We start from the raw sequence: 57671 nt of genomic DNA, 5'->3' as shown, positions 1-57671 counted from the left end.
TTTTGGAGCATGAAGAGCTTTCCCATATTCAGCGAATCAATGAGCGAATATTAACCGAGCTGAGAACCAAAGAAGGAGTGGACTTGAATAAAATCTCCTCATTGACCGGTCAACGACTTGAGGAGCTAAATTCAGATTTTCTAAATGACATAGAAAGGAAGAATATGATTGAACTAGTTGATGGATTCCTTCGCTTAAAACCTTCTGGTTTTCTGGTTGCTGATGAAATTGCCTTACGACTGTTTTTCCCAGATGAATATGATCTCACCTAACAAATTAGCTTAGGGATAATCGACGATAAGCTCTACTTTTGAACTTCAAATGGACACAATCACTAAAAAGGCCCTCTTACTCCTAAAATCCCTAATCTTCCACTACCATGGTCTGGATGATGAAGAACGTGAAATGCTTGAAGAAACAGCCAGTAAAATGCAGGCACATGACGAGATGGAATGGGCTAACCAATTCATTGCCGAAGATTACCTGTCTGCTTTTGAACGTTCGCGCGAGTTTCTTTCCAAAATTTTTACCAAAATGAGCGAACCGGATCGCATCAAGTACCTGATGGAAGTTTGGGAAGAAACCCACAAAAAAGGCTATGTGACCGAAATGGAAACCACAGCGATCCTTACGCTATCCAAAGACTGGCACGTTGAGAAAAAGTTTTTGGAAGAGGTGAAGGATTAAAGACTCATCATCTCACGGAACCTAGCCGATTGCCTTCGGCTCACTTCGATCTTTTCGCCACCTTTTAACTGTACCAACAGCCCGCCATTAAACCAGGTGTCTATGGATTCTACCCAACCCAGATTGATGATGTGTTTTCTGCTGGCTCGGAAAAAGTGGCGATCATCTAAGCGCTCATCAAGAGCATTCAGGGACTTATGAATCATTGGTTTGAACTTGTCAAAGTAAACTTTGATATAGTTGCCATCGGATTCAAACAAGCGCACATCTTCAAGTTTAACAAACCAACATTTATCTCCATCTTTTACAAATACCTGATCCTTGCTTCCCAGCTTTTGTTGCTTGGATGGTTTTTCTACAGTTTTGATATTTACTTTATTCAGGCTCTCTGTCAGCCTTTCCGGCTGTATTGGTTTTAACAAATAGTCAAGTGCATTGTACTCAAAGGCCTTTAAGGCAAACTCATCATAAGCCGTAGTAAAGATCACTTGTGGCACGCGCTCCATTTCTTCCAACATTTCAAATCCGGTCTTTCCAGGCATTTGGATATCCAGAAATACCACATCGGGATCATGTTTTTCTATTTTCTCAACCGCCTCATCCGGGTTAGCAGCTTCATCTACCACTTCTATTTCAGGGTGGCTACCCAAAAGTGAGATTAGCTCTTTTCGCGCCAAGCGCTCATCGTCTACTATAATCGCTTTCATTTAATAAGTTTAAGATACTTCATTTAATCGATTTCCCTCATTGATCGTTCAATAGAGGGCAATATGATCGAAGTAAGAACAGTGTTCTTATTCTCGTTTTTTATCTCAAATTTGGCCGCTGAGCCAAATATCAGTTCCAATCTTTTCCTGGTATTGGTCAATCCAAATCCTTTATGTGAATGCATCTCTTTAGATAGCTGTCCCGTATTACGGATTTGGAGGTGCAGTTGTTTCCTTTTTACAGTCGTAGAAATTTTTATTTCTCCTCCTTCTTTCAAGTTTGAAATGCCATGCTTAATACCGTTCTCAACCAACGTTTGTAACATCAGTGGTGGGATCATGAATTTTCCTGAGTTACGATCGATATCGAATTTGGTGACCAGACGTTCCTCATACCGAATGGACTCCAAAGCCAGGTAGTCCATGACCGTTTTTAATTCATCCATGAAAGGAATGAGTTTTTTACGGTCACTCATCAAGGAGTTTCGAAGGATATGTGAGAGCTGAGTGATGGACTCCTTCGATTTTCGTGGGTTTTCATCCACCAGCGCACGAATACTATTCAGGGCATTGAAAATAAAATGGGGGTTTAGCTGTTCTTTAAGATTTTTTAACTCCACCTCTCTTGCTGCTGTCTCTGCTTTCAGGGATTTGTTATATCGCTCTACATAATGAAATGTAAAGTAGAAAATGGCCCAAATGAAATAGATAACCCAATACCCAAGTGTATTAATCAGTACTGTGAGAAACATAAGGTCTTGACGGGAAACGGTGCTGGTTAGAAACTCTATGACTAACAAATAGCCATAGTTGAACCCGCTCAATAGAAGAGTGATGATTAATAAACGAGGAATTAGGAAACTAAGCCGTAGGTTCAGCCATTCCCGCTTGATGATAATGCCTCTTAAAAAGTGGGTAGTTGCTATAAAGTAAATCACCTGGTACAAAACACCCACCGCCTGATTTGAATCAAAGCCTTGTGCTACGGTATAAAGGAATACCTGGATAAACCCATAAAGACCCCAGCCTAGAAGTTGACAGAGCCAATATATTTTTCTCTTGGTCATAAGTGGATAAAGCTAAGTGAAGTGCTCAATATTTTGATCAAGAAGTTTCACGGATGAGTGAATGGGTTGATGAGTGGTTTTTTAACAAATCATTAACGAAACCACCTGTTTAATTAAAGAGATTTAACAAACCCAGTCTGTTATTCGCCGTAAAGAAGTACAGGACTAAACTCAAATAAAAACGATTAAACACATGAAATCACTACTCTTATTGCTCATGATCAGTGCGTCCTCCATGTTGGGTGCATCTGGCGTTGAATTGCAAGCCAATCAAGGATTGAGGATGCAATTAGAAACGGATTTAGTATTCCAGAAAATGGTGAGGATATATAGCTACGAGGGATCACTCATTCGTGAGTTCCCGTTGAATGATGTAGCAAACAATGAAATCAGCGTCGCAGATCATCTGATTCTGGAAGAAAGCGATTTTGCATTTGATCACCAGGGGGACTACTATTATTTTGGAGATAGCAAAGTGGAGTCACTTATAAATTAAGTTCATCAATGAACTTTCATATTTTCAATAAATGATGCAAAAGCCTCCCCGTGGGAGGATTGAGAGGTGGTAAATTAGAGAATATCATTTTTGAAAAAATAGATTTAACCCACCCCTAGCTCCTCTGGGGAGGGGAGTTGATTTATAAATTAAGCTCCTCTTTCAGGAATTTGGCTGTATAGCTGCCACCTACTTTCACGATTTCTTCCGGAGTGCCCTGGGCTATGATTTGTCCCCCGGCAAAACCTCCCTCAGGTCCCAAATCGATGATGTGATCTGCCACTTTGATCACATCCATATTATGCTCAATGATCAGTACCGTATTTCCCTTATTCACCAGTTTCTGAAGGACATCTAACAAGTGCTCAATATCCTGAAAATGAAGACCTGTGGTAGGCTCGTCCAGTATATAGAATGTTTTGCCAGTATCTTTTTTGGATAGTTCTGTAGCCAGCTTCACACGCTGGGCTTCTCCTCCTGAAAGGGTAGTAGCATGCTGCCCAAGTGAAATATAACCTAACCCAACTTCATCCAATGTTTTGAGTTTTCTCACGATTCGTGGCTGATTTTCAAAGAACTCTACCGCCTGGGATACAGTCATATCCAACACATCTGAGATGGATTTCCCTTTGAAGCGTACCTCTAGCGTTTCACGATTGTACCGCTTGCCTTTACAAGTTTCGCAAGGCACAAGCACATCTGGCAGGAAATCCATTTCAATGACACGCATGCCTCCACCCCCACAGGTCTCGCATCGTCCCCCTTTTACGTTGAATGAGAATCGACCAGGTTTGTATCCTCTGATTTTTGCTTCCGGAAGTTGTGCGAAAAGACTCCTGATCTCTGAGAATACTCCTGTATACGTTGCAGGATTTGATCGAGGCGTTCGGCCAATCGGCGACTGATCTACTTCGATGATTTTATCAAAATGCTCCACCCCGGATACTTTCTTGTATGGAAGTGGTTCCTGTCTGCTTTTATACAGATGCTTTCGAAGGAGTGGGTAAAGTGTCTCATGAATCAATGTCGACTTTCCACTTCCAGACACACCCGTGACCAAAATCAAGTTTCCAAGTGGCAACTTGAGGTCTACGTTCTTCAGATTGTGCCCTGAGGCACCATAAAGCTCCAGCCATTTGCCATTGGTTCCTCTTCGCTCGGCAGGTACTTCTATCTTTTGAGTCCCCTTTAAATAATCGGCCGTTGAGCTTCCAAGCTTCAAAAATTCTTCTGGGTTGCCTTTCGCAACAATCTGTCCTCCATGACGACCAGCTCCAGGACCTATATCAACTACTTCATCGGAGGCGAGCATCATGTCCTTATCATGCTCCACAACAATGACTGTGTTTCCTAAATCACGTAGATCTTTCAGCGCCTGGATCAATTTTACATTATCACGCTGGTGCAAGCCGATACTTGGTTCATCCAAAATATATAGCACGTTTACCAGCTGGGTTCCAATCTGAGTCGCCAACCTGATTCTTTGGGCTTCACCTCCGGACAAAGTTTTCAGTGGCCGGTTTAAACTCAAATAATCCAAACCAACATCCAGGAGGAAGCCAATGCGTTTCCTGAGCTCTTTCAGAATTTCTGTAGCGATGACCAGCTGACGCTCATCCAGTCGATCTTCCAAGCCAACCATCCATTCTCCCAGGCCTTTGATATCCATCTCGGCAAGCTCTCCGATATGTTTATCAGCAATTTTATAATGCAGGGCTTCTTTCTTTAGCCGATACCCGTTACAATTTGGGCACGTCCTGGTGTCGGTGAATTCCTTCACCCAGGCCTGAATTTTTTCCGAGCCCCCATCCTTCTGCTTCTCCAGAAAGTTGATAATGCCTTCAAATTTCGTATGCCAATCGGTACCTGGATACTTCACCGAACTGACAGCAACTGGGACGCTATCTCCGTAAAGCAGCACATTGATAATGTCCTCCGGAATCTTCTTGATAGGTGTTGACAGGTTAACCTTGTTTCTTTTTAGAATAGCATCAATCTTTTTGAAAATCCAGATGTCGCGGTATTCTCCAAGCGGAGCGATCCCTCCACGACTGATGCTGAGTGAGGGATCCGGAATAACAGAATCTTTTGATATCTCCTCAATAACTCCTAGCCCATTACACTCCTGGCATGCACCATAAGGAGAGTTAAATGAAAATGTATTTGGTGCCGGTTCATCGTAAGCGAGACCTGTTTCTGGATCCATCAGATTTTTGGAGAAATGTGAAATGGTCCCATCTTCCTTTTGGATCATCATGACGCCATCACCATGACGTAATGAGGTATTTACCGACTCTCGAATACGCTTCCTGTCCTTTTCTGAAACTTTAATTCGGTCAGTGACGATCTCAATGTCGTGGGTTTTATATCGATCTACCTGCATCTTAGGCACCAAATCCTGGATCTCACCATTTACCCGTACTTTGGTAAACCCAAGCTTCCTGATTTGAACAAAAAGCTCACGATAATGTCCCTTTCTACCTTTTACGACAGGAGCCAGTAATATCAGCTTTTGTCCGTCATGATTCTTTAAGATCATATCAATGATCTGATCTTCCGACTGACGAGTCATTTTATTGCCTGATAGATAGGAGTATGCTTCACCAGCTCTTGCGTATAGAAGCCGGAAGAAATCATAAATCTCCGTCACTGTTCCGACCGTAGAGCGAGGGTTTCTTGAAGTCGTTTTTTGTTCGATGGAAATAACCGGGCTGAGTCCTTCAATTTTGTCAACATCCGGTCGTTCCATGTCTCCAATGAAGGCTCGCGCATAGGCACTGAAGCTCTCCATGTATCGCCTTTGACCTTCAGCATAGATGGTATCAAATGCCAGCGAGGACTTACCACTGCCACTTATCCCTGTGATGGTAATAAGCTTGTTTCGTGGTAGGGTTACATCTATATTTTTCAGATTGTGCTCCCTTGCACCTATTACTTCGATTACTTCCTCTCGCTTCTTCAATTTTCTTCGTCCCCGGTTAGAAGTTCGGGCTCAAGTTGTATTTACTGTAGAATTCATCGATTACATTGACCGCCTCAGTGGCTGTATCTACCACATGAAAAAGATCCAGATCTGTATCACTGATGTTTCCAATTTCAAGCATGGTGCCCTTCAACCAATCCACCAGACCAGACCAAAACTCTCTTCCCACTAAGACAATCGGAAACTGTCCAATTTTCTTCGTTTGAATCAGGGTCAATGCCTCAAAAAGTTCATCCATCGTTCCAAAACCCCCTGGTAGTACGATGAATCCCTGCGAGTATTTCACAAACATGACCTTACGTACAAAGAAGTAATCGAAATCAATGCTTTTGTCTCTGTCAATGTAGATGTTGTTGTTTTGCTCAAAAGGAAGGTCAATATTCAATCCTACAGATTTACCTCCCTGCGCATTAGCTCCTTTGTTACCAGCTTCCATAATACCCGGACCACCACCAGTAATTACCCCGTATCCATGACGGACCACCTTTGCAGCAATTTCTTCTGCAATTTTATAGTACTTGTCATCCGGCTTGGTTCTGGCGGATCCAAATATGGATACACAGGGGCCAATTTTGGCCATTTTTTCAAAGCCCTGAACAAACTCGCCCATCACCTTGAAAATCACCCAGGAGTCGGCACTTTTTATCTCATTCCAGTCCTTTTCCTTGAAAGCCTCGAGTATCCGTGCTTCCTCTTCCCTGGAAATTGCTTTCTTATCTTCCATTAGTAGTTATTGTAGTAAATCTTGCAGCGCATCGTCTAACGCAACAAATTGAAAATTAAATCCCGTGTCTTCAATTTTTTTACTCGACACACGATTACCACCGACTAATATATCAGACATTTCGCCTACAATCAATCGGAGCGCAAATTTAGGAACATTCGGGAGCCAAAGAGGCTTGCCCAGCTGACTTGCTACGGATTTGGTGAATACTTTGTTTGTTTTAGGGTTTGGCGCCACCCCATTAAATGTGCCCGCTTCGGCATTTTGAAGTACATGAGCAAAAATCCCGCACAGATCATTGATATGAATCCAACTCATGTATTGGTTACCAGAACCAAGAGGAGCACCTACTCCAAACCTGATAGGTTTGGCCATTTCCACTAAAGCACCTCCCTTTTCGCTTAAAACAATACCAATTCGGACTTTAGATGTCTTAATGTTCAAGCCTTTGAACCGATCCACTTCTTTCTCCCAGTCATCAACTACGTCGGCTAGAAAGCCTTCCCCTTTTTCAGTCGACTCATCTACAAGCTTATCCCCTGTATCCCAACCGTAATAGCCAATAGCAGATGCGGAAATAAAATGTTTTAACCCTGGGTTTAGCTTTTCAACCTTTTCTCTGAGCAGTTTCGTAGAGTCTATCCGACTATCATAAATTTCCTTCTTCCAGGCATCCGACCACCTCTTGTCTGATACTCCTGCACCTGCTAGGTGGATGATGGCATCTGCTGAAGTGATGGCTTCATCGTCAATTTCTTCTTTTTTCACATCCCAATAGAATGTCTGGTAGTGTTTTTGCGTTGGGTTGCGTGAAAGGTGGGTCACCGTGTAACCGGATGATATGAGTAGCTTGCTTAGCTCTGTGCCAACCAGGCCTGATCCGCCTGTGATAAGTACCGTTTTGATTGGGTCGTTTAGTTTTGCTGAAGACATGGATAAAATCGTTTATAAACATACTCTCGGATACCTTTTTTTGTTCACCGTGCTGGTGAGTTTCTCGCAAAAAAAGTACGTACCGAAAGCAACTGCTACTCAGTTGTCACTGGAAGGTAAAGCTTTAAAGGGGTATACTACAAATTTTGATTTTGGATGGGAGGAAGTAAGAAGAGGGTGGTGGGAATATGCCAGAGCATTTGGTACTCCTTTAAATATGAAAACCTATTATAAAGTAACAGTACCGTCCCAGATTAGTGACGGTAATGTTGATATAGAAATCTTCACCCAAACTACCGATGGGAAAGGGGGGTCAGATTTTTTTCTGGGCGTAGAAAATGAGAAATACAACGAGCAAGCCCTGGCTATGATCCTTGATTTCAAAAAGGAGTTTTACATCAACCATTTGGTTGAGCAGATAGAGAAAAAACAAGAGAAAGCCGATGATCTAAGCGATGAATATCGGGATACTGTACTTGATAGTGAAAGGTCTGAATTGCTAAATCAGTTAAACGGACTGGAGCGTGAGATCGAATCGCTAAAATCGAGAATTAAAAAAATAGAGAAGAGCTAAAAAAACCCTCATTACGAGGGTTTTTCATCTTCAAGTGCTTAAAATTCGTAGCTCACACCCAGACTAACAGACCTTCCAGGCGACCTTCTTGAGAAATATTGAGGCTCTGCATTATAGCCGTTGTAAAACTCTTCTCTTACATCATCAAGTATGTTATTCACACTGAAATTAAGCGTCACATTATCTTTTGCTCCAAATCGCTTATTAAGATTAAAGTTCAGACTGTTAAACGGCTCTGAATAAACATCCGGAAATAGGCCTCCACCAACAACAGTTAGTGTTTTCCCCTGAACATTGTAAAACAATCCGGCATCAACACCTGCTTCATAGTTTTCATATGACAGTCCGGCATTGATCACATAAGGGGCCTGGCCAGCCATTTCCCGATCACGGCTAATTTCCTGATCTCCTTTTCTGAAATCGTTTCTAGCATTGAACTCAACTTCAGACATTTCCAAGCTGGTTTTCGCTAGGGTCACATTGGTTACCCAGGTGAAGTTGCTTAGGCTTTGAGCGAACAGGTCAAGTGATTTTCTTACTTCGAACTCTAGACCCATCAAAGTCCCATCACCCACATTTCTAGGTTGAAATTCATTGGTGGTCTGGGCCTGACGGATTCGAACCATTTCAATTGGATCACTGAATGTTTTATAGAATGCACTTACAGATAATAACTGACCTTGTGGCATAAACAGCTCCCACCGAAGGTCGAAGTTGTTGATATACGTAGCTCTCAGATTTCCGTCCCATTCTCCCTCATATGCAAACAGTCCTCCGTTAAAAGTCCTATTACTTAGCGGGTCAAGAATTTGTGCAAATGATAGCTCTTTGAATGATGGTCTCGCCACTGTTCTTGAAGCTGAAAATCTTAGGTTTTGCTTTTCCGTCACATTGTAGATCAAGTTTGCTGACGGGAATAAGTCAGTAGCATCAAGAACCACATCATTATTCAGGTTATTTCCAGCGTTACCATTGGATTGTGCATAGCTAATATCTCTACCTGTATGTCGTTGCTGATATTTTTCCAATCGCAAACCAAGGATGGTTTTAAATCTTTCGAATGGAGACACTTCAGCAGAAACATACCCTGCTACGTAATTCACATTAGAATTATAGGAATTGGAGTTTGGCGAAGAATTTCCTGATTGTAAATAACCAGTACCAGGAGCTGGGTAAAGATTATCTTCCTGGAAGATTTCATCAGGGTTGCCCGTCCAGTTCGGTTGAGCTCCAAAAAACTGCAATTGATATTGTAGGATTTCGTAATCTCTTTCCTTGAACGTATGGCTAAATCCTCCTCTAAAGGTGGCTTCCTTTCCAAACAACACTGAGTTTTTCGTAAGATCCACTCTACTGCTATAGTTTACTTCATCCAGAAATCTCCAGATTCGAGTTGGGAACCCTGCAGCTCCACCATTGATGGTCATTGCTGATCCCTCGTTAGTGAATGCAGCCTTTCTAACATCCGGCTCAGTGATATTTGAAATAGTAGGTGAGAACTTCCAATCAAGAACCCAGTCGTTATTACCAAAATGATGCTCACCTGCAACAAGCATGTTCGTCAACCCTCTTTGTGCAAATTCTAAATTGTCTGAGTTTCCAGAAAATCCAGACTTTCCAATTGCCTGATCCTGAGGATCATCTAAAATTGTCATTTGTGCAGATAGTCGGTCGCTATTTTGCAAGTGCATGAAATTGACCTTATACTTCGAGTTGTCGGTTTTGTAGGCTACTCCAGCCAAACCTCCCAGCAATACACTTTTTTGAGACTCAGTGCCCGATTGAATCGTTGCAGGAATTAATTCTGTACTTGTTTCCAATCCTTCAAGAACCTGATACTCGCCATAAACTACATCATCGAAGTGAGTGGTAATGCTCTTGTAAGTAGAAGAGAATATGTAACCTAGTTTATGGCCGTTGTTCAGCTCTTTTTGATCTCCATATGTGAAGCCTAAGCTATAATCCATAAAGCTGGTAGACTGCTCGGCACCCATTTGCTTATTAAATGAGTTGTTAAAGTTTGAAACCTGTGCTCTCGAGTACTCAGAATTTAATGGAGAAGGAATGTTTTCGTTTCTACCTCCTGCAGGGAGTGTTCTTAAACCATTATCAAAACCAAGCCAATCTGTATTACTTCCATTTTGTGTAAGAAATTCATTGTTAAAATGCATGCCGGGGTTAAAGCTGATGCCAAATGAAACATCCATGATACGCTCGTCCGGGAAGTCTTTGGTTTCGATATTAACCACCCCACCCGTAAAATCGGCAGGAAGATCTGCGGTTGCAGTCTTATGGACAATCATGTTGTCTATCAAATTCGTTGGGAAAATATCAATCTGCAGACTATTTCTATCAGGATCCAACCCTGGAATATCCATCGTGTTTAGCATGGTTTTGGTATACCGATCCCCAATACCTCGGATATAAACATATTTGCCTCCTTCAACTGATACACCTGTAACTCGCTTAACTGCTGACGCAGCATCTGAATCTCCTATCTTTCTAAAATTGGCTGAAGATATTCCGTCCACTAAGCTTGCTGACTTTCTTTTAACAGTCATCAAAGCTGCTTCTGTGGTTTTGATCACTTCCGCTGTGACCACTACTTCATCCAAAAGGGCAACATCTTCTTTTAATCTGATTTGATTTATAACAGTTGGCTGCTCTTCAGAAACAGCAACTTCACTTACAGTAACCGGAGCAAATGATACGAAGGATGCCTGGATATCATAGGTGCCAGGCGCAGCATTAATCTGAAATTTTCCATCAAAGTCAGTAATAGCACCATTGGTGGTTCCTTTGATTACGACTGTTACCCCATAAAGTGGCTCACCGGTAGCATCTTCAATGACAGTCCCTCGGATAGTACCTTGTTGCGCAAGCAAAGCTGTGCTGGCGAAGAATAAGGTAAAGGTCACAAATTGTCTAAACATATTATTCATTGATCTATAATTCTAAAGAGCAAAGCCTGTTGACCGAAAGGCCAACAGGCAGTTGTTTTTTGATTGTATTTTCTATTTTATAATCCAAGATCACTTAAAGCATTTGAGTATCCAGCCCATGACCAACCAAACTCGGTTGATGCCGGACCTCCAACTGTGTTTGCGTTTTTAGCTACTTCTGAAAGAATCCCTGAATCAACTCCAGCGAAGATCTCAGCCGCATCAGCAGCTCCACTTCCAGAAGCGAGGGTATATTCCCAGGCACTGAACGTACCCACACCGTTTCCTCCAAAAGATTCAATTGGGTTAAAGTTTTGGTCTCCTTCTTCTCCCGGATCTTCGTCCTGAATGAAGCCATAATCAGCATCCCAACCATAGAAGTAAATATTTTGAAGTTCTGCATTGGTCGAACCATCTAAGTCAACCAGGTGGTCAATGTTAGAACCTGCGTACACTGTTCCGTTGATGAATGTGTGAACTCCGCCGTTCGAAGTTTCTCCCTCTGGACCATCTAGTTCAAATGCACTTCCATTTGGAGACACAATCAGAAAGTTTGAGCACGTACCCAACCAATCCTGATCGGTATCAAGTGCATCATCACCTACGTTCCATATCACTACGTTTGAAACGTCAACACTTCCACCAAACCATTCAATACCGTCATCAGCATTAGCTACCACTTCCACATTTGAAACCGTGGTTCCTGAACCAACTCCACCGAAAGTGATACCGTTGATTTCGTTTCCTGCCCCAATATTCGTTCCTGCATGTCTTACGGACACATATGCTATTTGACCGGAGTTGTCACTTGCGTCATTTCCTCCGTATAAGCCGCGGGTTTCAGATGTTGGAATTCCCTCAATTTGAATTTCTGATGCTGACGCAGAGATCGGAGCATTTCCAAGAATAATTAGTCCTCCCCATAATCCTTGAATATCAGGGGTAAGGTTTGGACTCGAATATATTCCTGCTGCAATATCAGCGTTGGTTATTTCGTCAGACACGCTCGTAAATACAATTGGAAGGCTTGCTGTACCCATAGCATTAATGGTTCCTCCTCTTGCTACGATAAGTGCTGAAGCTGAAGCTTGCGAACCTGTTTGTCCTTTGATAACCGTACCAGGTTCAATGTTTAATGTTTGTCCATCATTGACAAAAACGAATCCATTCAATACATAAGTGGTATCCGCACTCCATGTCACTTCACTTCCACCAACACCATCAGCGGAAGAAAAAATGTTTACTACTGCATCAGTATTCCCGTTTCCGTCTGGAGTTATTTCTTCTCCTCCTTTGTCTGAACAGGAAATCATTGCTAGCGTTCCTGTAATTAGCCCCACCAGGCTTAATACTCTTTTCATCTCTTTTGCGATTTAAATAATTAGTTAGATCAATTTGTATCGCAAAATTGATGACGGCATGTTAACTGCCTTAGGAAAGACAGTTACGATATCATTAAAAGAAAGGCTTGTTTGTTAGGGCACTGTTACAATTGTTAAGAAATTGTAAAGCGCCCATCTTCCAAAGAATGTTCTGAGGGTGGTTTTATTTGCTAATATTAACCTTAGATAATATGGATTTGATGATGTCATGAGTGGTAACTTCATCAGCCTCAGCCTCATAGTTCAACAAGATTCGATGGTTTAGTACATCATCAGCGATCTCTTTCACATCTTCCGGCAAAACATAGTCTCGCTCATTGAAAAATGCCATCGCCTTTGCTGCCAGGTTAAGGTTAATGGATGCTCTAGGGGAGGCTCCAAACTGAATGTACTGTGCTTCATCATTCAGCTTATAATCCAATGGATTACGGGTAGCAAAAACCAATTCAATGATGTACTTCTCGATGGATTCAGAAACAGTCACCTGATTGATCTCATTTCTAATGGAGAAGATATCGTCTTTGGTAAGAATGGTTTCCAGTTGTGGATTGAAGCTCATGTTTGAGATGCGTCTCATTACCTGAAGCTCATCTTCTTTACTCAAATAATCCACATGGATTTTTAACATAAATCGGTCTACCTGAGCTTCGGGTAGCGGATACGTTCCCTCCTGATCTATTGGGTTTTGGGTAGCCATTACCAAGAATGGTCTATCAAGCTTATATGTAGTTTCACCAATGGAAACGGTTTTTTCCTGCATGGCTTCCAGCAAAGCTGACTGCACCTTAGCCGGAGATCGGTTCACCTCATCAGCCAGGATCAGATTGGCAAAGATTGGACCTTTCTTAACCTCAAACTCAGCTTTCTGCTGGTTGTAGATCATCGTTCCTACTAAATCTGCAGGTAATAAATCCGGTGTAAACTGTATTCGCTGGAAGTCCAGCTTCAAAACATCCGCCAGTGCATTAACTGTTAGTGTTTTTGCCAGCCCGGGCACTCCTTCAAGCAAAATATGCCCCTGTGTAAACAGTCCTACAAGAAGTCGGTTGACCATATACTCCTGGCCAATCACAACTTTACCAACTTCAGAAATAACCTTTTGGATTTTCTCCTGATGTTCTTTTTGAAGATCCTTGTCGATTGCTTGCTCTTCCATGTTTTTTATTTGAGTTTGGCTTGCAAAAATATGATTCCATTTCAAATTGTAAAGAACCATTTGAAGTAAGGAACATTTATTGGATTTGTGGTCTTAATCTAGCCTGAAATTTTTCTGTCTGCAGTAAGTGTTTTTTTAGATCGCAAAGAAAAGGTCCTGATGATCAGTCGAGTACCCTTATCGTAGGTGAAGTAACTCCAAATCCAGTTATTCAGTGTGATCAATTTATTTCTGAAACCAATCAGGTACATAATGTGAACAAACATCCACACCAACCACGCAAAAAACCCTTTGAAATGCAGACCACCGGGCATATCTACTACAGCTTTGTTTCTACCTACAGTTGCCATGGTTCCCTTATCAAAGTAATCAAACTTCTTTAATTCTTTACTCTCAAACATTCGTTTGATATTTTTCGCCAGTTGCTCTCCCTGCTGAATGGCCACAGGAGCCAACATGGGATGACCGTTCGGTAATTCTTCGGTTTGCATCATGGCCACATCACCAATAGCAAAAACATTATCCATCCCTCTCACTCGGTTGTACTCATCCACCACAATACGGCTTTTCTGCACCTTTTCTGCATCAATGCCTTCTATAATTCTTCCCTTTACACCTGCAGCCCAAATGAGTGTTTCCGCTTTGATCTCCTCTTTGCCCAGATCAATGATTCCATTTTCGTAATCCTTAACCATGGTGTTGAGACGAACATCCACGCCCATCTTTTTGAGGTACTTGAGTGCTTCTTTCCCGGCAAAATCACTCATTCCATTAAGCAGTCGATCAAGACCCTCAACCAGATAAATATTCATTTTAGAGAAGTCCAAGTCAGGGTGATCTTTTGGAAGAATATGATTTCGAAGCTCAGCAAGTGCCCCCGCTACTTCCACTCCTGTCGGTCCGCCACCAACAACCACGATATTCATCATCTGTTGGAATAGCTCAGGATCTTGCGTCAGCTCCGCTTGCTCAAAATTTTGAAGGATGTGACTTCTCAAATCGAGCGCATGAACCACCCGTTTTAATGGAAGTACCTTTTCTCTGAAATTTTCTTTGCCAAAATAGTTGGTAGCGGAACCATTGGCGATCACCAGATAATCATATTTCAAATTGCCCACCTTGGTGATCACCTCATTGTTGTCAAAGTCCACTCCGGTGACTTTCACCATCCGAAAGACATAGTTGAAGTGGCCCTCGAATGATTTTCTCAAAGGGCCTGAAATCGAATCCGGCTCCAGTCCAGCCGTGGCTACCTGGTACAAAAGCGGCTGGAACGTATGAAAATTGTTACGATCCAACATCACCACCTGGGCTTTTACCTTTTTAAGTGATTTCGCTAACCTAAGACCTGCAAATCCTCCGCCGATGATGACGATCCGTGGATATTGAGTCTTAGGAACGGTGAGTCTTAAATGTGATGGTATTGCCATGCGAGTGTTTTTAGGAGTATAAACACGGGCCATCCCAAATTGATTCTAAAAAATCAGCTTTTCAACTGGCTGAAAACGTAGGCCATCTCTGCTGCAATTTGACTGGATCTTTCGCCGTACACCTTTTCTTCGTTCCCTGACCCATCTGACACCTTAGGGTCCTCATAAAAAAGTTTGATTCGAGCGTCTGCCCCAAAGACAATTGGGCATTCGGCATCCGCTTCCGAGCAGGTCATGATTGCCGCAAAACCTGTGCCTGGGTTCTCCTCGTTATCAAATGTTTTGGAATAGCAGATCATCGGTGAAGCATCATCTGAAAACTTTACTTCATAGTGAGGATTGCCTCCTGATCCCTTTTTTACGTCAAAACCGGCATTTTCAATTGCTGCAACTGCATTTGCGTTGAAAGCGGTCGCTTCCGTTCCGCCGGAAAAGGTTTCCACCTTCACACCATAATGATACGCCATAGTCTGCGCCCAAATCTGGCTTAGGTGACTTCTGCGGGAGTTATGTGTGCAAATAAAATTGAGTTTTGGGTCCTCAGCTGACTTTATATACTCAACAATTTCATTTAGGATAGACTTTCGTGCATCAGTGATTTCAACTGAAGTTATTTTTTCTAGGTAGGTTTTTATTTGTGGGTAGATCATATATAAAGCGATAAATAGGGTGGGCAAAATTACATACACCCACCCCTAACCCCTCCCAGGAGGGGAATTAGTAATTAGTATTAACAACAAGCTGCGGTCTGCTTTTCTTGATTTTGTTCTACATCGTCTAGGAAGTGGTAGACTTCCCATTCGTATCCATCCGGATCGTTGACCCAGAATTTATCCTGAATGGCGTAGCAACATGCAGTTTCGGCCTCCTCCAACTCTACCAACTTATGACCCCTGGCCAAATTTAGCTTTTCGTTGAGTTCTTCTTTGGTTTCTACCTGAATGCCGTAGTGCCCACTGGTGTTCACCTTCTCTGGATTTTGGATAAACGAAATGGTCAATGCCGGAGCATCCAGCTCATACTTGGCATAATCGTCCTTCACTTTAGCCGCGCTCTCGTTAAAAAATTTATCATAGAATGCGACTGTCTCACCAATGTCACTGACAAATAATGAGATATGCGTTCTTGGAAATACTGTTTTCTGTTCCATCATAATTGTTGTTTAAAAAATTTCTGAATCTATGTAGCATTTTTCGAAGTGTACTGTCTCTTCAGGGTTGCCAATCACCCATTTGTTTCCATCAGGATCAGTGAGACCGATGGCTTTTCCAATGTTCTCACATTCTTCCTTTAATCGTTCAATCTTTCTAAATCGACTCATTCGCCTGTTAATTTCCTGCAACACAGAATGGTCTTTCACTTCCAGTACGTGATGTCCATCTTCTGCATCATTTACTGACTCGATGATATCCAGTCGAAACTGATCCGTTTCGAACCGAATAACATTGGGACTTATTTCATCTGGCATCTGATCCAGCAAGGATCGATAAAAGACCAAACTGTTATTCAGGTTATTGCTATTTAAGGATATTATTTTCATTTATATATCGTATTATTACGATGTTTTTATTCAAAAAATTTTTTTTAGCAGCAGTTCGGATCGTAACTATCCATCAAACCCTGCAATCGGTTTTTTACAGTTTGCCAAATTTCAGGATCAATGCAGTAGCACATGGATGTCCCCTCGACCGTGCCTTTAATTAATCCAACGCTTTTTAATTCCTTTAGGTGCTGAGAGATCGTTGCTTGAGCCAAACCCAATTCTTCTACCAAATCACTGTTAATGCATTGATTGGCTTTGATCAAATGCTCAATAATTGCCACCCGTGCCGGATGGGCAAACGCTTTGGCCACCAACGCCAATTCGTTTTGTTCAGAGGTAAATAAATCGGTTCGACTAACTCCCATATCGTAATATTACGATGAATAATTTATTTGGTTGCGGTGTAGTACTTTTTTTTCAGCCAAAAAGAAACTCGCACCAGTAAAATTAATGCAGGAACTTCAACCAGCGGGCCTATCACCCCGGCAAACGCCTGACCTGAATTCAGTCCAAAAACGGCAATTGCTACTGCTATCGCTAATTCAAAATTGTTTCCAGCAGCAGTAAAAGCAACGGATGCGTTTTTGTCATATTCTGCTCCCACTGCTTTGCTCACAAAGAATCCAATCAGGAACATGAGAATAAAATATATCAAAAGAGGAACAGCAATTCGAAGTACATCCAGCGGTATCTCTACAATCAGCTGTCCTTTCAGTGAAAACATCACCACGATGGTGAACAACAAAGCAATCAGTGTGATGGGCGATATAGATGGGATGAAAGTGTTTTTATACCAGTCTTCACCTTTCATTCTTACCAGCAGCCAGCGACTCAGGATACCAGCTAAGAATGGAATACCCAAATAAATGGCCACACTCTCAGCAATCGTGGCAATTGAAATATCAACGATCGCTCCATTAAAACCGAAGTAGGGTGGAAGCACGGTAATAAACAACCAAGCATAAAAACTGTATCCAAACACCTGAAAAATGCTGTTTAGCGCAACAAGTCCTGCTCCATATTCACTGCTCCCTTCGGCCAGATCGTTCCACACCAGCACCATGGCAATGCAACGCGCCAAACCAATCAGGATTAATCCAATCATGTATTCAGGATAATCCTGAAGAAACGTGATCGCCAAAATGAACATCAATAATGGCCCGATGATCCAATTAAGCAATAAAGACAAGGAAAGAATCTTGACATTTCGGAATACTTTGGGCAGCAACGAATAATTGACTTTAGCCAGCGGCGGATACATCATCAGGATTAGTCCAATCGCAATCGGTACATTCGTGCTACCTGAGCTCATCGCGTTTACCTGGTCTGCCACCCCCGGAAAGAAATAGCCAATTCCCACCCCCACGAGCATTGCTGTGAAAATCCACAAGGTAAGATTTCGATCTAAAAAGCTCAGTTTCTTCATCCATTTATTTATTTATCGCAATATTACAATGTATAGATAGGGAATCAAAAGTTTGAGTGAATTCTCGCAAAGCTTCATTTTATGTCATTTCGAACTACGTGAGAAATCTATACTATCAATTTACAACTACATACTTGGTAAAGATTTCTCCTTTAAGTCGAAATGACACCTTCTGGTTTTTTCTAACCTTATCAGATATTCATATTATCTTAAACCCATGATCAATCTGACGAAACTCATCCTCAAGATTCTGCCCTGGCTGCTGACCGTCGGTCTGCTGGGATGGATGCTGTTTACAGAAAAACTGAGTAATTCCTCAGAGGGAAGAACAGAGGTTATGACTAATACCATTCTCACACGTGTGGAGCAAATGGGCAAAATGGAACTGGTGAAATACAATTTTCAGGAGGTGACCGAGGTGAAAAAAATCGCAGGTGAAATTGACCTTAAGATATTCAAGTATAAACCCGTACCTGATTCTAAAGGGGTGCTGATCAGTCAGGGAAGTGCTGTGGGATGTGTCGATTTTACCAAAATCACCCCGAAGCACATCAATGCTTCAACCGACACTATTTATATCAAGCTTCCAGCACCGGAGATCTGCTACTTCAAAATCGACCTTGAAAAATCCAGACTTTATGACCTTCAAACCGATTACATGCGTGAAGAAGATCGCAGAAATTTTGTTCAAGAACTTTATAAAGTTGCCGAACAACAGATTGAAGCTTCCGCAATACAATCCGGTATTCTGGAGCAGACGAAAGAGAATGCGCATACCGTACTGAGGCCAATGCTGGAAAATATTTCCGGTCGGGTAGTTATTCTCTCATTTGATCCGGATCTATCTGAACCTCTTTTAGCGAAGTAGATTTTCTACTTGCCCAAACCCGTAAACCGTTTTATCATTGCCGTCACCCCATGGAGAAATTTGTAGAGGTACGAAAACTGATCGCTGATAAAAACCCCAAACTACTAAAGTGGCTTCCGGGTTTTGTGGTTCGATGGATTGAAAAAATCATTCATCAGGATCAGGTGAATGCCTTTATGGCTGCTAATAAGGATGCCGATGCGTTCGAGTTTTGTGAAGCAGCTGTGAATTTGCTCAATCAAGAGCTCAGCATCAAAGGAAAGGAGCATGTACCCCCGATGGATCAGTCGTGTATTTTCGTTGCTAATCATCCCTTTGGAGGGATGGATGCGATCACGATCATTCATCTACTCAAAGACGTAAGACCTGACATCACCTTCATTGTAAATGACCTGCTGATGGCGGTGAGGAATCTGAAAGAAAAGTTTGTGGGTGTCAATAAGGTGGGCCGCAGCGCTGCACAATCACTTCAAAAAGTAGAGGAACAATTTGCATCAGGAAATTCTACCTTCCTATTTCCTGCTGGGCTGGTTAGCCGTAAAATCCACGGTGAAATCATTGATCTGGAATGGAAAAAGACATTTGTAACCAAAGCAAAAAAATACAATAAGCCCGTACTTCCGGTTCACATTGATGGACGACTAACCAATCGATTTTATCGTTTGGCCAACCTTCGGAAGTTTCTTGGCATTAAGGTAAACATCGAAATGTTTTTCCTGGTGGATGAGTTGTTTAAGCAAGAAGGAAAAGAGGTTAAAATTGTAATTGGTAAACCCATTCTACCGGAAACATTCACGCGTGATAAGTCCGATGTTGAATGGGCGCAGTGGGTTAAAGGAGAAGTTTATAAATTAAGGGAGTGAATATTTTATGGTTCCTCCCTTGAGGCGGTCCGACAAGTCTGGGTTTAGGTGGGTGACATTGTAATTACCTACTAAGTCACCCCTTTATCCCCTCAAGGGGAAAATTTAAAGAATGCAAAAAGAGAAAGAAATTATAGCGCCAATTGACCGGGAACTGATTGAGCAGGAGCTCAATGAAGAACGGTTTGTTCGTGATACCAATAAGGGTGGAAACAAGATTTATATCCTGAACCATCACAATGCACCAAACGTCATGCGGGAAATTGGGCGTTTGCGTGAGGTGTCTTTCCGATATGCCGGAGGTGGCACAGGTGAGGAAGTAGACATAGACTCTGCTGATACCAGAGATCGATGCTATGAGCAACTAGTTGTATACAACCCGGAAGACCGGGAGGTTATTGGCGGATATCGCTTCATCACCGGTGAGCGGGCCCATAATCCCGAGACAGGTGATTTCGAGTTGTCCACCGCTAACTATTTCGATTTCTCCGACCGGATGAAAGAAGAATTTCTGCCCTACTCAATTGAGCTTGGACGTTCATGGGTGCAGCCGGACTACCAGCCGGCAAACAACCCAAGAAAAGGTCTCTTTGCCCTAATGAATATCTGGGATGGACTGGGCTGCCTGGTAACTCAATATCCTGAGATCAAATACTTCTTTGGTAAGGTGACCATGTACACCAGCTACAACACGGAAGCGCGAAACATATTGCTTTCGTTTATGGCGCATTTCTTTCCTAATCGACTGGGACTTTGCGAGCCAAAAAAGGAGCTGTTTGCCGGATTTGATGACAAACTTTTCAAAGAGCACTTTGACAAAGACTTGAGCTACCAGGAAGGATTTAAGCTGCTGCACAAGCTGCTGAAAGAGCGAGGTGAGTTTATTCCTCCCCTGATCAATATCTACATGAGTCTGTCAGACACCATGATGACTTTTGGAACCGCACAAAATCCTGATTTTGGCGATGTGGAAGAAACTGCTATCCTTGTCACGATTGAAGATATCCATCAAGAGGTGATTGATCGTCATGTGAATTATTGAGAAAAAGACCTCAGATTTCCTATTGCAAATTTCAATGGTTCATATAAATTTGCAGTCCTTTTCAAAGTAAGAGGATAAGCGAGAGTAGCTCAGCTGGTAGAGCACAACCTTGCCAAGGTTGGGGTCGCGGGTTCGAATCCCGTCTCCCGCTCAAGAGCCGCACTTAGATGCGGCTTCTTTTTTGGTACACACCATGCCTCGGTGGTGGAATTGGTAGACACGCAGGACTTAAAATCCTGTGGACATTGCGTCCGTACGGGTTCAAGTCCCGTCCGAGGTACATATAAGCCTGATAATCATTTGATTGTCAGGCTTTTTTGTTTGCCTACTTACTCCGCAATGTTTGCTTCCCACTATTCAATCCACCAGTGTTATCCCTATAATCCCTTATTCATTCTGGTATTATTTCCGTAACTTACTAGGGTAGCAAATCCGTTGATCGGCATAGGACGGTACACAGGAGTACTTTGATTTATTTTCACCTATTTTATCGTTTTGAGATCAATTCATTGGAATAAGTGAGTATGGAGTCTCTCGACTCTTATGATGCCCCTATAGATATTTCGGGTTCCTTTTCTTGATTAAAATTTATAAATGAGACCCTCATGAATGAAGATGTGCGTTTATTTCTTGATTACGTATCTGAAAAGCTGGTCCTGATCCTTCCCCGTCTGGCTATGGCAGTTCTTATTCTGCTGATTGGGTACATGATTGGTAAGTTATTGAAAAAGCTCATCCTTCGATTTATTCTTTTTTTAAACATAAAGATGAATCAGGGATTGCAAAACAGCATGTTAAATGTGGATTTGAAAAGCTCCGCAACATTTGTTTCTACTGCCTTTTTCTGGGTCATCATCATTTTTACATTGCTTATTTGTGTTCAGGTCCTAAAACTAGACTTTCTAAGTGCTTGGATGGATCGAGTACTCATATACCTACCAAACGTACTTGCAGCAATAATTATCGTCCTTGTTGGAATCATTTCCGGCAGACTCCTGAGTGAGCTCATTCAATCTGCTGCTTCAAAAACCGGCCTGGCTAACGGCAAGCTTTTAGGTAAGATTGTTCGATATCTGATTCTATTTATTGCCATCGTTATTGCACTGGATCAGGTTGGAGTTGATATCGCCTTCCTAAGCAATCTTTTCATAGTCATTCTTGCTTCACTTATGTTTGGCGCTGCGCTAGCCTTTGCTCTGGGAGCACGTACATCAATTAGTAATATTTTAGGATCTCACTATGCACGAAAAACGCACCAGCTAGGCACAAAAATTAGAATTGGGGAAGTGGAAGGTACCATCGTCAAAATAACGGATCATGCAATATCTATCGAAACAACCTCCGGATTGATGGTCATTCCTGCAAAGGATTTCAATGAATCCAATGTACTCATTATTAAAGATCATCAGAATGAAAAATGACCAACTCCTTATTGACGAATTCCTATCTAGCCATCCTGATATAGCTATAGATTCAATTAATGATTTAAACACGGTAGATGCTGCATTATTACTGGAAGGATTATCTATTGATCAATGTTTACTTATTCTATCCAGAATGGTGCCGTATAAAGCAGGGGAAATCCTTGAGAAAGTCTCCCCGGAGCATGCGGTACAAGTTGTAGGGCGAATGCCATTATCTCTTGCTGAATCCATACTGCGCGTGTGTGAAAAAGCTGTTTCTGATCACATATTAGACAACATAGCTCCGGAACAAGCCAAATACATTAGAAGAGCACTCGAATTCAATAAAGATCAGGTAGGTGCCCATCTTGATCCATATGTATTCACATTGCAGGTAACTATGAGTGTGGAAAGAGCCCTTGAACTTATAAAGAATAGCAAAGTGGCAATCAAACCACATGTTTTTGTCCTTAACAAGGAAAATATACTTGTAGGGTACATTGATGTAACTGATTTAGTGAAAAATCAGCTGGGCATAGGAATCAATACATTGATGAAACCTGTATCTCATTCTGTATTCGCAGAAATGAGTGTGAAAGACCTGTTGGACAAATGGAATGATTCATTTACTGACCAAGCAGTGGTAAAAATCAATGGAGAATTTTTAGGTACCGTTTCAAAAGCTTCATTAACCGAGTTAAATACGGACAAATCAGCATGGAATAATTCAGCTCTTAAAGCAGGCAATGCGCTCGGCGAACTCTATACGATTGGGCTCACAAGTTTATTGGGTAGCGCAGAATCGAATTTGAAATCATAAATCACCCTCATATGGAAATATCTGAAATTAAAAGCTCTTTGGTAAACACCTACATGCAGCGTTTTCCTGATGAAGCTGCGTCTATTTTAAATACATTTTCCACCGAGGACATTTTACATTACCTGACCACTCAACCCAATGAGATTAGAGAAGACATCTTACAAAACCTAAGCCCTGAAGCTGTTGGCCTGATTATAGAGCAAATGGATGACAGGACATTTTTAGAACTTTTCGAATCGGTTGACTCGTATTCAGCAGCTAAATTTTTATCACGAACGACCCATTCAATTCAGGAAAAAAGAATAGGACTTCTTCCGGAAAAGAAAGCGAAAAATATTCGGGAGATGCTCTCGTATCCTCCTCAGGCCGCCGGTTATCTGATGGACACACGCATCATCACCTTTCATCCAAAAAACACTGTGGATGAAGTCCTGAAAAAGCTGAGAACCATTGGTGACAAGAAGATTTTAAACCTTCATGTAACAGATAGTAAAGGAAAGCTATTAGGAAAAGTATTCATTCAAAACATTGCAATCTCATCACCTGACACGACACTCGAAGAAATATTAGTCCCTTGTGAAAGCATTCAGGTAATGTCACCCGCTGAAGAGGCCGTAGTTCTTTTTGAAGAGGGTAAAATCATCAATCTTCCTGTAGTTGATTTGGAAAACCACTTGCTAGGGATCATTAGAAGTGAAACACTCATTGCTGCGACGCAAAAAGATGCCTCTGAGGATGTACTTGCCATGTTTGGTGCGGGCAGAGAGGAACGAGCACTGTCAAGCCCCTGGTTCGCTGTAAAAAAACGGCTGCCATGGCTGGAGATCAACCTCGCAACTGCATTTCTTGCTGCTTCAATAGTTGGCGTTTTTGAGGAGACCATAGCACAGGTAACCGTTCTCGCTGTTTTTCTACCCGTTGTGGCAGGCCAATCCGGAAATACCGGCTCTCAGGCGCTAGCCGTAACCATGCGCGGACTGGCATTGCGCGAGATTCAAACCAACCATTGGTGGAAAGTGGCAAGAAAAGAAGTGGCTGTGGGCTTCATTAATGGAATCGCAGTGGCTTTAACCACTTCAATGATAGCCTATTTCTGGGCAGACTCTTTTGGTATCGCTTTAGTTATCGGCACATCCATGATCTTATCCATGGTAATCGCCGGATTTTCCGGGGCAGTGGTGCCTATTGTGCTAAAAGCTGCAGGGCAGGATCCGGCCCAGTCTTCATCTATTGTTTTGACCACTGTCACTGACATCATGGGATTCTTAAGTTTCCTTGGCTTAGCTACGGTGCTGGGATCTGCACTAGGCATATTTTAATTACTTCAAGACTCTTTAAATGCTTTATTATGAAAATCGCAGTACTCTCCAGAAATCCCAAACTATACTCTACTCGTCGCTTGATTGAAGCAATCAATGAGAGGGGGCATGAAGGTAGAGTCATTGATCATTTGAAGTGTGACATTATCATGGAGGATGAGGGTCCTCTTGTATATTATCAAGGTGAAAAGCTAGTCGATATTGAAGCTATAATTCCCAGAATTGGTGCTTCCGTGACTTTCTATGGTACAGCTGTTGTTCGACAGTTTGAAATGATGAATGTTTTTTCAGCTGTAGATTCATTAGCCATCACTCGCTCACGGGACAAACTCAGAAGCCTTCAGATTCTTTCTCGATCAGGAATTAAGATGCCAAAAACTGCTTTCACCAACTTCAGTAAGCAGGAAAACAAAGTATTGCATCACATTGGGCGTGCTCCGGTAGTCATCAAATTGCTGGAAGGAACTCAGGGTCTAGGTGTCGTTTTAGCTGAGACTGACAAAGCAGCTGTCTCAGTTGTTGAGGCTTTTGACAGCCTTAAAACACGGGTAATTCTTCAGGAATTCATCAAAGAAGCCGGAGGTGCAGACTTACGTGCCTTTATTGTTGATGGAGCAATAGTGGGTGCGATGAAGCGACAAGGTAAAGAAGGAGAATTCAGGTCAAATCTTCACCGCGGAGGTCAAGCCAAAATCGTAAAACTAACGAATGAAGAAAAGGCCACTGCGCTTGGTGCCGCAAAAGCAATGGGATTAGCTATCGCAGGGGTGGATATGCTGCAATCCAGTCGTGGACCCATGGTTCTGGAAGTAAATTCTTCGCCCGGCCTGGAGGGTATTGAAAGTGCCACAGGAGTGGACATTGCAGGAAAGATCGTGGAGTACATTGAGAAAACAGCGAGCAAAAAGAAAAGGCCTAAAGACAAGGTAAAGGCTTAGATTGAGCAACTATAGGAAAGATTTAACACCCAAAAATAAATAACCTGAATGGAAGCAGAACCTAGCTACACAATGGATGGAATCAAGATTGGCTTGACCGTTATTTTTGTTATCCTCAATGGCTTTTTTGTTGCAGCAGAATTTGCCCTGGTCAAGCTCACTAAGAGCAAGATCAAGAAAATGATACGGGAAAAACAACCTTTTGCCACTACCGCAATGTGGCTGTATAAAAGGCAAAACCTTGCCCTTTCTGCTTGTCAGCTAGGTATAACCATGGCTTCTCTTGCTTTGGGTTGGATTGGTGAGCCGGCTATTGCCCACCTGATCACACCATTGATCCACGACTTAGGCATTGAATCTGAGAATCTCATCCATGTAATAGCCTTTACCATTGCCTTCACAACTATTACTGCATTTCACATTGTCATTGGTGAGCAGGTACCTAAGATTTATGCCATCAGAAAGCCAGGACCTGTATTTCTGGGCTCTGCGCTCCTCTTAAAAGGATTCTACATGGTGCTATACCCTTTTATGTACGTACTTAATGGGATCACCAATGTATTTCTGAAATGGTTGGGAATAGATGAATCAGATGAACATGATACTCCTCTTTCCGAAGAAGAGATTCAGGCTTCATTGAGTATTGCCTATGCTAAGGGAGAATTGACCAAAAATGAGCATCGCTTATTAAATGCCGTCTTCCGATTTGACGATACAGTTGCCAAACAAATTATGAAACCACGCAGCGATGTGGAATTTCTGGATGCCAATGACTCTTTTCTTAAAAACCTGGAGTTTGCAAGAGCTTCCAGGCACACACGATTCCCCCTTTGTGACGATTCATTGGACAAAGTACTGGGGGTTGTTCATATAAAAGATATTGTAGGCTACAATCATAAAGATGATGTGGATCTCACAACGGTAGCAAGGCCTGCTATGATGGTGCCTGAAAATATCTTGCTTGGGAAATTATTGCAGGAATTTAGAAATGCGAGACAGCATTTGGCTTTTATACAAGATGAATACGGGACAGTCCTTGGGATTGCAACGCTGGAAGATGTTTTGGAAGAATTGGTTGGAAGCATGCAGGATGAATTTGATGTTGAAGAGGCAGAGATTGAAGAGCTAAAAGATGGTAAAATAATCGTCAATGGTGATGTCCAGATTGAGGATATAAACGATCGTTTCAAACTCAACCTTAGCGCTGAGGATGCTGATACGATATCCGGACTGATCGTAGAAAAAGTGGGTCATAAACTGGAGAAGGATGAAAAAATCGAACTGGATGAGGGAGTACACGCAGAAATACTCGAAATTGATGGCATACGGGCCAGTAAAATTCAAATAGAAATTATCGAAATCGGAGATCGCATTGATTAATTCTTCTTAGCAATTAATTACCTGCAGTATTGTTAATGCTATTTGATTAGAAAGAAATTACGTTGAGAGTTTAAGCTATCTTCAAATACGTATAATTCTATTTCCTTCCAAATTCTTTCGATCAACGGGCAATCGGGAATCGATGAAACATATGCTTTAATCGAGCGCCAAAATCGCGTAAAAATCGCCTAGTAATTATGCGTAGATGAATATCCAGATTTTCACAAAAGTTATGCGTCTGGCTATTTATCACATTTGTATTGTCCAACGAGACAAAAAATACAAACCACACAAAAACAATACAATTATGTTGAACGAAGAAATAGAAATGACGCTAGAATGTGCTGTAAAAATCAGAAAACATTTGGTGAGATTACTGGATGGAAGAAGTGATGAAGCACTAGAGTCTAAGCTTCAATACGTCAATAGTTTGATCATGGAGGCAGATTCCATACAGTACGAAGTTGCTGCTGTGGCTTAACTACCTTTCAGCACATCCTTCAACTCATTTATCTTAAGTAAGGCCTCAACAGGTGAGGTCGTATTTACATCGATATTTCGAAGAATATCCAGCATGCGCTCCATCCGTGGATCTGCTTCGAATAAATTCATCTGGAACTGTCTGTCCCGATAGTTATGGGGAGCGAGTTCTTCTAGTTTCTGGCGATCACTATCTGTCAGTTTTTCTTTTTCCAGATGCTTTAAAATTTCATTTGCACGGATCACAATCTCATTTGGCATCCCTGCCATCTGAGCTACATGAATCCCAAAGCTGTGCTCACTGCCCCCCTCCACCAGTTTCCGCATAAAAATCACTTTGTTATCCAGCTCCTTCACGGACACATTGAAATTTTTCACGCGAGGCAAATCTTTCGCCAGCTCATTTAGCTCATGATAGTGTGTTGCGAAAAGGGTCTTGGCCTTGGCTTTGGGGTGGTTATGCAAATGCTCTACAATTGACCAGGCAATGGAAATCCCATCATACGTGCTTGTCCCTCTTCCAATCTCATCCATCAGTACCAGCGAACGATCACTCAAATTATTCAGGATGCTGGCGGTCTCTGTCATCTCCACCATGAAGGTAGACTCTCCTCGGGACAAGTTATCTGAGGCCCCAACACGTGTAAATACCTTATCTACCAGCCCAATTTTCGCATAGCCTGCAGGCACAAATGAGCCCATCTGCGCCATCAATGTGATGAGAGCGGTCTGCCTTAGCAGTGCCGACTTACCTGCCATGTTAGGGCCCGTTATGATCATCACCTGCTGAGACTCATTATCGAGGTAAAGGTCGTTGGTAATATAATCCTCACCGTCCGGCAGGTTTCGCTCAATCACCGGGTGTCGACCTTCTTTAATGTCGATGGTTTTTTCTTCTGAGATATTTGGGCGACAGTAACTATAAGATTTTGCCTGCTTCGCAAAGCAAGACAGGCAGTCGAGTTGTGCAATCACCTTGGCGTTTTGCTGGATTGTATCGATATAGGATTGTGCAAAAACAACCAATTCAGAATAGAGTTTTTGCTCCAATACACCAATTTGAGATTCCGCATTCAGGATTTTTTCTTCGTATTGCTTTAGCTCCTCAGTGATGTATCGCTCTGCATTCACGAGGGTCTGTTTTCGGATCCATTCTTCCGGCACCTTGTCCTTGTGCGCATTGGATACTTCCAGGTAGTATCCGAATACTTTATTGTAAGCAATCTTCAACGAGCTAATCCCGGTTCGCTCAATCTCTCGATCCCGGATGCCTGAAAGAAAATCTTTCCCCGAAGTGGAAATGGCTCGCAACTCATCCAAATCAGTATTTACGCCTTCTTTGATCACTCCTCCTTGATGCAGCTGCAAAGGAGCATCGTCATTGAGATCACTGGTAAGCTTTTCAATGAGCTTTTCGCACGGATTCAAAAGATCATAAAAGGCATTCAGTGCTTCTTTCCCTGTTATAAGCGAACGAATGGGTTCCAGTTGAAGCAAGCTCTTTTTTAATTGCAGCAGCTCTCTTGGATTAACCCGACTAGTGGCTACTTTTCCAACCAACCGTTCCAGGTCGCCAATTTTTTCAAGGTGCTCTCGCAGGGCATCCTGGAGCTCCTCCTCTTGTGTTAGCGTCTCCACCACATCCAGTCGTTGGTCGATTTCCGGTTTGCTTTTGAGCGGAAGTACCAGCCATTTTCTCAACAACCTTCCACCCATCGGGGTAAGGGTTTGGTTGATCGTTTCGATCAAGGAGATACCATCTGGTTGTGCTGACTGGATCAATTCTAAGTTACGAATAGTGAACCGATCCAACCACACATATTTATTCTCATCAATCCGTGAGATGGACTTAATGTGGTTAGTTTCCTTGTGCTCGGTTTCATCCAGGTAGTAAAGAATCGCACCGGCAGCCAAAATACCTTCAGACAATTCTTCAATGCCATAGCCTTTGAGGTTCGGCACATTAAAATGAGTGGTCAGCTTTTCGTATCCGTATTCTTTACTGAAGATCCATTCCTCCAGGGCAAACGACGAAAAGTGCTCACCGTAATTGGCTCCATACCAATCCCGATTTGGTTTGGGGTAAATGATTTCTGAAGGTTGAAATCCGCGTATGAGTTTATCAACATAATCTTCAGTTCCGGACGAAACCATAAACTCCCCGGTAGACAAATCGAGAAAGGAAACACCGCATTTTTCCTTGCCTGGGTAGACAGAAGCAAGGAAGTTATTCTTTCGCTGATCCAATACATTGTCATTGAGCGAAAGGCCTGGGGTGACCAACTCAGTCACTCCACGTTTGACAATTCCCTTCACAGATTTTGGATCTTCCAGCTGGTCGCAAATAGCTACCCGATAGCCTGCCCGAACCAACTTTGGTAGGTAATTGTCCATGGCGTGATGCGGGAAGCCTGCCAATTCCATTTCTTTTTGTGAGCCATTGGCTCGCTTGGTCAATACAATATCAAGCGCCTTACTAGCCTTTACTGCATCTTCCCCAAACGTTTCGTAAAAATCCCCCACCCGGAACAACAGCAATGCACCCGGGTACTTGCTCTTGATCTGATTGTATTGTTTCATCAGAGGGGTTTCCTTCGCTTTCGTTTTGGTGCCTGCCATGCAGATGGATCGGTTTAGTTTTGTGGTTTAGTTTGCAATATTAATGGTAATAATCCATGCGAAAAATTAAGAACGAAGAGCTGGACAGGCTATCGCCTGAGGAATTTAAAAATGCGGAAAAAATACCAGTCGTTTTGGTGCTTGATGACGTCCGCAGTGCCATGAATGTAGGGTCTGCTTTTCGTACCTCTGATGCATTTCGAGTTGAAAAAATTTACTTGTGCGGAATTACGGCCACTCCTCCTCATCGGGAAATTAACAAGACCGCATTGGGAGCCCAAGATTCGGTGGAATGGGAACACAAGGAAGCGATTGCCGATTGTATAGCAGACCTAAAAAAAGAAGGCTACCAGATTGTGGCAGTGGAACAAGCAGATGAAAGTACATCACTACTTGATTTTGAAGTTGGTAAACATAAGTATGCCTTTGTATTTGGGAACGAAGTATTTGGGGTGAATGATAAAGTAGTGGAAACGGCGGATGATGTATTGGAAATCCCTCAATACGGCACCAAGCATTCACTAAACATCTCTGTAAGTATAGGAGTGGTACTTTGGGATTTTGTTAGTAAGTTCAAAGATCAACTTCTTATTGAAGCAAACGATTAACAGTTATCTATTAGCATTATGAATTTATTTGTCAAGTTTGTTCTACTGTTAATGTTTCCTCTGCTGCTATCACCTGATCAGGACGAATTTCTGAGGCATAAGGTCGAGATGGTTACGGCGGGGCTGCCTGTTACTATTCAGGGTGAGTCCATTTACTGCAAAAAAACATTACCAGTATTTTATCAGGAGAGTGGATTTAAAAAAGTATGGAACAAATCAGATGCCGATGCGCTCATTACCATACTGGAAAAATCTAACGAGGAGGGATTTAATCCAAAGGATTATCACATTGATGCTATTCAAGATTTTCGAGCCAAAAAAAGAGATGCAGTTGAAGCCGCTGAATTTGACTTGCTTTTAACAGATGCTTTTTTGCTTTACTCTAGCCACTTACTCAATGGGAAGGTAAATCCGGAAACGGTGGATAGCGAATGGCAAGCGATTCGAAGAGAGGGAGATGCCAAGTCAGTATTAAGGTCAGCATTGGCTGATAACAATGTTAAAGAATCGCTCACAAACATGGCTCCTAATCATACTGGCTACAAAGGACTCAAAAATGCCCTCCGCGAATACCGATCCATAGTAGCAAAGGGAGGTTGGGGAAGCATACCCGTTGGAGAAACATTAAAACCCGGAATGACAGATAGCTTAAGGGTCCCGTCATTGATCAATCGATTAAAAAAAACTTATGATCTAAAAGAGAACTTTTCTGTTGGCTTTTCGTATTCGGATGAACTCGCTGAAGCTGTTAAAAAATATCAGATCAGAAATGGCCTGGAGGCCGATGGCAACCTCGGAAAGCTCACCACTGCATCATTAAATATCCCAGCTGAGAAACGAGTAGAACAAATATTAATAAACATGGAACGCTACCGCTGGGCGGCAGAAGAGATGGGGGATCACTATGTGATTGTGAACATCGCAAATTATCAATTAGAGGTTTACAACAACCGAAAGAAAACATTTGAGGAAAAGGTCATTGTAGGTAAACCATTTAGGAAAACACCCGTATTTAGCAGCAAAATGACCTACATGGTGTTTAATCCTACATGGACCGTGCCTCCAACCATCTTATTCAATGACATGCTTCCTGAATTAAAAAAGAATCCAGGATATGCCAAATCAAAGAATATCAGGGTTCTACAAGGACAGGGAAGCAACGCAGTGGAAGTAGATCCTTACACCATCGATTGGTCCTCCTTATCAAGAGGAAATTTCCCATATATATTAAGACAAGACTCAGGCCCTACCAATGCTTTGGGTGTAGTCAAGTTTATGTTTCCGAACCAATATAACGTCTACATCCATGATACTCCGAGTAAAGAATTGTTCAGTCAAACCGATCGGGCTTTCAGCTCCGGGTGTATCCGGGTGAACAATCCTCTGATGCTCGCCGAATATATTTTAAAAGAGCAGCCAGGGTGGACCAAAGAGAAAATTGAGGGAACCATTAAAAATGGAAAGGAACAATCGGTAATTCTCAAAAAAACACTACCTGTACATATTTTATACCTTACCTCTTGGGTAAGTAATGGACAAGTTCACTTTAGAAGTGACTTATATGATCGCGACCCAGCAGTACTCAGATCACTTACAGCCACCCCTCCAAGTCTTTAATAAATGAAAAATCTTATACTTCTATTTTTTATTTCGTTGGTGTCATTTCCTTCAAGGGCCTATGATCACCAGCGTGCAGGATTTACTATCGTTGTAAACGGAGAGTTAAATCCATATAAGATCTTCTCAACTTTTGTGATGCCAAGATCAGAAATTGTGATAAGCAGTTCGAAGGCCATCGCTGTTAAAAGCGATGATGTTGAGGTAAATGCTACAGCTTTTAATACAAGATGGAAAATAACTGCATCAAATACGCCGGGAGTATATCGAGCAACTGTTTCCAATCAGGAAGGAAAAACGATTTCCATTAATATCCTGGTGTTGACTCCCTTGAGTCAAAAGAATGGAGAGTATTTAAATAAATATCGAATAGGTAATTATCCATCGCAACCATTGAGAGGAAATCCTATCTACAATGCCCCTAAAGGACTTTTTGAAGTAACACCAGAAAATCAGGATCTGAAATTGACACCTCATTTTACTCTAAAGCAATTCCTATGTAAACAGGCCGGTGGCTATCCGAAATACGTTATCGTCAGGGAGCGTCTGTTACTCAAACTCGAGTTCATACTTGAGCGAGTTAATGAAAAAGGATACGATATTGAAACATTTGGATTTATAAGCGGATACAGAACCCCATTTTACAATAAATCTATTGGAAATGTTCAGTATAGTCGACATGTGTATGGTGGTGCTGCTGATATCTTCATCGATCAGAACAAAGACGGAAGCATGGATGATTTGAATGGAGATGGGGTCATCGACGAGAAAGATGTGCGCGTTTTTTACAGCATCGTCGAAAGTGAGTACTCAAAGGATCGTTACAGCTCCTATGTAGGGGGTCTGGGCTTCTACCGAAAAAACAGTCGGCACAATGGTTTTATTCACGTAGATGTGAGGGGAAGCAAGGCGAGGTGGTAGATATAAAAAAAGCTTCCTGTGTAGGAAGCTTTCCAATTTTCTTTTTTTGTCATTCCGAGCAAATGCGAAGAATCTTTTTCTCAATTGGTAAAGATTTCTCCTGCGGTCGAAATGACACTAAAGGTAAGTTTTTACCCCTCCTCGTACTTGATCTCTAGGATACGCTCTTCGAACATTCCAAGGGCGATTTTATCTTCACCCAACACATCAAATAGTTCAAGAGCTCTTCTGGCAATGTATTCTTCTTCTATTTGCTCCTGCACGAACCAACGCATGAATTCTTCCGTCGCAATGTCATTGTACTTTCTGCATTCCCCTACAATCTCATGAATAGCATCAGAGACTGCAATCTCATGCTCCAGTGCCTTTTCGAATACCTCTCTCAGTGATCCAAAATCATGCTGGCTTTCACCAACTGTCGGAGAAACCGCATCACATTCCATGTCACACAGATAGTGAAAAAGTTTTAGCTGATGCTTGCGCTCTTCATCTGATTGATTGAAGAAAAACTCAGCACTGTTATCATACCCTCTCACATCACACCATGCTGCCATTGCCAAATAAGCTGCAGATGAGTGCGCCTCCATTTTGATCTGACGATTGATGATATCTACGATCTCATCTTTGAGTACGTGATGTCTTCTTAAAATATCTTTCATTGTAAATCTGATTTAGCCCTTAAACGATTAACAGATCAGAAGTTGAATACGTTCTTACGTAAAATCTTCTGAACCGCGCTATTAAGCGCTAAGGTATCGAACGTTCCGTTTAGAAGCTCTCTAAATTCCAATATCTCCCGAATGGACAATACCAAAAAGCGATCGCAATGAGGAAGGTGTACGACCTCAACATCAGGCGCAGAGCTTTCTAGTAATTCCACAATATCAAAAGACATGATCGTCTTACGGAATGCATACAAATCACACAGCTTAAACGGAATTTCTTCCTGATCAAACGTCAGCAAAAACGAATCTGTTAGCTCGCATTGGGCGATTGCCGCACTCTTTGTTTTATAGATCTCTTCCTGCATTCTGGCACATTGCGTGTAATGTTGGACATGATTTGCAGTATTTCCCCTTCTTTTTCATGTATTTGAAACAGCACTCCTTCTTTAATTTCTTACCCTTCTTTTTCTTATTCTGAAGGTGCTCCTCATAGAGCTTAGAAGTTGGAAGTTGCAAAGGGATACTACTCATTGATCAATTTCTTATTTAGATAGATTCTAAATAGAACGCAAACGTAATTCCGAATCGGAAATGTTCCAAGCTTATTTAGAATTATTCTAAATGATTTTTATCAGCTGCAGAAAGTGGGTGGCCAGTAATCTTCACAACTGCGAAAATGGAACCATATTATTATTTAGATTGATTCTTAATAAGTAGATTTGCAGTCAGTCAGAAGAAAAAAAATCTTCAATCAATTTCACGGCATGAGTAAGCTTTCTTCCAGTCTTTCTTCCACTCCACATACTATCGCTCACATTGAAGAAAGTGATCTGAAAGATCGGTTATACGAAATGGGTGTTTATCCTGATCAAACTATAGAGGTAGTGAGAAAAGCTCCTTTTGGAGATCCGCTAATCGTTAAGGTAGGAGGACAGCTTATTATGCTTCGTCAAAATGAAGCAGATTTAATTACCATCAAGGAAAATTAAAAGCATTGGTCAGAAAGATAGCTTTAGTAGGGAATCCGAACGTTGGGAAAAGCACCATATTCAACTTATTGACTGGCCTCAATCAGAAGGTAGGAAACTACCCGGGTGTTACAGTCGATAAAAAGTACGGTTCATTCAAGCTTGGGGAGCAAAGCGTAGAGGTTGTAGATCTTCCCGGAACGTACAGCCTGCACCCAAAAACGGAAGATGAGCAAGTCGTTCTTAATTATCTTACTGGAGACACCACTCCCGATGTAGTTGTTGTAATCGCCGATGCAATCAACCTTCACCGCAATCTGTTATTGTTCTCACAGGTTTACGATCTAAATGTACCAGTTATACTGGTGCTCAATCGAATCGACCTGAGCCAAAAGGACAATGAAAATATTTCAACGGAAAAACTAAGTTCACTTTTGGGGGGTGTTCCTGTCATCCCTTTAAATGCTCGGGATGGAAATATAGATGCCTTAAAATCAGCAATCGCTTCTTTCAAATCGAACAACAACTGGCAGCCATTTTACCAAAGTGATAACGGAATCGATTACCTAAAGGAAACTGAAGCCAGACATCAGAAGATCAATAAGCTGATGAAGTTTCTGGAAAAGGGCGATAAAAAGGCCGATACGTTTTCTAATAAGCTGGACAAATTCCTTCTTCACAAAGTATGGGGATACACTATCTTCCTCGCTATTCTGTTCGTGATCTTTCAGTTTATCTACGTTTTTGCGAACGTCCCGATGGACCTGATTGACAATTTCTTCATCAGCTCCAGTTCGTTTTTATCAGAACGGCTCCCTGAAGGCCCGCTAAGTTCTTTAGTCACCGAAGGCATTATTCCAGGGGTCGGAGGAGTTGTGATTTTTATCCCTCAGATCGCTTTTCTGTTCTTGTTTCTCACCGTGCTTGAAGAAACCGGATACATGACACGGGTCGTCTTTTTAATGGACAAAATCATGAGGCCTTTTGGACTGCATGGGAAAAGTGTGGTGCCTTTAATATCCGGTGTAGCTTGTGCTATTCCGGCTATCATGTCCAGCCGTTCCATTGATCAGCCGAAGGAAAGACTGATCACAATTCTTGTCACTCCTCTGATGAGCTGCTCGGCGCGTTTGCCTGTTTATATTTTACTGATTGCGCTTACAGTACCTGATAAATTGGTTGCTGGTTTCATTAACATGCAAGGGCTGGTACTTTTCGGTATGTATGTGCTAGGAATCGTCGCTGCACTGGTTTTTGCCATGATTTTTAAAGCTATTCTCCTGACTAAGTCCAAAAGTTTTTTGATCATGGAGATGCCTCGGTATCAATTGCCAAAATTTCGAAATGTCATTTATAATGTCTTCGAAAAGAGTAAAGCATTTGTGTGGGGAGCAGGACGTATCATATTGGCTATTTCGATCATCCTTTGGGTGCTGGGATCCTACGGTCCGAGATCATTCAGCTCGTCCAATGAAACTGAGGAAATACTACCGCAGACATCACTTGAAAGTTCTTTCATCGGAATACTTGGCAAACAAATCGAGCCAGCCATTGAGCCGCTGGGTTACGACTGGAAAATCGGCATTTCTTTAATCACATCATTTGCCGCCCGAGAGGTATTCGTTGGCACCATGGCTACCATCTACAGCATTGATGAATCAGATTCAGAAGCTTCCTTATTAGAACGAATGAATCAGGAGATAAATCCAGAAACGGGAGAAAAAATCTATGGGCTTGCCACTGGTATTTCCCTGATGATTTTCTACGCTTTTGCCATGCAATGCATGAGCACTTTGGCTGTGACCAGGCGGGAAACTAAAAGCTGGAAATGGCCGTTGGTTCAGTTAGGATATATGACTGTCCTGGCTTATGTAAGTTCATTAATCGCTTATCAATTACTTGTATGATACAACTAATTACTGTTGCAATTCTATTCCTCGGTTCGTGCTATTTTTTGGTTCAGTCTTTTATCGGACCAGGAGAGAGGCAGCCTGCATGTGAGAAGTGTGGGAAGTAAGGGTTCGGTAAAAATCTGTCTGTAAATTACGCTCGTATTAGTCGTTACTTAGAACTTATAGCCAAGTGAAATATAAAAACTACGCGGTGTTGCAGGAATAATTCCCGGACCGGGGTAGCTTTCAGCCCTTCTGGTAAAATACTGTTGATCCGTCAAATTGTTTACTCCAAAAGTTAGCTTATATGGATCAGGGGCATACTCTACTGAAACATCCATCACATAATAGGACGGCACCAAACCTGTTAATGCATTTGGGTTAAAAGTGGAATTGGTCGCATCCGAGTATTGCTCACTTAAATAAGAATACTGATAAGTCGCTTTAAGGTCTTTCCATGAATAATTGATTCCCATCCTTAGCATCATATCTGGTACGTACTCCACTTTTCTTCCTTCAATGGATGGGTCTTCGGAATCAATGTACTCAGCATTAATCAAAGACAAGTTCGCAAATACCGATAGTGAAGCTTTTTCACGCTCTTTACCCAACATTCTTAGGACATCAAGTTCAGCGAAAGATTCAACTCCGATATGTCTTGAATCTCCAACATTTGTCCTAAGCAGAATGGTACTGCCGGATGGAAGAAGCACACCTATGCGATCGTTATATTTTAAGTAGAACATACTTATATCTACATTCAACCATTCAACCAGACGTCCTCTTATACCCAGATCAATGTTATATCCACTTTCATCTGTAATCAGACTGTCTAATATGAAATTAGGGTTATTTAGCCTTAAATCACTAAACGTTACCGACCTGAAATTATCAGAGTAGTTGGCATATACATTTAGGTCACTCGTCAGGTAGTAGCTAAGGCCTAATCCAAGTAGTGCCCGTGAGCGCACGACTGATTTGTCATCGGTAAAAGTATTTTCAGTAACGATCTCTCCTGAAAAGTTTCTGATAGTTTGCTTCCATGTGCCTTTAGCATCTGTACGGATATGCTCAAAGCGAACGCCGGGAGTAACACTAAATCTATCTGTAACATTTATCACGTTTTCCATAAAGAAAGAGTAGTTTCTACTTGGAAATTGATAATCGAAATCCTCCAGGTCTTCGGGATTCAAAAAGGTGAAATCAGCATCTGAACTGCTACTTGCATCCCCTTGCATTCGATTTGTCATTCCATTATAGAAACGAGCTCCAAACAGCAAAGCAGACCGTTTACCTAGGACATCAAAATAATGAAGCAAGCGTGCCTCTGACCCAAAATTTTTGAATTTATCACTTATCAGTGTTCGGTTGCTATTTGGATCATCGATTCGATCAATCTGTTCAAGGTTTCCCAAAGCGTCTCTACCGGAGAATAGTCCAAAAGTGCGAATATTTAATTTCGTTCGGTCGGAAAAGCGGTAGTCTATCGTGTTAGCAAGCAAATTCCACGATACCTGGAACCAGTTCCTATTCCTACGAGACTTACTTAGGTCACCATTATCAAGGTCATCATCCGTCAAACCCCCAGGTTGCTGAGCTTTGTAATCAAGAAACGAATATTCAAAGCCTAGCTTTAATTTATCTGTTACTAGCAATCCAACTCTTGAAAATGCCAGATGCGAATCAAAGCCGGAGTTATCTCTCCAGCCATCACCCATTCGGTATTGGTAATAACTGTAATAATCTGCCTTGCCAACTGTTCCTCCCGCACTAATAAATGAATTGTATAGTCCGAACGAACCAGCGGCCTGCTCCACATTCAATTGTATTGGAACGTCAGGTGCCTTTTTTAATCTGAAGTTGAGCATGCCACCAAATTGTGTTCCGTATTGCAATGAAGCTGCACCTCTTACAATCTCTATTCGATCCACGGCCTGCATGGCAGGCATGTAGTAGCTTTCCGGATAACCCAAGGCATCTGCACTCATATCATACCCATTCTGCCGGGTGTTGAAATTTGCCGTTCGGCTTGGCCCTAGTCCTCTTGCTGCAATATCTAATTGCAACCCCGCAAAATCACTTTCCCAGATGTTCAATCCTGGCACTTTTGCAAACACCTGTCGTGCATTATTGGATACTTTATTAGCTGCAAAGTCATCCATCACAATGAGCTCATTCTTTTTTGCTTCATAAATACCAAATCCATCAACAGCTTTCAACCTGGAAATTCCATTGGTTTGTTGACGATGACTTACGATCTCAACCTCCTCCAAATCTTCTGAGAATTCAGAAAGAACAAATTGTATTTCTGTATCTGTCTTCAGGTCTAGCTGCTGAGCACCTGCATTGCTCCCCATGCTGAAAACTTCAAGAATATACAACCCCTCAGGCAGCTCTAGATGAAAATACCCTTTCTCATTTGTATTTGACTTTACATTGAGTTCCTCAACAAACACAGTTGCATTTTCTATTGGATCTCCTGTAGTATTCAATACTTTCCCGTATGCACGATACGTCTGTGCTCCTACCTGACCAGTAATTATAAGAAGTGACGCTATGTACAAAATCCTTTTCATCAATTAACATCTGCATTAAAGGGTTCTATCCATGATTTCTTTCGCCAGCCATCCTCCATCTGGGTCAGATCAATAGTTGGATCAATAAGCAATTGAGCAGGGCTTGCATTTAAGGTCACATAAGCTTCAGCTCTGATTTGAGGATCACTCATTCCTTTCTCTATAAAATAATCTTCCAGATAATGGGCAAACTGTAGGATTAGATCAGGCTGCATGGCCATCTGCTTTTCCTGATGCATATTTAAAAATTGACTGTTGATTACCGACCCCTCTTTTCCATTAGGGCCGTCTTTTACATAAAATGTGGCAGTACCAGCTTTTTCCATTAGCATTACTCGCCAGGCAAAACGATACCCCTCCTCAGTCCAGAAAATATTACCGCTATACAGCAAATACCTCCAAGGGAATAGCACCTGAAATGTGAAGAATACGAGAAGAAAAAGGTAAAATGCGGTAGATGGTGATTGTATTTGATTTACTGCCTGCTTATCTCTTTCATCAAGAGCAAAAAGTGGTTGCCCTCCGATAAGAGCACTGAGCTTGTCCAGCAATTTCTCATGAAAGGAAGCTGAAAAGAAGATGGTTACGGCAAAAATCATCACCACCGGAAAAATGCCGATTTGAAAAAGGATGCCTGTTATCGTATGGAAAAATACTACTGCTGCATACGATAGCCATCGGGTTTTTTTCCACATGAGGCCAACTACAATGAATGTGTCGAAAAACATACCCAGCCAGCTAAAGAGGAAAGCTGTCGCTTTGAATTTAAAGACCCATCCAATCACAGGAATACTTGTTTTGGCAGGTAACCAAATAGAAAGAGGAAGTGCTTTGATCAACCAATCGTAATTGATTTTGGCTAAACCGGCATAGATGTAAACAATGGCGATTTGAAGCTTGAAAATACCAATCGTCCATAAGCTTGCGGTGTAGCTTGTGATATGTGGTTTACGTTTAGCATCTACCGAAAAAAGCTTGTTTGCCGGCACAAAAATCAATAGGAATGAGACAATGCTGACGAAATAATAATGATTCAGGTAATAAGTGATGTCAACCAACTCCACATAGGAGAAGCAAACGAAAAATAAGGCAGTCGCCAATCGATAAAAAGCTCCGAGTGTAATAGCTGCAGCACTCACTACCATCAAGGCAAACACAAGATACATCCATTCCCTGGGAAGTGGTTTTACCCATTCGAAACCATAATAGCTAAAATGCAAAGTGGGATTAATCAGCTGCGTTTCCACCCAGCCCATTGCCATGTAGCGAATAGTGCTGAATAACATCAGCAATCCAAAGGCTATCCTAAAAACGACTAAAGGAGCAATCGAAATCGGTTGCTCCAGGTAGTTGATAATGGATCGATATGGTAACGTGCTAGTCAATCCCCATCTCCCGAATTAAAGGTGATACTTATACCCAATAAGGAGCTCATCGAACTTTTAAAATTGGGAGTATTGGCTTGCAGCAGATTCCGAAGTGTTACTACCTCTTGCGCATCAAGATTGCCAGACAACTCCCCTTCTGGCAAGCTCTCTATCGCATCGTCAATTGCTGTAATTGCGGTTTTAGTCTGAGAGATTAGTTCTGGCCCTCCTATAACTTCATTCAAATACTCTTCAAATCCTATGAGGTCTGCAACATCTCTGGAGAGTCCAAACCAAATATTTTTTGAAGATTCAAAATGTGCATCAATCAGCTGATTCGATATACCACTGTAATACGCCTCAACAAGTGTAGGATCTGCACTCGCCTGTCCGGCTGTTAATCCGGCAGGCAGTTCAACCTTAAAGTTTTTTAGGTTTTCATAATCTTTCACAAAGTCATTGTAAAGCAATGAAACAGAGCTCCCAGCTGAAGTACCTTCGCTTGAAATGAACTCTTCTCGATAAGTGCTTTTCCATTCTGTCGTAATTGTGACGAAAGTTGATTGCAACTCATCTACAATTAGCTTTAGATAAGCTTTCCGATTGCTATCGAATCCAGTAATAATTTCAGCATCCGACATACCATCGCCGTAGATTAAATACTCGATAGCAAAAAAGCCCCTTATGTCTCTATCGAAGCTGGCGGCAAGATTGAAGTTTGAATCTTTGATATTCGTTTCTACCTGAACTTCATCTACAGGAAACACACCAAGTACAGTGGCAAAAGGACCTAACGGCAAACTTCCTGGTCCAAAGCCAAAAGCAGAACAATGTTGGTAGTCAGTAACCGCTTGCACCCATGATGTTCTTATTGCTATCAAATTATCTTGTGTGGTCGTCTCGTTGAAGTTTGAAACTGCTACTGATAAGTCATGAACACTCGATTGAAGTTGTTCAAAATTCGGGATTATCAACCCATCAGCAAGACTTGTTAGCATTGCACTCCTATCAAAGCTCACATCTTCAATAGGCTCGTCATCACCACAAGATGTCACAGTAGCCAGTATTACGATCACTGGAAAAAATATTATTCGAATTAAATACCTACTTCTCATTTGCTTCCTTCTTTTTACTTAATCCAAAAAGCCCTGTAAGATTTTACAGGGCTCTTTTCTTCATTTTTTTATGATGGGTCATTTACAAAAAAACTTGTGACTTCCTCATCGGTGAAACCATAAATACTTTGAATATCATCTATTATCTGATCAAAGTTTGCCAATAAGGTGGCATCATTTAAAAACTTATAGCTCTCAGGTGTTTCTCCCGAAGGCGCCATTAGCAAGTCTAAAATATCATCAATCTGAGCGTCGGTAATCTGCTTATCTGCAACGTCTTTGAATCCATGTGCAAAAGCAACCCCTTCAGCATATGCGTGCATAGCACTTCCCTTTTCTTCATCGGTAGAAGCAGTTTGCAGGGCTGTTTTAGCAGCATTGCAGTAATAAATCACAGTCGCAAAATTTGACTTCTCCCAGTTCAATTTGAAATCTGCAAGCGCTTGATCTCTCTCCGAATTAAAGGCATCACCAGCCTCAATTGCAGCTTTTGCAGTGATCAAGTTCTTTTTAATTTCATAGAAGAACCCTTCACCTGTAGTGTGATTTGATCTTCGCTTGGCATATTTAGCTGCAAAGCTTGCCTCGTTCACGTTAAATGTAGGATCTGCTCCGAAAATCTCAACCAATTGATCAATTGAAGCACTTGATAACTGGCCATCAATAATCGTTAAGGCGTGATTATAAAGTGCAGCTCCGTAAGAGCCTTTCTCAACCATTTGCTCAAGTTCCAAGCCATACTCGTCCAGAAGTCTGGTTCCCAAAAGTCCTCCCTCTTCTCCATCAGCGGGTGTTCCCATTCCAGGATTTTGAAATGTGTCGTCATCGTTAGCCGCATTCACAATTTCCTGAAGCCAGCTTGACACTTTGGTTTGATAGCTTGTAAGTGTCACAGCTGATAAATTCGATGGATAAGAAATAGAAGTTACCGTGCTAGATTGGGCATTAAGTTCCGCATCATTTACTGCACCGGCTACATCTCCTAATTCCGAAACAACTGTTGATTCTGCTGTAACATTAGCATTATAATTGGTAGATATGTATTCCTGAGGAATAGTTAATTGAGGAGTTGGATCGTCATTATCTCCACAGCTGGTTGAGCATATCGCGATACCTAAAATCGTAAGAATGAATAATTTGTTTTTCATCATTTATTAAGTTTTGCAAAAGTACATTTCTAATGGTTGTTTAGAATCATTCTAAACAGGTGCAAAAGTGTATATGAGGAATTTTCAAGTCAATCGCTATCGATCGTGAATTTTTTATCACTAGAAGTAGTGATATAGTAGCTAGAAGTAGTGATGACTTTTAGTTAAGAGGCTTTGACTATTCCAGACTCCAACGCATAAACAATCAATTCTGCAGGTGAATTCATGTTCAACTTTCTCAAGATATTTTTTCGATGTGAATTGATGGTGTGAATACTTAAATGCAAATCATCTGCTATTTGAGCTGTAGTCTTCCCGCGGGTAATTAGTTCCAATACCTCATACTCACGAGGCGTTAAGTTGGTAGGTTCACAATTATCTTCTTTTTCCGGATTATCTACTACCAGTTCCAGGATGTTATTACAAAAGAACCGATTGCCTTGCGAAACGGCCCTCAACCCACTAATGATCTCCTCCTCACTACAGTTTTTGGTAAGGATTCCCTTGATTCCCATACCTAACAACTGCTGGATGGAATCCCTGGTTTGACTATTTGATATGACCAGGAAGCTAGAGGCTGTTGTTTCCTTCAAGTTTTTCAACTTAGGAATCAGTTCACGATCCTTGTCTGAAATATCGATGACCACTAGTTTGGGTTGAGAGGTTTTCACCATCTCTTCCAGTTGATCTGAAGAATCCACCATCTTCACCAGATCAAAACCAGGCATGGCTTTAATTAGTGATGCCATTCCCTGACGGGTGAGATACTGAAAGTCTGCAAGTAAAACGGAGGTCGCCAATGTTCTTATTTAGAATTATTCTAAACAAAAGTAGGTTGGGAAATTTGATTACACAAAAACAACCTACTATGAAATCCAAAAGCCTCTTCCATTGTTAGATTTGTAGTCACAAAATTGAAGACATGGAATACCGAATAGAACACGACACTATGGGCGAAGTAAAAGTGCCCGCTGATAAATATTGGGGAGCTCAAACCCAGCGATCAAGAGACAATTTCAAAATTGGTGGTGAAAAAAATCAAATGCCAATGGAAATCATCCGGGCTTTTGCCATTTTGAAAAAGTCTGCTGCTGAAACCAACAACGAGCTTGGAGTACTGCCCAAGGAAAAGGCTGAACTTATTGGGAAAGTATGCGATGAAATCCTCGAAGGAAAGCTGGATGATCAATTCCCGCTGGTCGTATGGCAGACCGGATCGGGTACGCAATCCAACATGAACTCCAACGAAGTGATCGCCAACCGAGCACATGTCCTCAATGGAGGATCATTGACAGATGATAAAAAGATCATTCACCCAAATGACGATGTTAACAAAAGTCAAAGTTCTAATGACACCTTCCCAACAGCCATGCACATCGCCAGCTTCAAGATGGTGGTGGAAAACACCATCCCTAAGGTGAAGAAGCTTCGAGATACACTTCATAAAAAATCGGAAGCTTTCATGGATGTGGTAAAAATTGGTAGAACACACTTCATGGATGCCACTCCGCTAAGTCTTGGACAGGAGTTCTCAGGATATGTATCTCAGCTAGACCATGGGTTAAAGGCATTAAATAATACACTCGACCACTTGTCAGAGTTGGCATTAGGGGGAACAGCAGTTGGCACTGGTCTAAATACTCCTAAAGGTTATGCTGAGTTAGTAGCAAAGAAAATTGCCAAGCATTCAGGCATGCCAATGAAAACAGCAGAGAACAAATTCGAAGCATTAGCAGCACACGATGCAATTGTAGAAACACATGGAGCATTGAAACAACTAGCCGTAAGCCTGATGAAAATTGGAAATGACATCAGAATGCTTTGCTCAGGACCAAGAAGTGGGATTGGTGAAATATTGATTCCGGAAAATGAACCTGGCTCATCCATTATGCCTGGAAAAGTAAACCCAACACAGTGTGAGGCACTGACAATGGTATGTGCACAGGTAATTGGAAATGATGTTGCGGTATCCACTGGCGGTGCTACCGGTCATTTTGAACTGAACGTGTTTAAGCCAATGATGGTCTTTAATTTGCTGAATTCTGCTCGATTAATTGGTGATGCATGCGAATCTTTCAATGATAATTGTGCAATTGGAATAGAGCCAAATCATGAAGTAATCAAAGAGAAATTAGAAAACTCGCTAATGCTTGTAACTGCGCTGAATACGCATATTGGGTATGAAAATGCAGCTAAAATTGCTAAAAAGGCACATAAAGAAGGTACCACACTAAGAAAAGCGGCCATAGACCTGGGACTTGTTACGGATGAGCAGTTCACGGAATGGGTTAAGCCTGAAGATATGATTGGATCGCTAAAAAGTTGATTCATTATCCATTATCAAGAGATTTTTGTACTTTAGTAACATTAATGATTGCAGAAAAAACCAATTTCACAGGAAAGATGAAAAAATCAATATCACTTATCGCGCTGGCACTCTGCTGTGTGTTTGCATTTGAAGCGGACGCTCAAATGGATAAAAAAGAGAAAAAGGAGTGGAAGAAAAGGATTAAGAAATTAGAGCCAGAGCAATATAAGCAGCTACTGGATGAAAATAAATCTTTGAAAGGCCAGGTAACAAGCTTGAAGACGGAGCTTGGAAATATCGATGATCGATTGGCTGAAAAAGACGAGCAAATTCTTACCTATCAGGCTCAAATCGGAGATTTGAGGGAGGAGCTTTCCAGGCTTCAAAGTAAGCAACCTGCCGACAATGTAGCTACACGCAGTACTGGTGGGGGTATTGATGAAAGTAAAGGAGTGGTTTTCAAAGTACAGCTTGGAGCTTTCAAGCAAAAGGACTTGAAAAAGTATGACAACTCTCCAAACTTCAGTGCAGAAGATGCTGATGGGCTTCAGAAATACACAATCGGGGTATTCAGAGATTATTGGGAAGCAGATACGTTCAAAAAATACCTTAGAGAAATGGGAGTTAAAGATGCATGGGTGGTTTCATACAAAGACGGTGTGAGAGTTCCTATCAAAGAAGTTTTAGAAGGAGTGACAAAAAAGTCATAAGATAAAAAGACAATTTTTCTAAACCCTGGTTTCTATTAAATGAAGCCAGGGTTTTTTGTTTGTATTTTTGCATCGCATGATAAAGTATAAGACACCAGAAGAAATAGAAATTATGAGGGAAAGTGCCCTCATAGTCTCTAAGACACTTGGGCTCATGGCAGAAAAAATTGAGCCAGGAGTAACCCCTCTTGAGCTGGATAAAATCGCTGATGAATTCATTCGGGATCATGGTGGCGTCCCCGCATTTCTAGGACTATATGATTACCCTAATTCCATTATTACTTCTGTCAACGAGCAGGTAGTGCATGGCATCCCAACCGACCGTCCACTGGAGGAAGGAGATGTAGTTGGTGTGGATATAGGTGTTCTGAAAAACGACTATTATGGAGATCATGCCTACACTTTCCCTGTTGGGGAAATCGATGATGATGTGAAGAAACTTCTCACTGTGACCAAAGAGTGTCTTGACAAAGGCATTGAGCAGTTGGTCGCTGGAAATCGAATCGGTGATCTCAGTTTCGCTATCCAGCAACATGCAGAAAGCCATGGTTACGGCGTAGTTAGAGAGCTTGTCGGCCATGGTCTAGGTACGAAAATGCATGAATCTCCTGAAGTGCCGAATTTTGGAAAGAGAGGTCGAGGACCGAAAATTCAGGAGGGTCTTGTTGTAGCCATTGAACCAATGATTAATATGGGTACTCGCAGAGTTATCCAGTTAAATGATGGCTGGACTATTGTTACTGCTGATAAAAAGCCTTCAGCCCACTTTGAACATGATGTTGCTGTCGTCGACGGGAAACCAGAGGTGCTGTCCACTTTCAAATTTGTAGAGGAAGCACTGGAAAAGAAAAACGCAGTAATCGTCTAGTGCTTTTATTGGCTAAAAGTAAAGCCTACCTTTGCCAAACTTTTCAAAATGGCAAATCAGGAAAAAAGTACATTAAGCGCTGTAATGATGAAATTTCTGGTGTGGAGAATTCGACACATCAGCGACAATAATTTCTTACTGATCACCGCCGGCTTGATTGGTATTTTTTCAGGGCTGGCCGCCGTAATTCTTAAAAGCACTGTACACCTGATTATCCACTACCTGGAGTTGAACCTGAATATTTTCAGTATCAATTACCTATACCTTGGATATCCACTTATTGGCATTGTATTAACTGTATTTGTTGCAAAGTATGTTTTCAGGGAAAACCTGGGGCACGGTATCACACAGATTCTTTATTCCATATCCAAAAACTCCAGCATCATCCGTCGTACAAAAATGTACTCCCGAATGGTCACCAGTGCTATCACTGTCGGTTTTGGAGGATCCGTGGGACTGGAGGCACCTATCGTAGTAACTGGGTCTGCCATTGGATCTAACCTAGGTAGGCTTTTTCATTTAGGCTATAAAAAACGGACGGTTCTGCTGGGATGTGGTGCTGCCGGGGCGATATCAGCCATCTTTAACTCGCCAGTTACAGGAGTTATTTTCGCTATGGAGGTGATTCTGACCGAAGTAAAAATCAGTCGGTTCATCCCCCTACTTATTGCATCGGTTTGTGGACAGCTGGTCGCACTGGTTTTGCTGGGTGAAGACATTCTTTTCTCTTTTAAACTCACAGATAATTTTATAGCGAGCGAAACAGGATATTACCTGCTGTTTGGAGCTGTTTGTGGGATCATCTCCCTTTACTTCACCCGAATAATGTACTTCTTTGAAGGAAACATTAAAAAGCTGAAAAATGACTTTGGTCGTGCAGCCGTAGGTGGGCTTTCATTGGCATTAATCATTCTGACCTTTCCCCCTATTTATGGTGAAGGATATGCAACCATCAAGAGTTTATTGCAGGGAGATTCAGCAGAAGTATTCTATCACAGTTTCTTTTATCAGCTTTCGGAAAATCAAGCTTCATTAATTATCTTCTTGTTTTTGATTCTCCTCGTAAAACCAATTGCCACCGCTCTGACCATCGGTGCAGGAGGTAGTGGTGGGATTTTCGCTCCTTCGCTATTCATGGGAGGATTATCCGGGTTTGTTTTTAGCTCCACTTCGAATTCGATTTTAGGTACTTCACTTAGCACTAGTAACTTTACCTTAGTAGGAATGTGCGGAGTAATGAGTGGCGTGTTACATGCTCCACTAACAGCAATTTTCCTAATAGCGGAAATCACAAGTGGCTACATGCTCTTCGTCCCACTTATGCTCGTTTCTGCAATCTCGTTCAGCACTATTTCGTATTTTGAAAAGCACAGCATTTACACCAAGCGTTTGATCGAAACAGGCGACCTTATTCAGTATGATAAAGATCGAATTGTACTTAGTCTTATTGACCTAAAGAAGATCATCGAGAAAGACTTGCTCACCATCAACCCTGAAGCTTCCCTTGATGATCTGGTGAAATTGGTAATGAAGAGCAAGCGTAACATTTTCCCAGTCGTGGATGAAAACAAAGAGTTACAAGGAATTGTGACACTCGATGATATTCGAGAGATGATGTTCGATGATGAATCACGTAAAAATGTTCTTATAAAAACGATCATGCACAAGCCACCTGCCAGTGTTTCGACTCAGGAAAAAATGCAATCTGTCATGAATAAATTTGAAGTGACACAGGCATGGAACTTGCCGGTTATCGATGACGGAAAATATGTTGGTTTCATATCCAAGTCTCGTATTTTCAACGCATATCGTAAAAAACTAATCAGGCAAACGGCAGAATGATTATCATTTGATAAACTGCTGATTTTCAATGTTTTAAATGTATTTGATTCGAGTTATCAACAAAATAAATTGATTTAACATAATTTTTAATTATCTGAATATCAGTTAATTAGACTGACCTGACATTAGGGTGTGGATAACTTGGCCCATTTGTGGATAAATTGTCTTCTGAACTTTTGGATTGAATTTTTCTAATTTTTGCTCTTAAATAAAATGTGGGCTTTCACAGTGTTGAGGCACTTGTTAACCGCTTTAACAAACCGTTCAGGCTGTGTTAACTGGAAATTACCAAAAATGAAAGAGGAACATATCGTTAATAACTATCAATCTTGGTTTTGTACAAAATCAATTTATATTCCTGTTTAGAGAAAACCTGAATGTAGTAATTTCGTATTTCTTATGATGAAACGACTAGCTCTGGCTTTATGCATCATAGCATCTATTCAACTTTCTGCACAGGAAGTGGAAGTTGTAAAGTTTGCCGACCTGCAAAAAAAGATGCTTTACACTGACGCTCCATTGACCGTTTTTAATTTCTGGGCCACCTGGTGTGGACCTTGCATCAAAGAGCTTCCTCATTTTGATAATCTTGAAAATCAAAACAAAAATATTAAGGTGTATCTGGTGAGTATAGATTTTCAAAGTGAATTGGAACGGGTAAAGAAATTTGTTGCTAAAAAATCATTAAAATCCAATGTGCTTTTTCTGGATGAGAAAGATCCTGATGACTACATGAGCAAAGTAAGCCAGGACTGGTCAGGTGCTATCCCGGCAACATTATTTGTAACCGACCTGGGGAAAACGTATTTCCACGAAAAAGCGTTTACTAAAGAAGAGCTGGAGAAAACAGTAGAAAAATATTTGAACTAACAAATGTCCAAAACCATGAAACGAACATTTATACTTATTGTGGGCCTTATGGCTGTAGTGGCTGTGCTTTTTATGAATGCCTCTGAACCACTAGCAGGTTACGGAGTAGGCGACTATGCCGAAGACTTCAAATTGCCCAATATCGATGGCAAAATGATTTCGATGGCTGACTACAATAACGCTGAAGGATTTATCGTGATTTTTACTTGCAATACATGCCCTTATGCAAAGGCATATGAATCAAGAATTATAGATCTTGACAAAAAATTTGCGAATCAGGGATTCCCTGTTGTTGCAATAAATCCCAATGATGTGAAGCAACAACCAGGTGACACCATGGAAGAAATGAAGAAAAGAGCCAATGACAAAGGGTATACCTTTCCTTACTTAAGAGATGACAGTCAGCAAGTAGCCAAAGCTTTTGGAGCAACTAAAACTCCTCATGTATATGTCCTGAACAAAGAGGCTGCAGGAAAGTATAAAGTTGAGTTTATTGGGGCAATAGATGATAGCCCAAATGATCCGACCGATGTTTCTGAAACATATGTGGAGGATGCAATCAAAGCAATCAAGGCGGGTAAAAAGCCTGCGGTAACTGAAAAACGAGCCATTGGATGTACGATCAAGTGGAAAAGCTAATCTGAGATCATATAAAATTTAAAGCCCCATCTGCGACTTGCAAATGGGGCTTTTTTATTTGGCTAAACTATTTATTAATGCGCCATTACTTTTTCCTTATGCTTCTTCAGCTGCCTTCTGAGAGCTTCTACAGCTGCATCTACACCTGCCTCAAATGAACGCGCCTTCTCTTTGGAGAAGAACTGGTTCTTAGGTCCATTCAGTTTGATTTCTACTATTTTATTTTCATTGGAGTTGTCTTTTTCCACTCGGAGAAAAACCTCACCATCGATGATCCGGTCATAAAAAGTCTCCAACTTGTCAACTTTCTTCTGGATGAAATCGAGCAGCTTAACGTCTGCGTCGAAGTGAATGGAATGCATCTGTAACTTCATGTCTGTCACGTTTTAAGGTTATACATTAAGCCTTAGGATGTGCCTGATCAAAGGCGGCCTTAAGCTTTTCTATTGAATTATGGGTGTAGACTTGTGTTGCAGCCAGGCTGGTATGTCCCAGTAAATCTTTTACTGCATTCAAGTCTGCCCCCTTGTTTAGTAAATGGGTTGCAAAAGTGTGCCGCATTACATGCGGGCTCTTTTTGCTTAAGGTTGTAACAGCGCTTAAATACGCCTTAACCTTTCGATAGATGAACATGGGATATAGTTTTTTTCCAGCGTCGGTGACCATCAATATATCCTCCTTCATGCCCATTTCTTTTTTTAGGTTTTGATAGTTGCCTATCAATTGTATTAACGAATTTCCGACTGGGATGATACGTTCTTTGTTCCTTTTTCCAAGCACCCGAACGGTATTTTCATAAAAATTAACATCGGCTTCCTTAAGGCCCTGTAACTCGGCCAGGCGAATCCCTGTGGAGTAAAGAAGCTCGAGAAGGAGCTTATCCCTTTGGCCAGAGAAATCAGGTGAAAATACCACCCGATCCAGAAGGTCTGTGATCTCTTCTTCTTTCACAAATGAGGGGAGATCTTTCTGAGTTTTAAGTAGCTTGATTTGAGTTGTAGGATTTACCTCCAGGTAGTCTCTTGCCAGTAAAAACTTATAATAGGACTTGAGTGTAGCTATTTTCCGGTTGACAGATTTTGGAGATAATCCTTCATCCATCAAATTTACCACCCATGCTCGCACCTGTGGGTGTTTTACTTCACATAGGTCACTGATTTCGTAATCAGTGTTTAAGAATTCTGAAAACTGCAGGAGATCTTTCCGATAAGCTTCAACGGTGTGTTGACTGTAGCGTTTTTCGAAGGAAAGATATTTTAGGAAGGTCTCCACCATAAGCAGCATCACCTCTAATTTTGAGGTGATTACTAACTTATTAAAATCTTAGGTGAAGATGAAGGAGAAAGGATTATTTATTTTCCTCGTCTCTGATCTGTTGGATGTACTTCGCTTTGATGATCTCTTCTCTTCTTGCCACAGATGGCTTTTTGAAGTGAGTTCTAGATCTAAGTTCTCTTAGTACTCCTGTCTTCTCGAATTTCTTCTTGAATCTTTTCAGTGCTCTGTCTATCGATTCGTTCTCTTTAACGTTGATTATTAACATTTCAGATTTTTTAATTGGGCCGCAAATATAGCAGCTATTTTACAGCCTTACAATTATTGGTTTAATAAGGTTCTGGAAATTACGATTTTTTGTATTTCAGATGTGCCCTCCCCAATGGTGCAGAGCTTAGCATCTCTGTAGTATTTTTCTGCAGGATAATCCTTGGTGTAACCATACCCTCCAAAGATTTGAACTCCATCATTGGCCACTTCAACGGCTATCTCAGATGAGTAGAGCTTAGCCATAGCAGACTCTCTACTCACACTTTTACCTTGATTTTTAAGCTCAGCAGCTTGGTATGTCAATAGTTTTGCAGCCTCCACTTTTACTGCCATATCAGCAAGCTTGAATGAGATGCCCTGAAAATTCGAGATTGACTTTCCGAATTGCTCTCGTTCTTGAGAGTAAGCAATAGCTGCATTAAGTGCACCTTCCGCAATTCCACAACCTAATGCTGCGATAGAAATTCTGCCCCCATCTAAAACCTTTAGGGCCTGTACAAAACCATCTCCCACCTCGCCAATCAGATTCTTAGCAGGAATTCTGCAATCTTCAAAAATCATTTCTGAAGTTTCAGAAGCCCTCATCCCCAGTTTATCTTCTTTTCTTCCTTGCTTAAATCCAGGATTGGTTCGCTCCACAATAAAGGCACTTGCGTTTCTGGATTTTCCTGGCTCACCAGTTCGCGCAATTACTACCGCAACTTCCCCAGAGTTTCCATGAGTAATGAAATTTTTAGCTCCATTGATTACCCATTCATCACCATCCTTTTCAGCAACGGTTTTCATGTTTCCAGCATCTGATCCTGTATTCGGCTCAGTCAACCCCCAGGCTCCAATCCATTCCCCGGTCGCTAGTTTTGGTAAGTATTTTTTCTTTTGTTCTTCATTTGCATGCTGTAAAATATGTCCTGTGCAAAGGGAATTGTGAGCAGCCATAGAAAGACCAATTGACCCGTCTACTTTTGAGAGCTCAATGATCGCGGTAACATATTCATGATAGCCAAAGCCAGCACCGCCATATTCCTGAGGAACTAAGACCCCCAGCAGGCCTAGTTCGCCCATCTTATGGAAAACCTCTTTTGGAAACTCCTGGGATTCGTCCCATTTCATTTTATTTGGTTCGATCTCTTTTGCGCAAAAGTCTCGAACCATTTGTGCGATCATTTCTTTGTTCTCGTTTACCTCCTGGGGTGGGGTTAATGTTGCTGTAGACATACTTTAAAACGTTTGCTTTAATTGGGAACGCAAAATTACTAATGTTGTTCGTCTAAAAACAGGATTGTTAATACTTAGATAAACAAACAAGCCTTAGTTTTGCGCCCCGTTAAGAAATAAACAATTCACCAAATGAAAATAGCAGTTGTTGGAACTGGATATGTTGGGCTTGTTACCGGAACCTGTTTCGCGGAGACAGGGAATCATGTTACATGCATTGACATAGATGAGAATAAAGTCGAAAAACTTAGAAATAAGCAGATCACAATATACGAACCTGGACTGGAAGCACTTTTCGAGCGAAACATTAGGCAAGGAAGGCTAGAATTCACCACCAGTCTCGAAGAAGGCATAAAAGGCGCTAAGATTATCTTCCTGGCATTACCTACCCCTCCGGGAGAGGACGGCTCTGCTGATCTTCAGTATGTGCTGAAAGTAGCAGAGGATTTAGGACCAATGCTTGAAGATTTCACTGTGATCGTTGATAAAAGCACCGTTCCAGTGGGCACAGCTGAAAAAGTAACGGCTAAAGTAAAAGAAGGAGCCAAGGTGGATTTTGAAGTAGTTTCAAATCCGGAATTTTTAAGAGAAGGTGTTGCAGTAGATGACTTCATGAAGCCGGACAGGGTGGTGATTGGAGCTGAGTCTGAAAAGTCCATAAAGCTTATGGAGCAACTATATGCGCCGTTCGTAAGGCAGGGAAACCCGATCATTTTCATGGACGTGAGATCTGCTGAACTTACCAAATATGCTGCTAACTCTTTCCTTGCAACAAAGATCACTTTCATGAATGAGATCGCCAATCTATGCGAACTAATGGGAGCTGACGTTGATAAAGTAAGAAAAGGAATCGGTACTGATACACGAATTGGCAACCGTTTTCTCTTTGCAGGAATCGGATATGGAGGTAGTTGCTTCCCTAAAGACGTTCAGGCACTGGCCAAGTCATCATCTGAGGTGGATTATGATTTCAAGATTCTTAACTCCGTAATGTCCGTAAATACTAAGCAAAAGCAAAGGCTGATTGATCCATTGAAAAATTATTTTAACGGTGATCTTTCGGGCAAAACAATCGCCGTGTGGGGGCTGGCATTCAAGCCCTACACAGACGACATAAGAGAAGCTCCTGCACTTGAGAACATTAAAACACTCTTGAGTCTTGGTGCTGATGTGAAAGCTTATGACCCTGAAGCGATGGAAAATGTGAAGGGCTTATTTGGGGGTGATATTTATTTCGCGAATGATCAGTATGATGCGCTGGAAAATGCAGATGCATTGATGATCATGACGGAATGGCCAATCTTCAGAACTCCGGAGTTTGAAAAAATAACCAGTGCTCTAAAGAACAAAGTAATTTTTGATGGTCGAAACCTATATGACCTGAACCAAATGAAGGAGCTGGGCTTTGAATACCACAGCATTGGCCGAAAAATTGTAAAATAATTCCAAAAGATTTTTCAATTGAACCCCTGCCTTAAAAAAGCAGGGGTTTTTCATTGCTGTTCATTTAGGGCCCAATTGTAATCTTTCCAATCTATATCTGCATTCTTGCTAAGTTTAGTCGGCGCATACTCATTAATGAAATCGATTAAGGTGCCGTTTTTCTTGAAATCTCCTCCATACCAGTTAAATAACTTCGAGAGAGTTGCCTGATTGGCATTCTTAAATTCATTCTTTGCCGGATTTGCTAAAAACTCTCTGGTTGCCTTTGCCAATTGATCATCTAGCTTCTCCGGGACATAGGCTGTTCTCTGAAGCTTCGGACATGAAACTGCAGCACAGACCAAGGCAAAATGAATTCGTGGCTCATCAAACTCTTTCCTTATTATGCCATGCTCGATGTTATTCAGGTCGTATTCTTCTTCACCGATATTTATGAACTTGATATCCCACGCCGTACTCACAAAAGGAATTTTAATTGTGGACCCAATATCTTTTATACTCTCAACGGGATAATGTTCTAAAATCAATTCTAATGTATACGCATTGTATGCATTAATCCAATAGGCCAGTTTCTGATCCCTTGTCCAATTGTTCTGTGGTGGATTCGCTTCCAGCATGGATAGATAAGACTTAAGCTCCGGCCTATCTCCTTTTAATCCTTTATAATCAACCATGCCTTTTTCGTCCACATATTTCTGAAGTAATTCATCATAGGACTTGTGAGATACTCCGGCTTGTGAAAACACTAAATGAGCAAATAAAAACGTGAGCAACGCAAGTATAATTTTCATGATTGATTTCGATTTAGGTAGCTAACTAACGCACTTTCACTCTGTTCGGATTCTTATACGACGTTAAAGGTGGCTAGATGTATGCTAAGAGACATTTTTGAATTTACACAAAAAGCCAGCCAACTGATCTCAAAAGATTGAAGGAAATATATCTTTGCGGGCTATGAGCAATACACCAGACGGAGGATCTTTAAAAAACATTGTTTCGCACTGTAAGGAATACGGTTTTATTTACCCATCCAGCGACATTTATGATGGGCTTGGTGCCACGTATGACTATGGTCCGAATGGATCTGAATTGAAAAACAACATCAAGGAATACTGGTGGCAGGCCATGGTACGCATGCATGAAAACATCGTAGGAATTGATGCTGCCATTTTTATGCACCCTACCACATGGAAGGCTTCAGGTCATGTGGATGCTTTCAATGACCCCTTGATTGATAACAAAGATTCGAAGAAGCGATACAGAGCTGATGTATTGATTGAAGAATATATCGCCAAGGTGGAAGGGAAAATTGAAAAGGAAGTGAAGAAGGCTGCCAAGCGATTCGGGGATGCATTTGATGAGGAGCAATTCATTTCTACAAACCCAAGAGTTGTTGGCTACAAGGAAAAAATAAAGTCTATTGAAGACCGACTAGGTAATGCCCTGGGGTCTGGAGATTTGGCAGATGTTAAAGCCCTGATCGAAGAATTAGAGATTGCTGATCCGATTTCAGGATCGAAAAACTGGACAGATGTTCGTCAGTTTAACCTGATGTTTTCTACCGAGCTTGGCTCACTCGCAGATGGCGCAGAAAAGATTTATCTAAGACCTGAAACTGCTCAGGGTATTTTTGTCAACTATCTGAATGTTCAGAAAACCGCTCGGATGAAGCCCCCTTTTGGAATAGCCCAAATAGGTAAAGCATTTAGAAATGAAATTATCGCTCGTCAATTCATCTTCAGAATGCGAGAGTTTGAACAGATGGAGATGCAATTTTTTGTTAAGCCAGGAGATGAAATGAAATGGTACGAGCACTGGAAGGAAAAACGCATCAACTGGCACAAAGCGCTTGGACTTGGCGATGAGAACTACCGATTCCATGATCATATCAATCTTGCACATTATGCAAATGCCGCAGCAGATATTGAATTCAATTTCCCGATGGGTTTTAAGGAGCTGGAAGGTATCCACTCCAGAACCGACTTTGACCTAAAGGCTCACGAGCAACATTCAGGTAAAAAGCTTCAATTCTTTGATCAAAACACTAATGAAAGCTATGTGCCATATGTGGTAGAAACCTCGATTGGTTTAGATCGAATGTTCCTGGCAATTATGTCTGCTGCGTACACAGAGGAAAAGCTGGAAGATGGAAGCGAGCGAACAGTGCTCAAAATTCCACCAGCATTAGCTCCAAATAAGGTTGCTGTGCTTCCACTGGTCAATAAGGATGGACTTCCCGAAAAAGCAGAAGAAATATTGAATGAACTACGTTTTGATTTCTCATTCCAATACGATGCAAAAGATGCCATTGGTAGGAGATACAGACGTCAGGATGCAATAGGAACGCCTTACTGCGTGACAGTAGATCATCAGACATTGGAAGACAACACGGTTACTATTAGAGAAAGGGATTCCATGAATCAGGAACGCGTTTCCGTTGAAGAGTTGATCCAAAAATTGCATGAAAAAGTAGATCTAAAGCATCTGCTGAAAAACATTTAATCATTGGAGTTATTACTCATATTATTGATCCCATTCATTGCAAGATGGGTCATTCGATTCAATCAGACTGGAACCCTTTTCCCTGCATTTTTTCTTAGTGCAAAACACAAAGACTTTCTTCAGAATAACTTTGAGTTTTATCAAAAGCTACCACTTAAGTCCAGGAAAACTTTTGAGCGGAGAGTGGCCCTTTTCATCAGCTCAAAAAAATTCATTCCAAGGCAAATGGACCATGTGACATGGGAAATGAAAGTCTTGATTTCAGCTTCCGCGGTTCAGCTTACATTCGGATTCCCAAAAGTCAACCTGAGTTGGTTTAGGTATATCCTAATCTACCCAGAGACGTTTTACAGCAAAGCCAATCAAAAGCATCATAAAGGTGAGGTCAACCCCACAGCAAAAACCATCGTGCTTTCTTGGAAATATTTTGTTGAAGGGTATTTAAAGCCTGATGGTAGAAATCTGGGACTTCATGAGATGGCACATGCCCTTCGATTAGAAAATCGAATCATGAATGAGGAATATAATTTTCTGAATCATGAAGTGCTGGAAGAGTGGGAAGCACGTGCCTCGCATACCATGAAAGAAATAAAAGCCGGAACAGAAAGCTTCTTCCGAAAATATGGAAGCGCTAATAATGAAGAATTTTTTGCTGTTGCTGTCGAGAATTTTTTCGAGCGACCAATCGAGTTCAATGAAAGACACCCAAAAACCTATCGGACACTTTGTCGGTTGCTTCGCCAGGATCCGGTTTTGCTAGAAAACACCTAATTTTTCAATATGAACTGGCTTCAACTTTTATCGCACAAGCGTCCGGGAGAAACCAATACAATCGCTCATGATCAAACGCGTAGCAGGTTCGATCAGGATTATGATCGTATAATTTTCTCACACCCGTTCAGAAAGCTTCAAGATAAGACCCAGGTTTTCCCTCTTCCGGAAGATGATTTCGTACATACACGTCTCACTCATAGTCTGGAAGTAGCTGTAGTAGGCAGGTCTCTGGCCAAAAATGCCGGAACACACCTATTGGATAAGTATCCTGAATTAAGAAAGTCCGGCTACACAAT

55 protein-coding genes and 2 tRNA genes (2 of these 57 cut by a window edge) are annotated in these 57671 nt (G+C 41.5%); 30 read left to right on the top strand and 27 right to left on the bottom strand.

Features of this window, described 5'->3' with window-relative positions; all coding sequences use genetic code 11:
* Positions 1 to 272: the 3' portion of a radical SAM family heme chaperone HemW gene (gene hemW, locus ACXAH9_RS00505; RefSeq protein ID WP_474892930.1), read on the top strand. Its footprint begins 874 nt before the window's first position; the window shows 272 of its 1146 coding nt (coding positions 875-1146); the start codon falls outside the window, past its left edge; it ends in the stop codon at positions 270 to 272.
* Between the two features lie 49 nt (positions 273 to 321).
* Positions 322 to 687, top strand: coding sequence for a hypothetical protein (locus tag ACXAH9_RS00500; RefSeq protein WP_474892929.1), 366 nt, complete (start codon positions 322 to 324; stop codon positions 685 to 687).
* Here the strand turns inward: ACXAH9_RS00500 and ACXAH9_RS00495 are convergent.
* Positions 684 to 1394: a LytR/AlgR family response regulator transcription factor gene (locus ACXAH9_RS00495; protein WP_349565613.1), complete on the bottom strand. Its 711-nt coding sequence runs from the start codon at positions 1392 to 1394 to the stop codon at positions 684 to 686. The genes ACXAH9_RS00500 and ACXAH9_RS00495 overlap by 4 nt on opposite strands.
* A gap of 23 nt (positions 1395 to 1417) precedes the next feature.
* Positions 1418 to 2461, bottom strand: a complete 1044-nt coding sequence (locus tag ACXAH9_RS00490; protein ID WP_474892928.1) for a sensor histidine kinase — start codon at positions 2459 to 2461, stop codon at positions 1418 to 1420.
* A 193-nt stretch (positions 2462 to 2654) separates the two neighbouring features.
* Between ACXAH9_RS00490 and ACXAH9_RS00485 the strand changes: the two genes are divergently transcribed.
* A complete protein-coding gene (locus ACXAH9_RS00485; RefSeq protein WP_474892927.1) occupies positions 2655 to 2957 on the top strand; it encodes a hypothetical protein in 303 nt (100 codons plus the stop codon).
* A gap of 142 nt (positions 2958 to 3099) precedes the next feature.
* On the opposite strand, the gene uvrA is transcribed toward ACXAH9_RS00485, so the two are convergent.
* Genes uvrA through ACXAH9_RS00470 form a run of 3 tightly spaced genes read right to left on the bottom strand, consistent with a single transcriptional unit; the run spans position 3100 to position 7597 of the window.
* Complete coding sequence (uvrA, locus tag ACXAH9_RS00480) at positions 3100 to 5919, bottom strand: excinuclease ABC subunit UvrA (RefSeq protein WP_474892926.1); 2820 nt, start codon at positions 5917 to 5919, stop codon at positions 3100 to 3102.
* A gap of 16 nt (positions 5920 to 5935) precedes the next feature.
* A complete protein-coding gene (locus tag ACXAH9_RS00475; protein WP_474892925.1) occupies positions 5936 to 6664 on the bottom strand; it encodes an LOG family protein in 729 nt (242 codons plus the stop codon).
* Positions 6665 to 6670: 6 nt separating this feature from the next.
* Entirely contained in the window at positions 6671 to 7597 is a 927-nt protein-coding gene (locus ACXAH9_RS00470; RefSeq protein ID WP_474892924.1) for a TIGR01777 family oxidoreductase, read from the bottom strand.
* Here ACXAH9_RS00470 and ACXAH9_RS00465 point away from each other — a divergent pair.
* A complete protein-coding gene (locus ACXAH9_RS00465) occupies positions 7596 to 8171 on the top strand; it encodes a hypothetical protein (RefSeq protein ID WP_474892923.1) in 576 nt (191 codons plus the stop codon). The two genes, ACXAH9_RS00470 and ACXAH9_RS00465, sit on opposite strands and share 2 nt — an antisense overlap.
* A gap of 38 nt (positions 8172 to 8209) precedes the next feature.
* Here the strand turns inward: ACXAH9_RS00465 and ACXAH9_RS00460 are convergent, their stop codons facing one another.
* The 9 genes from ACXAH9_RS00460 to arsB form a co-directional block, all read right to left on the bottom strand.
* A complete protein-coding gene (locus ACXAH9_RS00460) occupies positions 8210 to 11104 on the bottom strand; it encodes a TonB-dependent receptor domain-containing protein (RefSeq protein WP_474892922.1) in 2895 nt (964 codons plus the stop codon).
* Positions 11105 to 11190: 86 nt separating this feature from the next.
* Positions 11191 to 12474 carry a hypothetical protein gene (locus ACXAH9_RS00455; protein WP_474892921.1) on the bottom strand — a complete coding sequence of 428 codons (1284 nt, stop codon included), beginning with the start codon at positions 12472 to 12474 and terminating at the stop codon, positions 11191 to 11193.
* 184 nt (positions 12475 to 12658) lie between these two features.
* Positions 12659 to 13651: an AAA family ATPase gene (locus ACXAH9_RS00450; protein WP_474892920.1), complete on the bottom strand. Its 993-nt coding sequence runs from the start codon at positions 13649 to 13651 to the stop codon at positions 12659 to 12661.
* 98 nt (positions 13652 to 13749) lie between these two features.
* Positions 13750 to 15081, bottom strand: a complete 1332-nt coding sequence (locus tag ACXAH9_RS00445; RefSeq protein ID WP_474892919.1) for an NAD(P)/FAD-dependent oxidoreductase — start codon at positions 15079 to 15081, stop codon at positions 13750 to 13752.
* A 53-nt stretch (positions 15082 to 15134) separates the two neighbouring features.
* Positions 15135 to 15731: an arsenate-mycothiol transferase ArsC gene (locus ACXAH9_RS00440; protein WP_474892918.1), complete on the bottom strand. Its 597-nt coding sequence runs from the start codon at positions 15729 to 15731 to the stop codon at positions 15135 to 15137.
* Positions 15732 to 15811: 80 nt separating this feature from the next.
* The gene (locus ACXAH9_RS00435; protein ID WP_474892917.1) at positions 15812 to 16234 is read right to left on the bottom strand and encodes an ArsI/CadI family heavy metal resistance metalloenzyme; all 423 of its coding nucleotides are present in this window, start codon (positions 16232 to 16234) and stop codon (positions 15812 to 15814) included.
* A gap of 9 nt (positions 16235 to 16243) precedes the next feature.
* Positions 16244 to 16621 carry a hypothetical protein gene (locus tag ACXAH9_RS00430; protein ID WP_474892916.1) on the bottom strand — a complete coding sequence of 126 codons (378 nt, stop codon included), beginning with the start codon at positions 16619 to 16621 and terminating at the stop codon, positions 16244 to 16246.
* Positions 16622 to 16665: 44 nt separating this feature from the next.
* Positions 16666 to 16989 carry an ArsR/SmtB family transcription factor gene (locus tag ACXAH9_RS00425; protein ID WP_474892915.1) on the bottom strand — a complete coding sequence of 108 codons (324 nt, stop codon included), beginning with the start codon at positions 16987 to 16989 and terminating at the stop codon, positions 16666 to 16668.
* A gap of 23 nt (positions 16990 to 17012) precedes the next feature.
* Positions 17013 to 18050 (bottom strand): ACR3 family arsenite efflux transporter, encoded by a 1038-nt coding sequence (gene arsB, locus ACXAH9_RS00420; protein ID WP_474892914.1) that lies wholly within the window; start codon positions 18048 to 18050, stop codon positions 17013 to 17015.
* Positions 18051 to 18267: 217 nt separating this feature from the next.
* Between arsB and ACXAH9_RS00415 the strand changes: the two genes are divergently transcribed.
* The 11 genes from ACXAH9_RS00415 to ACXAH9_RS00365 all read left to right on the top strand — a co-directional run bounded on the left by ACXAH9_RS00415 (position 18268) and on the right by ACXAH9_RS00365 (position 27164).
* Positions 18268 to 18918 (top strand): DUF4230 domain-containing protein, encoded by a 651-nt coding sequence (locus ACXAH9_RS00415; protein ID WP_474892913.1) that lies wholly within the window; start codon positions 18268 to 18270, stop codon positions 18916 to 18918.
* A 50-nt stretch (positions 18919 to 18968) separates the two neighbouring features.
* The gene (gene glsA / locus ACXAH9_RS00410) at positions 18969 to 19781 is read left to right on the top strand and encodes a lyso-glycine lipid O-acyltransferase GlsA (RefSeq protein ID WP_474892912.1); all 813 of its coding nucleotides are present in this window, start codon (positions 18969 to 18971) and stop codon (positions 19779 to 19781) included.
* A 112-nt stretch (positions 19782 to 19893) separates the two neighbouring features.
* Positions 19894 to 20823 (top strand): glycine N(alpha)-acyltransferase GlsB, encoded by a 930-nt coding sequence (gene glsB, locus ACXAH9_RS00405; RefSeq protein ID WP_474892911.1) that lies wholly within the window; start codon positions 19894 to 19896, stop codon positions 20821 to 20823.
* A gap of 78 nt (positions 20824 to 20901) precedes the next feature.
* Positions 20902 to 20974, top strand: a tRNA-Gly gene (locus ACXAH9_RS00400).
* A gap of 44 nt (positions 20975 to 21018) precedes the next feature.
* Positions 21019 to 21103: transfer RNA gene (locus ACXAH9_RS00395), tRNA-Leu, on the top strand.
* Positions 21104 to 21428: 325 nt separating this feature from the next.
* On the top strand, positions 21429 to 22244 hold the full coding sequence (locus ACXAH9_RS00390) for a mechanosensitive ion channel family protein (protein ID WP_474892910.1): 816 nt from the start codon (positions 21429 to 21431) through the stop codon (positions 22242 to 22244).
* Positions 22234 to 23046 carry a magnesium transporter MgtE N-terminal domain-containing protein gene (locus ACXAH9_RS00385; protein ID WP_474892909.1) on the top strand — a complete coding sequence of 271 codons (813 nt, stop codon included), beginning with the start codon at positions 22234 to 22236 and terminating at the stop codon, positions 23044 to 23046. Before ACXAH9_RS00390 ends, ACXAH9_RS00385 begins: the two co-directional genes overlap by 11 nt.
* Positions 23047 to 23057: 11 nt before the next feature.
* Positions 23058 to 24365, top strand: a complete 1308-nt coding sequence (mgtE, locus tag ACXAH9_RS00380) for a magnesium transporter (protein WP_474892908.1) — start codon at positions 23058 to 23060, stop codon at positions 24363 to 24365.
* Positions 24366 to 24394: 29 nt separating this feature from the next.
* Positions 24395 to 25303 (top strand): 30S ribosomal protein S6--L-glutamate ligase, encoded by a 909-nt coding sequence (gene rimK, locus ACXAH9_RS00375; RefSeq protein ID WP_474892907.1) that lies wholly within the window; start codon positions 24395 to 24397, stop codon positions 25301 to 25303.
* A gap of 48 nt (positions 25304 to 25351) precedes the next feature.
* Positions 25352 to 26683, top strand: a complete 1332-nt coding sequence (locus ACXAH9_RS00370) for a hemolysin family protein (RefSeq protein ID WP_474892906.1) — start codon at positions 25352 to 25354, stop codon at positions 26681 to 26683.
* Between the two features lie 205 nt (positions 26684 to 26888).
* A complete protein-coding gene (locus tag ACXAH9_RS00365; RefSeq protein WP_474892905.1) occupies positions 26889 to 27164 on the top strand; it encodes a hypothetical protein in 276 nt (91 codons plus the stop codon).
* On the opposite strand, the gene mutS is transcribed toward ACXAH9_RS00365, so the two are convergent.
* Positions 27161 to 29782: a DNA mismatch repair protein MutS gene (gene mutS / locus ACXAH9_RS00360; protein WP_474892904.1), complete on the bottom strand. Its 2622-nt coding sequence runs from the start codon at positions 29780 to 29782 to the stop codon at positions 27161 to 27163. The two genes, ACXAH9_RS00365 and mutS, sit on opposite strands and share 4 nt — an antisense overlap.
* Before the next feature lie 56 nt (positions 29783 to 29838).
* Between mutS and ACXAH9_RS00355 the strand changes: the two genes are divergently transcribed.
* From ACXAH9_RS00355 to ACXAH9_RS00345, 3 genes are read left to right on the top strand one after another with little or no spacing between them, the layout of a single operon-like run.
* Complete coding sequence (locus tag ACXAH9_RS00355) at positions 29839 to 30390, top strand: RNA methyltransferase (RefSeq protein ID WP_474892903.1); 552 nt, start codon at positions 29839 to 29841, stop codon at positions 30388 to 30390.
* A gap of 18 nt (positions 30391 to 30408) precedes the next feature.
* Positions 30409 to 32007, top strand: coding sequence for a L,D-transpeptidase family protein (locus ACXAH9_RS00350; protein ID WP_474892902.1), 1599 nt, complete (start codon positions 30409 to 30411; stop codon positions 32005 to 32007).
* A 3-nt stretch (positions 32008 to 32010) separates the two neighbouring features.
* Positions 32011 to 32928: a D-Ala-D-Ala carboxypeptidase family metallohydrolase gene (locus ACXAH9_RS00345; protein ID WP_474892901.1), complete on the top strand. Its 918-nt coding sequence runs from the start codon at positions 32011 to 32013 to the stop codon at positions 32926 to 32928.
* A 131-nt stretch (positions 32929 to 33059) separates the two neighbouring features.
* Here ACXAH9_RS00345 and ACXAH9_RS00340 read toward each other — a convergent pair whose 3' ends face one another.
* Together ACXAH9_RS00340 and ACXAH9_RS00335 are read right to left on the bottom strand one after the other, a co-directional pair.
* Positions 33060 to 33587, bottom strand: a complete 528-nt coding sequence (locus tag ACXAH9_RS00340) for a ferritin (RefSeq protein ID WP_474892900.1) — start codon at positions 33585 to 33587, stop codon at positions 33060 to 33062.
* Between the two features lie 35 nt (positions 33588 to 33622).
* A complete protein-coding gene (locus ACXAH9_RS00335) occupies positions 33623 to 33958 on the bottom strand; it encodes a hypothetical protein (RefSeq protein ID WP_474892899.1) in 336 nt (111 codons plus the stop codon).
* Between the two features lie 399 nt (positions 33959 to 34357).
* Between ACXAH9_RS00335 and ACXAH9_RS00330 the strand changes: the two genes are divergently transcribed.
* Both ACXAH9_RS00330 and feoB read left to right on the top strand, forming a co-directional pair.
* Positions 34358 to 34582: a FeoA family protein gene (locus ACXAH9_RS00330; protein ID WP_474892898.1), complete on the top strand. Its 225-nt coding sequence runs from the start codon at positions 34358 to 34360 to the stop codon at positions 34580 to 34582.
* A gap of 5 nt (positions 34583 to 34587) precedes the next feature.
* Positions 34588 to 36468 carry a ferrous iron transport protein B gene (feoB, locus tag ACXAH9_RS00325; RefSeq protein ID WP_474892897.1) on the top strand — a complete coding sequence of 627 codons (1881 nt, stop codon included), beginning with the start codon at positions 34588 to 34590 and terminating at the stop codon, positions 36466 to 36468.
* A gap of 158 nt (positions 36469 to 36626) precedes the next feature.
* Here the strand turns inward: feoB and ACXAH9_RS00320 are convergent, their stop codons facing one another.
* The 5 genes from ACXAH9_RS00320 to ACXAH9_RS00300 form a co-directional block, all read right to left on the bottom strand.
* A complete protein-coding gene (locus ACXAH9_RS00320; protein WP_474892896.1) occupies positions 36627 to 39029 on the bottom strand; it encodes a TonB-dependent receptor domain-containing protein in 2403 nt (800 codons plus the stop codon).
* Positions 39029 to 40414 (bottom strand): HTTM domain-containing protein, encoded by a 1386-nt coding sequence (locus ACXAH9_RS00315; RefSeq protein WP_474892895.1) that lies wholly within the window; start codon positions 40412 to 40414, stop codon positions 39029 to 39031. Before ACXAH9_RS00315 ends, ACXAH9_RS00320 begins: the two co-directional genes overlap by 1 nt.
* Complete coding sequence (locus ACXAH9_RS00310) at positions 40411 to 41472, bottom strand: imelysin family protein (protein ID WP_474892894.1); 1062 nt, start codon at positions 41470 to 41472, stop codon at positions 40411 to 40413. Before ACXAH9_RS00310 ends, ACXAH9_RS00315 begins: the two co-directional genes overlap by 4 nt.
* Before the next feature lie 107 nt (positions 41473 to 41579).
* Entirely contained in the window at positions 41580 to 42659 is a 1080-nt protein-coding gene (locus tag ACXAH9_RS00305) for a hypothetical protein (protein WP_474892893.1), read from the bottom strand.
* 164 nt (positions 42660 to 42823) lie between these two features.
* Positions 42824 to 43459 carry a response regulator transcription factor gene (locus tag ACXAH9_RS00300; protein ID WP_474892892.1) on the bottom strand — a complete coding sequence of 212 codons (636 nt, stop codon included), beginning with the start codon at positions 43457 to 43459 and terminating at the stop codon, positions 42824 to 42826.
* A 122-nt stretch (positions 43460 to 43581) separates the two neighbouring features.
* On the opposite strand from ACXAH9_RS00300, the gene fumC reads away from it, so the two are divergent.
* The 6 genes from fumC to ACXAH9_RS00270 all read left to right on the top strand — a co-directional run bounded on the left by fumC (position 43582) and on the right by ACXAH9_RS00270 (position 49896).
* Positions 43582 to 44985, top strand: a complete 1404-nt coding sequence (gene fumC, locus ACXAH9_RS00295) for a class II fumarate hydratase (RefSeq protein ID WP_474892891.1) — start codon at positions 43582 to 43584, stop codon at positions 44983 to 44985.
* A 77-nt stretch (positions 44986 to 45062) separates the two neighbouring features.
* Positions 45063 to 45677, top strand: a complete 615-nt coding sequence (locus ACXAH9_RS00290) for an Ezrin/radixin/moesin family protein (protein WP_474892890.1) — start codon at positions 45063 to 45065, stop codon at positions 45675 to 45677.
* Positions 45678 to 45753: 76 nt separating this feature from the next.
* On the top strand, positions 45754 to 46545 hold the full coding sequence (gene map / locus ACXAH9_RS00285) for a type I methionyl aminopeptidase (protein ID WP_474892889.1): 792 nt from the start codon (positions 45754 to 45756) through the stop codon (positions 46543 to 46545).
* Between the two features lie 48 nt (positions 46546 to 46593).
* A complete protein-coding gene (locus tag ACXAH9_RS00280) occupies positions 46594 to 48387 on the top strand; it encodes a chloride channel protein (protein ID WP_474892888.1) in 1794 nt (597 codons plus the stop codon).
* Between the two features lie 399 nt (positions 48388 to 48786).
* Positions 48787 to 49257, top strand: coding sequence for a TlpA family protein disulfide reductase (locus tag ACXAH9_RS00275; protein WP_474892887.1), 471 nt, complete (start codon positions 48787 to 48789; stop codon positions 49255 to 49257).
* Positions 49258 to 49272: 15 nt separating this feature from the next.
* The gene (locus ACXAH9_RS00270) at positions 49273 to 49896 is read left to right on the top strand and encodes a thioredoxin family protein (protein ID WP_474892886.1); all 624 of its coding nucleotides are present in this window, start codon (positions 49273 to 49275) and stop codon (positions 49894 to 49896) included.
* A 74-nt stretch (positions 49897 to 49970) separates the two neighbouring features.
* Here ACXAH9_RS00270 and hpf read toward each other — a convergent pair whose 3' ends face one another.
* The 4 genes from hpf to ACXAH9_RS00250 form a co-directional block, all read right to left on the bottom strand.
* Positions 49971 to 50270 (bottom strand): ribosome hibernation-promoting factor, HPF/YfiA family, encoded by a 300-nt coding sequence (gene hpf / locus ACXAH9_RS00265; RefSeq protein ID WP_424962881.1) that lies wholly within the window; start codon positions 50268 to 50270, stop codon positions 49971 to 49973.
* A 25-nt stretch (positions 50271 to 50295) separates the two neighbouring features.
* Positions 50296 to 51180: a tyrosine-type recombinase/integrase gene (locus tag ACXAH9_RS00260; protein ID WP_474892885.1), complete on the bottom strand. Its 885-nt coding sequence runs from the start codon at positions 51178 to 51180 to the stop codon at positions 50296 to 50298.
* Between the two features lie 64 nt (positions 51181 to 51244).
* Positions 51245 to 51439, bottom strand: a complete 195-nt coding sequence (gene rpsU, locus ACXAH9_RS00255) for a 30S ribosomal protein S21 (protein ID WP_349565705.1) — start codon at positions 51437 to 51439, stop codon at positions 51245 to 51247.
* 53 nt (positions 51440 to 51492) lie between these two features.
* Positions 51493 to 52656: an acyl-CoA dehydrogenase family protein gene (locus tag ACXAH9_RS00250; protein ID WP_474892884.1), complete on the bottom strand. Its 1164-nt coding sequence runs from the start codon at positions 52654 to 52656 to the stop codon at positions 51493 to 51495.
* Positions 52657 to 52788: 132 nt separating this feature from the next.
* On the opposite strand from ACXAH9_RS00250, the gene ACXAH9_RS00245 reads away from it, so the two are divergent.
* Positions 52789 to 54099, top strand: a complete 1311-nt coding sequence (locus ACXAH9_RS00245; RefSeq protein ID WP_474892883.1) for a UDP-glucose dehydrogenase family protein — start codon at positions 52789 to 52791, stop codon at positions 54097 to 54099.
* A 50-nt stretch (positions 54100 to 54149) separates the two neighbouring features.
* Here the strand turns inward: ACXAH9_RS00245 and ACXAH9_RS00240 are convergent, their stop codons facing one another.
* Positions 54150 to 54890, bottom strand: coding sequence for a DUF547 domain-containing protein (locus ACXAH9_RS00240; RefSeq protein ID WP_474892882.1), 741 nt, complete (start codon positions 54888 to 54890; stop codon positions 54150 to 54152).
* Between the two features lie 163 nt (positions 54891 to 55053).
* On the opposite strand from ACXAH9_RS00240, the gene ACXAH9_RS00235 reads away from it, so the two are divergent.
* The 3 genes in view from ACXAH9_RS00235 to ACXAH9_RS00225 are tightly spaced (at most 9 nt apart) and all read left to right on the top strand, a layout consistent with a single transcriptional unit that may run on beyond the window.
* Positions 55054 to 56601 carry a glycine--tRNA ligase gene (locus ACXAH9_RS00235; RefSeq protein ID WP_474892881.1) on the top strand — a complete coding sequence of 516 codons (1548 nt, stop codon included), beginning with the start codon at positions 55054 to 55056 and terminating at the stop codon, positions 56599 to 56601.
* A 3-nt stretch (positions 56602 to 56604) separates the two neighbouring features.
* Positions 56605 to 57372, top strand: a complete 768-nt coding sequence (locus tag ACXAH9_RS00230; RefSeq protein ID WP_474892880.1) for a zinc-dependent peptidase — start codon at positions 56605 to 56607, stop codon at positions 57370 to 57372.
* A 9-nt stretch (positions 57373 to 57381) separates the two neighbouring features.
* Positions 57382 to 57671: the beginning of a deoxyguanosinetriphosphate triphosphohydrolase gene (locus tag ACXAH9_RS00225; RefSeq protein ID WP_474892879.1), read on the top strand. The gene runs 1042 nt beyond the window's last position; 290 of the gene's 1332 nt are visible here — the first part of the coding sequence; the start codon lies at positions 57382 to 57384; the stop codon falls past the right edge of the window.

It is taken from the genome of Ekhidna sp. ABH4_415 (assembly GCF_056161305.1).
Note: the sequence above shows the minus strand (reverse complement) of the source record. Positions and strands in the feature narration are given on the sequence as shown.

Coding starts and splice junctions, on each gene's coding strand:
- ACXAH9_RS00430 (WP_474892916.1), bottom strand. CDS start 16,621: ATGAAAATAATATCCTTAAATAGCAATAACCTGAATAACAGTTTGGTC.
- arsB (WP_474892914.1), bottom strand. CDS start 18,050: ATGAAGAAACTGAGCTTTTTAGATCGAAATCTTACCTTGTGGATTTTC.
- ACXAH9_RS00500 (WP_474892929.1), top strand. CDS start 322: ATGGACACAATCACTAAAAAGGCCCTCTTACTCCTAAAATCCCTAATC.
- ACXAH9_RS00415 (WP_474892913.1), top strand. CDS start 18,268: ATGATCAATCTGACGAAACTCATCCTCAAGATTCTGCCCTGGCTGCTG.
- ACXAH9_RS00370 (WP_474892906.1), top strand. CDS start 25,352: ATGGAAGCAGAACCTAGCTACACAATGGATGGAATCAAGATTGGCTTG.
- rimK (WP_474892907.1), top strand. CDS start 24,395: ATGAAAATCGCAGTACTCTCCAGAAATCCCAAACTATACTCTACTCGT.
- ACXAH9_RS00290 (WP_474892890.1), top strand. CDS start 45,063: ATGAAAAAATCAATATCACTTATCGCGCTGGCACTCTGCTGTGTGTTT.
- ACXAH9_RS00350 (WP_474892902.1), top strand. CDS start 30,409: ATGAATTTATTTGTCAAGTTTGTTCTACTGTTAATGTTTCCTCTGCTG.
- ACXAH9_RS00260 (WP_474892885.1), bottom strand. CDS start 51,180: ATGCTGCTTATGGTGGAGACCTTCCTAAAATATCTTTCCTTCGAAAAA.
- ACXAH9_RS00355 (WP_474892903.1), top strand. CDS start 29,839: ATGCGAAAAATTAAGAACGAAGAGCTGGACAGGCTATCGCCTGAGGAA.
- ACXAH9_RS00475 (WP_474892925.1), bottom strand. CDS start 6,664: ATGGAAGATAAGAAAGCAATTTCCAGGGAAGAGGAAGCACGGATACTC.
- ACXAH9_RS00465 (WP_474892923.1), top strand. CDS start 7,596: ATGGATAAAATCGTTTATAAACATACTCTCGGATACCTTTTTTTGTTC.
- glsB (WP_474892911.1), top strand. CDS start 19,894: ATGCAAAAAGAGAAAGAAATTATAGCGCCAATTGACCGGGAACTGATT.
- ACXAH9_RS00340 (WP_474892900.1), bottom strand. CDS start 33,587: ATGAAAGATATTTTAAGAAGACATCACGTACTCAAAGATGAGATCGTA.
- ACXAH9_RS00330 (WP_474892898.1), top strand. CDS start 34,358: ATGAGTAAGCTTTCTTCCAGTCTTTCTTCCACTCCACATACTATCGCT.
- ACXAH9_RS00280 (WP_474892888.1), top strand. CDS start 46,594: ATGGCAAATCAGGAAAAAAGTACATTAAGCGCTGTAATGATGAAATTT.
- ACXAH9_RS00490 (WP_474892928.1), bottom strand. CDS start 2,461: ATGACCAAGAGAAAAATATATTGGCTCTGTCAACTTCTAGGCTGGGGT.
- ACXAH9_RS00485 (WP_474892927.1), top strand. CDS start 2,655: ATGAAATCACTACTCTTATTGCTCATGATCAGTGCGTCCTCCATGTTG.
- ACXAH9_RS00450 (WP_474892920.1), bottom strand. CDS start 13,651: ATGGAAGAGCAAGCAATCGACAAGGATCTTCAAAAAGAACATCAGGAG.
- ACXAH9_RS00455 (WP_474892921.1), bottom strand. CDS start 12,474: ATGAAAAGAGTATTAAGCCTGGTGGGGCTAATTACAGGAACGCTAGCA.
- ACXAH9_RS00235 (WP_474892881.1), top strand. CDS start 55,054: ATGAGCAATACACCAGACGGAGGATCTTTAAAAAACATTGTTTCGCAC.
- mutS (WP_474892904.1), bottom strand. CDS start 29,782: ATGGCAGGCACCAAAACGAAAGCGAAGGAAACCCCTCTGATGAAACAA.
- ACXAH9_RS00425 (WP_474892915.1), bottom strand. CDS start 16,989: ATGGGAGTTAGTCGAACCGATTTATTTACCTCTGAACAAAACGAATTG.
- ACXAH9_RS00435 (WP_474892917.1), bottom strand. CDS start 16,234: ATGATGGAACAGAAAACAGTATTTCCAAGAACGCATATCTCATTATTT.
- ACXAH9_RS00245 (WP_474892883.1), top strand. CDS start 52,789: ATGAAAATAGCAGTTGTTGGAACTGGATATGTTGGGCTTGTTACCGGA.
- ACXAH9_RS00495 (WP_349565613.1), bottom strand. CDS start 1,394: ATGAAAGCGATTATAGTAGACGATGAGCGCTTGGCGCGAAAAGAGCTA.
- hpf (WP_424962881.1), bottom strand. CDS start 50,270: ATGAAGTTACAGATGCATTCCATTCACTTCGACGCAGACGTTAAGCTG.
- glsA (WP_474892912.1), top strand. CDS start 18,969: ATGGAGAAATTTGTAGAGGTACGAAAACTGATCGCTGATAAAAACCCC.
- ACXAH9_RS00240 (WP_474892882.1), bottom strand. CDS start 54,890: ATGAAAATTATACTTGCGTTGCTCACGTTTTTATTTGCTCATTTAGTG.
- ACXAH9_RS00345 (WP_474892901.1), top strand. CDS start 32,011: ATGAAAAATCTTATACTTCTATTTTTTATTTCGTTGGTGTCATTTCCT.
- ACXAH9_RS00440 (WP_474892918.1), bottom strand. CDS start 15,731: ATGATCTACCCACAAATAAAAACCTACCTAGAAAAAATAACTTCAGTT.
- ACXAH9_RS00460 (WP_474892922.1), bottom strand. CDS start 11,104: ATGTTTAGACAATTTGTGACCTTTACCTTATTCTTCGCCAGCACAGCT.
- ACXAH9_RS00445 (WP_474892919.1), bottom strand. CDS start 15,081: ATGGCAATACCATCACATTTAAGACTCACCGTTCCTAAGACTCAATAT.
- ACXAH9_RS00250 (WP_474892884.1), bottom strand. CDS start 52,656: ATGTCTACAGCAACATTAACCCCACCCCAGGAGGTAAACGAGAACAAA.
- fumC (WP_474892891.1), top strand. CDS start 43,582: ATGGAATACCGAATAGAACACGACACTATGGGCGAAGTAAAAGTGCCC.
- ACXAH9_RS00470 (WP_474892924.1), bottom strand. CDS start 7,597: ATGTCTTCAGCAAAACTAAACGACCCAATCAAAACGGTACTTATCACA.
- ACXAH9_RS00390 (WP_474892910.1), top strand. CDS start 21,429: ATGAATGAAGATGTGCGTTTATTTCTTGATTACGTATCTGAAAAGCTG.
- rpsU (WP_349565705.1), bottom strand. CDS start 51,439: ATGTTAATAATCAACGTTAAAGAGAACGAATCGATAGACAGAGCACTG.
- ACXAH9_RS00275 (WP_474892887.1), top strand. CDS start 48,787: ATGATGAAACGACTAGCTCTGGCTTTATGCATCATAGCATCTATTCAA.
- ACXAH9_RS00270 (WP_474892886.1), top strand. CDS start 49,273: ATGAAACGAACATTTATACTTATTGTGGGCCTTATGGCTGTAGTGGCT.
- map (WP_474892889.1), top strand. CDS start 45,754: ATGATAAAGTATAAGACACCAGAAGAAATAGAAATTATGAGGGAAAGT.
- ACXAH9_RS00365 (WP_474892905.1), top strand. CDS start 26,889: ATGAATATCCAGATTTTCACAAAAGTTATGCGTCTGGCTATTTATCAC.
- ACXAH9_RS00385 (WP_474892909.1), top strand. CDS start 22,234: ATGAAAAATGACCAACTCCTTATTGACGAATTCCTATCTAGCCATCCT.
- ACXAH9_RS00305 (WP_474892893.1), bottom strand. CDS start 42,659: ATGAAAAACAAATTATTCATTCTTACGATTTTAGGTATCGCGATATGC.
- ACXAH9_RS00320 (WP_474892896.1), bottom strand. CDS start 39,029: ATGAAAAGGATTTTGTACATAGCGTCACTTCTTATAATTACTGGTCAG.
- mgtE (WP_474892908.1), top strand. CDS start 23,058: ATGGAAATATCTGAAATTAAAAGCTCTTTGGTAAACACCTACATGCAG.
- ACXAH9_RS00335 (WP_474892899.1), bottom strand. CDS start 33,958: ATGCAGGAAGAGATCTATAAAACAAAGAGTGCGGCAATCGCCCAATGC.